Genomic DNA, 57,671 nt, shown 5'->3' with positions numbered 1-57,671 from the left:
TCGCTGGATTCTTCACTGCGGTAATAGGGTTCGATAGTGACGCCGATATCCGACACACTCACTCCTCGTGACTTGCGGCATTATTTGCCGCCAGATGGTTGGCAATCCGCACGTACTCTTCCACGGTCAAGGTTTGCGGCCGGCGACCAGGGTCGATCCCCAAGCCCTCCAGTTGCTCGGCGGGAATCAGCCCTTTGAGGTTGTTGCGCAATGTCTTGCGCCGTTGACCAAAGGCCGTGCGCACCATATCGAACAACACCTGGGTGTCTTGAGCGATATGCGGCAATTGCGCATGCGGGGTCAAGCGAACGATCGCCGAGTCTACCTTGGGGCGTGGCACGAACGCCTCCGGCGGCACCACAAACAACTGATCGACCCGGCAGTGATATTGTGCCATCACCGAAAGCCGTCCCCAATCCGGGCCGCCCGGCTGTGCCGCCAGACGCTCGACCACTTCCTTTTGCAACATGAAATGCATGTCGCCAATGGCATCCCCCATGGAGAGCAGATGCACGATCAAGGGCGTGGAAATATTGTAGGGCAGGTTACCCACCACGCGCAGCGCCGGCCCCTCGCCTCTCAGGGCAGCGAAATCGAACTTGAGCGCGTCGCCCTCGTGAATCACGAAATCAGGATAGTTGAAGAATTGCACCCGCAGGCCGGGAATCAGGTCACGGTCCAGCTCGATGACTTCCAGATGCCCGGCGGCGTCGAGTAAAGGTTCAGTCAGCGCGCCCTGGCCGGGGCCGATTTCCACCAGCCGGTCGGAGGCACGCGGGGCGACCGAACGCACGATCCGCGAGATAATGCCCGGGTCGCGCAAGAAATTTTGACCGAAGCGCTTACGGGCGCGATGAACCGGCACTTGAGACATGAAAACGCTGTCCTTGGAAGTTGACTGACACTGACACTGACATTGAATGCCGCTGAAATTGAACGACACCAGGATTGTACGGCACTGAAAACTGGCGGTTTTCGCTGTTAACCGAGCCGCTTGCGACCTGCCAGGGTGGCTGCCAGATTGAGGGCCACCTTCAGGCTTGCAGGATCGGCTTGCCCCCTCCCGGCCAGATCCAGCGCCGTGCCGTGATCCACCGAGGTACGGACCAGCGGCAGGCCCAGGGTAATGTTGGCCGCCCGCCCGAAGCCGGCATACTTCAACACCGCCAGCCCTTGGTCGTGATACATCGCCAGTACTACATCCACGCCCGCCAGGTGGCGCGGGGTAAACAGCGTATCGGCGGGCAGCGGGCCATGAATGTCCAGCCCCTCGGCGCGCAAGGCGTTCAGGGTCGGCGTGATGATGGTCTGCTCCTCATTACCCAGATGGCCGTCTTCACCGGCGTGGGGATTCAAGCCACACACCCCAATCCGTGGCGCCAGGATACCGAACTGTTGGCGCAAGCCGGTTTCCAGAATGCGCGCCACCCGCGTCAATCGTTCGACGGTGATCGCATCCGCCACTTCACGCAAGGGCAAATGCGTGGTGACTAACGCTACTCGCAAGTCGCCTGCACCCTGCCAGCCGGGCACCTGGCCGTGCAGAGCGCGATCGGTGGCCAGCAGCATGACAACTTCGCTTACCTGGCATGCATCGCGCAGAAACTCGGTGTGGCCGGTAAATTCCGGGTACCCGCCCTCGATGATCACCCCTTTATGCAGAGGGGCCGTCACCATTGCCTGGGCATGGCCGGCCAGACATGCCTTCACCGCCACATTCAAGGTTTGCAGCACGTAATCGGCATTGGCCGGGTTGAGCACCCCGGGAATGGCGGGTTCGCCCAGGGGCACCGGCCACACCGCCAGCACGCCGGGCCCGCTTTCAGGCAGAGCCTCGCCGGGTTGGCTGACGCTGATCCGCACCTGCAAACCCAACTGTCGGGCACGCACCGCCAGCATTTCAGGATCGCCGATGGCGACAGTGCCCGAGGGCAGATCGCCTCCGGCGGCCAGCATCAGGGCAAGTTCGGGACCGATACCCGCAGGCTCACCGGTGGTCAACACCAGCCGAGGGCGGGCTTGTGCCAAGCCAGACATTACAGGCGGATATCGACGAAGGCTTGCGAACGGATTTCCTGGTGCCAGTTTTCCAGTTCCTCATTGGCACGCCGCTGGAACAGTGCCTGGCGCACCTGCTCACGCTGTGCTTCCCGGCTGACATCCTGGCTGCGACGCTCAAGCACTTCTATCAAGTGATAGCCGAACTGGGAGCGTACCGGTTCGGATACCTGATTCAGCGAAAGCTCGCGCATGGTTTCTTCAAAGGCGGGTACCGTCTGGCCCGGGCGCACCCAGCCAAGCTCACCGCCATTAGGCGCACTTCCCTGATCATCGCTGACCTCTTGAGCGACCCCAGAGAATGAAGCCCCTTGGCTGAGTCGTTGACGTATCTGTTGCGCCAGCGCCAGCGCCTGTTCCTCATCCTGGGTGGGCGTCACCTCGACCAGAATATGACGTGCGCGATGCTCTTCCACTACCGTTTGACCACTGTCGCTGACTGCACCTTGCTGCTCAAGCACACGGTCGACATCGCGCTCGGTGATCGATACGCGCCCACCCACCTGGCGCTGTTGCACTTGACGGATCAGCATTTCACGGCGGATATCTTCACGCACATCGGCCAGGGACGAACCGTCCGCTTCGAGCGCATCGGCGAATTCATCCAGGCTCATGCGATTGGATTCGGCAATGCGTCGCACTTGCTGATTAAGCTCGGTCTCATCCACACTTAGATTGGCCTCGCGAGCCTTTTGCAACTGAATCTCTTCCACCACCATGCGGTCCAGCACTTGTTCTTGAAGCGCCGACCTGGACGGCAAACTGCCGCCTTGCCCTTCGGCCTGGCGAAGCACCTGTTGCAAGCGGTCATCAAGCTCGCTCTGCATGATGGCGCTATCGTTGACCACAGCCACGATGCGGTCCAGCACACGGCGCTCCGTGGACTGGAAGTCCTGCGCCTGCAAGGATAAAGGGGCAATACCCAGGCATAGGGCCAGGCCCAGAACACGCCCAAGCATGGTGACCCTTGTACAGCACATCGATGGGTTTCTTTTATTCATATAACCTTTTTTCATGTAGCTTTTGTTCATATAAAACGTCTCTTGAGAGTAAGCGTCTGGCTCAATCGGAGGAGAGCCCCTAGAACTGCGTCGCACGATAACCGGGGATCGCCTGTTCGAAGACGCTGCCCGATTGCTGGCCCATGCCACCCAAGCCTTTGAACACAAAACGCAGGAAAATTCCCCGGTCGCTGAAGTCATCTTCCACGCGCGCCGTGTCGTTATCGTCCACCCACTCACGCCACACCAGCTGCAGACCGTAACAACAATCATTCCACTGCACACCCGCCAACTGGTCGAGCGAACGCTGATTCGTCTGATCGTGAAGATAACGTCCGATCAAGTCCAGGCGCGGTGTGGCTTTCCAGGCAAACGAGACATCTATCTCTTCGCGGTTGTAATCGCGAAAGGCGTCATCACCCGGCAACACTGCCGGGTCGAATCCCTGGATTTCCCAGCGATACCCAAGGTTCAGCACATGACCCTCAGGATGCCGGTAGCGGGCTTCGACCGAAGAACGTTCGGTCTGAGTACGCTGATCATCGTAAAGCCATTCATAACCTGCGCTCCAGCGCGGGGTGATCTGCCAGTCCAGACGGGTCACCAGCGGCGAACGCTCGCGGGTCGCCTGATAATAACGCGCCTCGGTGAGATATTCTTCGCGGCGCGACTTATCCGGATCACCGTCGATATCGATGCGTCGATCGGCGAAATACACACTCTGCCCCATCCCTACCGAAAGCCGCTCAGCGCCATCTTCGTCTTCCAGCAGGCGTGACTCCAGCGCGTAAGAAAGCCGATTGAGGTCACCGACCCGGTCGGCGCCGGAAAAACGCTGGGTCGACCATAATTGGTTCCATGAAAACGTCCGTTCAAGACTGTCGAAGTCGGGCAGATCACGCTGATCGGTACGCGGTACATAGGCATAGTTGAGACGCGGTTCCAACGTCTGGCGGTAATCCTGCCCACCCAGCGCCAGTTCACGCTCGAACACCAGACCGCCGTCCACCGAGCTTAACGCCACACTACGCGTGGGCGTATCGCTGCGCTGGGTTTGGCGATCACCGTAATCCAGCGTGTAAGCGGTATGCCAAAGCTCGGTACGTGGTTCAAGGTAACCCCAGGGGCGTTGGAAACGCCACCCGACTACCGGCGTAAGATGCAGCCGTGACCCGATGGCCGCCTCACGCTCCGGCACGACGGTCTCGTCCACGTCACGCCAGAAATACGTCGCATTGGAGCGCCATTCGGAATACACACCGTTATCAAACTGCCATTGAGCGTTGGCGGTCAGGCTGGGCAGGCGATAGAACGGCTTGTCGTTATCGGCAAGCGGGTCTTCCAGGCGTTGAAACCCTTGAGCACGGGCGTCCAGTTGCCAGCGTTCACCGCGATAATCCACCTGCGCCAGACGCTCCATGCTGACCCTTGAGTCGCCGCCGATGCCACTGTCGAAATCATCGAAGTAGCGCCCATCGCTGGCCCCGCCATAACGCAGGCGATAATTACTGCGTGAATTCAGACGTCCCGCATGGGTTGCATCAACATACCAGCGATCCTCTCCGGTATAACGGTTGGCGCCGCCGCCAGAACCGCCATCATCACTGGAAAGCCAAGCGCCTTCTATCCGCCCGGCGCTTTCCTCGCGCAGGTAACGGTATTCACCGCCCAGCAACCAGCCGTGGGCCGACAACCAGCGCGGAATGAAAGTGGCATCCTGATCAGGCGCGATATTCCAGTAAAACGGCTGGGCGTAATCGATCCCATCCCCGGAAGCACTCAAGGAAGGCCACAGAAAACCCGTCTGTCGACGATCATCCAGAGGAAAGCGCAGCCACGGCCAATAGAACACCGGCACATCCTTGACTTCGAGCCGGGCATGGCGAGCGGTGCCGACGCCACTTGCCTGATCAAGTTTGATGTCGCTACTCACCAGACGCCAGGTGTTGTCACCCGGGTCACAGGTCGTGAAACCGGCATCACGCAGACGATAGCGATCTTCCCCGGTTTGCTCCAACTGGGCCGCCTGGCCGCGAATATGCTGGTCGTAGAACACATAAGCGGTATCTTCCAGCGTCGCGCGATCAGCGCTCAATGCCATATCCGCTCGTTCAGCGCGCACCAGGACGCGTCCATCCCGCAAGGAAAGTTTTCCTTCGGCGTACAGCTGCTCGCGGTCCGCAGGCACGTTCAATGACTGGGCTTCCAGTTGGGCATCGCCGCGGCGAAGCACCACATCACCACGCAACAGAGCGTCTCCGCCGGTGGCATAATTCAGCGCATCCGCTTCCAGTGAAAGGGTCTCGGGATCGGACGCGGCGGGCAGACGGTATGCCGGCATGACATAACGTCCGCGACATAGCTGCCCCTCTGCGGCCGCGCCCTCCCAGGGATGCCAATCAAGCTGTTCCGCCGTGGGTTCGTCGCCCTGCCCCCAGGCGGGGCTCAGCGATGCACCCGCCAGCAGGCCGGCCCCCAGCATTCGCGAAATCGGTGCCGTGCGCGAAAGTCGCTTGCCCATGTCCGTTATCCTTGGCATCGAGAATCGGTATTATACAGTCCGCATGATGCCCGACCAGCAAGGAGCTTGCATGTCCTCTTCACGATTTGATGCTTTGACCGCCTGGACAGCCGAGCGACACGGCTTGCCGACTACCGCCCTTACGCTCTCTCCAGCCGGTGGCGACGCCAGCTTTCGGGGCTATTTTCGCCTCACCCTGCCCGAAGGCGAAAACCGCATGCTGATGGACGCGCCTCCCGAGCAGGAAGATTCCCAGACCTTCATCGCCATCGCCGAACGCTGGCGAGCCGCCGGACTGGCGGTGCCGATCATCTACGCTCATGACCTGACACAAGGATTCATCGAGCTTCAGGACCTGGGCGAGACCCCCCTGCAGAATGCGTTCAAGGCTGCCGAGCATCCCGACACTCTGGCACGCCACTCCCAGGCGCTGGCGGTTATCGCGGCCCTGCAGAACCGCGCCGATCCCAGCGCCTTGCCGGCTTACGATGCTGCCTTGCTCGGCCGTGAACTGGATCTTTTCCCCGACTGGTGCCTGAACGCCTGGCTGGGAATAGACACGCCCGACAGTTGGCCGGCCGTACGCAAGGCGCTGATCGAGACGGCCCTGAGCCAGCCGGTGGTCAGCGTGCACCGGGATTTCGATGCCATGAACCTGATGCTCTTCGAGGAACGGCTGTACATGATCGATTTTCAGGACGCCGTGGCCGGGCCCATTTCCTATGATCTGATATCGCTGCTGCGCGGACGTTATTGCCGCTTCTCTCCCGAGACCTTCAGTGCCCTTGTCGGCGAGTTTTACCACCAGGCCCGGCGGGATGGGCGGCTGGCTGCCGACATCAACCTGGCAACCTTCGAGCACCAGACTCAGGCCATGGCCGCCCAACGCTCCCTCAAGGTGCTGGGAATTTTTTGTCGCCTGACCTTGCGCGACCACAAGACTGGTTACCTTTGGCGTTTGCCGCATTTTCTCGATCATCTGGAGAATAGCCTGGCCACCCTGCCCGCCCATAGCGACTTTCTGCACTGGGTACGTGAAACCCTGCGCCCGGCATTGAGCCAGCGCCTGAGCCGGGAGGACGTCCAGTGAAAGCCATGATACTGGCCGCGGGGCTGGGCAAACGCATGCGCCCACTGACCGACCACTGCCCCAAGCCACTGTTGCCGGTGGCGGGCAAGCCGCTGATCGTGCACCACCTGGAACGCTTGGCGCACCATGGAATCCAGGAGGTGATCATCAATGTCAGCTACCGGGGCAAGCAGATCATGCAGGCACTGGGTGATGGCAAGCAACATGGAGTCAGCATTGCCTGGAGCCATGAACGGGAACCATTGGAAACCGGCGGAGGTATTCGCCATGCCTTGCCGTTGCTCGGCGATGCCCCTTTCCTGCTGGTCAACGGCGATATCTGGTGCGATCACCTGCCCGACCCAATCGCCCTCGGTGACGATCTGGCCCATCTGGTACTCGTGGACAATCCCGACCACCACCCCCAAGGTGACTTTCATTTGATGCACAGCGGGCGCGTTCAACAGGAAGGCAGCCCCAGGCTGACATTTTCCGGGCTCAGCGTGATCGACCCAGCGCTGGTGGCCGGCATGCCGTCCGGTGCATTCGCCTTGGCGCCGCTGCTGAAAAATGCCATGCAACACCAGCGTGTTAGCGGTGAATATTTTCAGGGCAACTGGGTGGATGTGGGCACGCCCGAACGCCTCGCCCGGCTGGAAGCACAGCTGCAAGCGGCGCCCTGAGCCCGGATGGTTGGAAACCCTGCAGCGATGCGAGGGAAAAATGCTATCCTCCCCAACCAATAGTGACCCAACCCGAGGAGAGATTTGTGAAAGCTCGAGTCAGATGGACGGATGGTCGACAGTTTGTAGCGGAATCCGGCAGTGGCCATAGCCTGGTAATGGACGGCCCGCCGGATCACGGCGGCCGCAATACCGGCCCACGGCCGATGGAAATGTTACTGATGGGCATGGGCGGCTGCACCGCTTTCGATATTCTCAACATTCTCGACAAGGCACGCGCGGACGTGACCGATTGTGTCGCCGAAATCGAGGCCCAACGCGCCGAGGAAACCCCTGCGGTGTTCACCAAGATTCACGTGCACTTCGTGGTCAGCGGCCGGGCGTTGAAAGAAAAGCAGGTAAAACGCGCCGTCGAGCTGTCCGCGGAAAAATACTGCAGTGCCTCGATCATGTTGGTGCGGGGTGGGGTGGATATCACGCATTCTTTCGAGATTATCGACGTTTGAACGTCTTTTCCGCGAAAGTCATAAAAAAATGCCCTCGGTCGGGTGCGTCGCGCGCCTCGGCCGGGCATAATACGCCCCCTTATTTTCATATAAGTTTTCATCGGTTCCGGCGCTGGCTCGTCGGGGTGTCTTCACCTGCCATCAGGAGGCTCGGACGTGTCTGACAATCTCCGACTCCACGGGTTTAACAACCTGACCAGCTCTTTGAGCTTCAACATCTACGACATCTGCTATGCTAAGACCGAAGAGCAGCGTAAAGCCTACATCGATTATATCGATGAGCTTTACAACGCCGAGCGCTTGACCCAGATATTGAAGGATGTGACCAATATCATCGGTGCTCATGTGCTCAATATCGCACGCCAGGATTATGAGCCCCATGGCGCCAGCGTGACCATCCTGATTGCCGAGCACGAATTGGATGATGCCGCCCCCGAGCAGATTCAGCCGGGTCCCGGCCCCTTGCCCAAAACCGTGGTCGGTCACCTGGACAAGAGTCACGTGACGGTACACAGCTATCCGGAATCACACCCGGATAACGGCATCAGCACGTTCCGGTTGGATATCGATGTGTCCACCTGCGGCATGATCAGCCCGCTCAAGGCGCTGAACTACCTGATTCACAGCTTCGACTCGGATATCGTCACCGTGGATTACCGCGTGCGCGGCTTCACCCGGGACGTCAATGGCAAGAAGCTGTTCATCGACCACGATATCACCTCGATCCAGGACTACCTGGCCGAAGACACCAAGCATGGCTATCAAATGGTGGATGTGAACGTGTATCAGGAAAACATGTTCCACACCAAGATGCTGCTCAAGGACTTCGCCCTGGACAACTACCTGTTCGGCACCTCCCGGCGCGACATTACCTTCGAAGAGGCCCGCGATATCGAAAGCCGGCTGCGCAAGGAAATGCTGGAAATCTTCTACTCGCGCAACGTCGACTAACCACCCTCTTCCTGCCTCGTTTTTCTTCCTGCCTCGTTTTACCCGGCGTCAATAGATGCCGGGTTCTCCTTCCGGGCGCGTCTTGAAGCGCCGATGCAACCACAGATACTGCTCCGGGTGCTTGCGAATCGCCTGCTCGACAAACGCATTCACCCGAGCGGCATCCTCCACTTCATCCTTACCGGGAAAGTCTTCGAGCGCCGGCAACCATTCAATGGTATAGGTTCGGTTATCCGGGTTGCGATGAAACATCAACGGCACCACCGGCGCTCCAGTCATACGCGCGATCTTGGTGGTCAAGCGGATGGTGGCGGCTTGCCGGCCGAAAAACGGGGCAAACACACTGACCTTTCGCCCAAAATCCTGATCCGGTGAATACCAGACGATACGTCCCGATTTTATGCAGCGAATCATGCGACGCAGGTCGTGACGGTCGATCAACTCCCCAAAGACGCGATGTCTGGAGCGGGTCATGAAACGATCGAATAACGGATTATTGTGAGGGCGATAAACGGCATCCGCTTCGAAGAACAACGAATGCAAGGCGCCGCCCATATCAAGGGTCGAAAAATGCACCCCCACGATCAATACGCCTTTACCTTGGGCCTTGGCCCGCTGCAGATGCTCTTCACCCCGGCAAGCCACACGGTGGCGCAGATGCTCGGCATCACGGCACCAGGCCGTGGCGGCCTCCATTAACCCGATACCATTGGCGATGAAGGTTTCACGCACCAGATGGCGCTGTTCGACAGCGGATTTTTCGGGAAAGGCCAACGCCAGGTTGGTGGCGGTAATGTGCCGGCGCCGTTTGACCAACCGCCAGGCAGCCAGACCTATCCACTTGCCCAGCCAGAGCTTGAGCCGCCAGGGTAGCCAGGCGACCAGGTACATGGCACCGATCGCAAGCCAGGTCGGCCAGAAACGGGGATGCGCAAAGGAGGCGGGGTAACGACATTTGGACATAGGCAAGGCAACCGCTCAGCAAAAGCCGCCATGATAGCGCCTTGGCACGCGCGGCAATACCCCGGTCAACAAGGTGTAGCTGATGGTGTCGCAATAACCCGCCACCTCATCGATACCCAACGTTTCGCCGCTTTGGGCACAGCCCCACAGTACCACTTCGCTGCCGATGGTCGCCTCCGGCACCTGGGTAATATCCACGGTCAGCATGTCCATCGACACCTTGCCGGAAAGCGCGCACCGCCTGCCTTCGACCAGTACTGGCGTTCCATCCACGGCATGGCGGTCGTAACCATCGCCATAGCCGCAGGCCACCACCGCTATCCGCGAGGGCCGAGAAGCTCGCCAACGCCCGCCGTACCCCACTGGCTCACCTTGGGCGAGCTCACGCACCGCAATGATCTCCGAACGCAGGCTCATTACCGGGGCAAGCCGCTGACTGGCGGCATTGGGCGCTTCCAGGGGGTCACTTCCGTACAACATGACACCCGGACGATTCCAGGCGCCATGGGCCATCGGCCACGCCAAGGTAGCTGGAGAATTGGCCAGGCACAACGGTGCCTTGAGTTCGACGGCCAGTGCATCAAGACAGGTCATCTGGCGCTGAAAATAGGCATCATCCAGGCGATCTGCGGTAGCGAAATGACTCATCAAGTGAAGGTTGGTGGCATGCGTCGGTGCGGCCGATAGTTGACGCCAGACGCTAGCCGCTTCTTCTGGACGAAACCCCAGGCGGTGCATCCCCGAATCCACTTTCAGCCATACCGGAATAGGCCGTCGCGGCGTAAACTGCAGCAACGCCTGCACCTGCCAATCGCTGTGTACCGCCATCCACAGACCCAGCTCATCGACGAGCACCAGCTCGTCGGGAGTAAAAATGCCTTCCAGCAGGACGATCGGCGTACGAATGCCGCCTTCGCGCAGCACCACCGCCTCTTCCAGGCAGGCAACGGCAAATGCCGGAGCCAACTCTTCCAGTGCCTTGGCACAAGCCAGAGCGCCATGGCCGTAGGCATCGGCCTTGAGAACGGCCAACGCCTGGCTTTGCGGCGCCAAGTCTCGCGCCAAGCGGTAATTATGACGCAAGGCGTCGAGATCGACATGAGCCGTTAACGGGCGCATCGGATATTTCGCTTATTCAGAATGGTTAGGTTGGGCACCCACGGACGAGCATGGGTTTCGAGGTCATTGAGAGTGCTCTTGAGAGCGACCTTGAGAATCTCGTTGCAATAGCCTTGGCGGCACAGGGCGTGCCGCCAAGCGCATACCATCAGTTTTCGAAAATCGAGTTCACGGACAAGCCTTGCTTTTCCAGAGCACGACGCAGTTTCTTGAGCGCTTCCACCTGAATCTGACGCACCCGCTCACGGGTCAAGCCGATTTCAGCGCCCACCACTTCCAGGGTAGCGGCTTCATGGCCGCGCAAACCGAATCGGCGCACCACCACTTCCTGCTGTTTTTCACTCAATGCATCCAGCCAGCAGTCGACATGTTCCTTGACGTCACCGTCCACCAACAAGGCTTCCGGTCCGTTATCATTCTCATCGGACAATGTGTCGATCAGCGGCTTGTCGCTCTCGCCACCCACTGGATAGTCCACCGAGGAAACCCGTTCGTTGAGGCGAAGCATTTTCTTGACCGACTCGACTGGCTTGTCCAGATGTTCGGCGATTTCTTCAGCGGTCACTTCATGATCCAGCTTTTGGGTCAATTCACGTGCCGCACGCAGGTAAATATTCAGCTCCTTGACCACATGAATCGGCAGACGAATCGTGCGTGTCTGATTCATCAAGGCACGCTCGATGGTTTGGCGTATCCACCAGGTAGCATAAGTGGAAAAACGAAAGCCACGCTCGGGGTCGAACTTTTCCACCGCACGGATCAAGCCGAGATTGCCTTCCTCGATAAGATCCAGCAACGTCAGCCCGCGGTTGAGATAACGTCGCGCAATCTTGACCACCAACCGCAGGTTGGACTCGATCATCCGTGAGCGTCCAAGCGAATCACCCTTGCGTGCCAAACGTCCGTAGAACACTTCTTCTTCCGGCGTCAGAAGCGGAGAAAAGCCAATTTCATTGAGATATATCTGCGTTGCATCAAGGCTCTGGTGGTGCTGACGATCCTCGCGGCCCAATGCTTTCTCGAAAGCATCTTCTTCCACCACAGAATCATCATCATCCACCTGGCCCACCGCTTCCTCTGCGGAATTCAGATCGACTTCCTGAATATCGCGTTCCAGCATGCTCATTGTAAACACCCCCGTGATTAGGCCTGCCCGCCTTCCAAAGCATTCTTTGCGCCTATCATCGACGCTTATTGTTATGGCTGTTTATTATTTTACCCATTCATTTTTAATGAGTTTTTTCATTCATATGCATGAACTATCTCATTCAGTATTTTTCAACAGCCGTCTTGTAACTGCCGGAAGGTCGCACCGGCAGGCATCACATCATTTCTTGTTGTTTTCCTCCTGCTTATCGTAGCAATCATCCAAGGTAGCGTATCAACGTGACGGCAGGAACGTCAGGGGATCTTTAGGCTGGCCGTCCTCACGCACTTCGAAATGCAACCTGACATCTTCCGCATCGCTGTCACCCATGGTGGCAATGACGTCCCCTGCGGCCACGACATCGTTTTCCTCGACCAGCAAGCTGTCATTATGTGCATAGGCGCTAAGGTATTGATCGTTGTGCTTTAGCAACACAAGGTTGCCATACCCCCGGACGCCGCTACCCGCATACACCACGATACCGGGACCCGCCGCCTTGACGGACTGCCCCTTTTCCCCGGCGATATCAATTCCGGCGGTAACGCTGCTTCCCTTGCCGAATTCACCCACCACCTGGCCATCGACGGGCCACTGCCAGTCCACGGTTTCAACCGGGGTGTAGGTACGTTCCGCACGTGGGGTGGGTGGAGCGGCTTGTGGTTCGGAGGCTTGTTCGGGTTCGGCTGGCGCTTCAGTGGCAGTTTCGGGCTCAGGTTCGGTCGCAGATACAGGCTCGGGCTCGGACTCAGCAACAGACGATACTTGCGGCTCGGAGGCTACTTCGGGGGCTGCCTCGGTTTGCGGTCCAGTCTCAGAGGCGGATTCCGGTTCGCGCTCGTCAGCCTGGCGTTTATCGCGTTCGATCGCGGTTTCATCGGGCAGCAGCCAGTCCAGCTCCTGGTCCTGAGAAGCCAAAGCCACCGGCTGGCCACCGCCTTGATTCAGACCTGTCGCTACGGCACCGGCAACGCGCGCCTGGGTGGCATCGGTGTTATCGGCCCGACTCATTTCAGTGGAGGGACGTGAAGGTTGCCCCCCGCTATCACGCAGCTGCAGCTGATCGCCGGGATGAATCTGATAAGGCGGATCGATACTATTGAATGCCGCCAGCTCCCGGTAATCCAAATTATGCTGCCAAGCGATGCCATACAGGGTATCACCGGGTTTTACGGTATAGCCTGAGGATGAACTTTGAACCGCACGGCTGGCTTCGCTCAGGTCACGCACCTGAGGTCCCCCACCTTGCTGGGCGGCACAACCGGTGATTGCCAGCGCCAAAGCGGATGTGATGAATACTTTATGCATGAAACTCTTACTCCTTTTCAGTCACTTCCGCAGCGGGCTTATGGGACCCGAACCTACGACCGGCACTCGCTTTTCGATTCAGCAACAATACCAGTCCAATCCCGCCAGCCATCAGGGCGATGACAGCGGGCACCTGAGCCGAAGTTCCAGTCAATACAGCATAATCATCCGGCGAAAGATAACGAAACGTCAACGGAATCAACTGCCCATCAGAACCCAGCTGATAACGCACCAGCTCGCGCCATGGCCAGAGGACCGGTAGCGAACCGAGAATAAAGCCTAACAAAAGCTGTAACGTACCCCCATGATAGCGGTTCAACAACAATGCCAGAAGCCGCGAAAACAGCATCAACCCGATCAGACAGCCCAGCCCGAACAGGCCCATGACCCCCCAATCCAACCCCCGGATGGCATCCATGATGGTGCCGTACAGCCCCATGGTCAAAAGCAGAAAACTACCCGACACGCCGGGTAGCAACAAGGCACTGATGGCCACCGCCCCAGCCAACACCAAGACCAGTGCATCGTTGCCGATCACCAGTATCAGAGGCATCAATGAAGGCAATACCCTGGCAAGCATCAAACCTATCAGCAGTGGCAACAGATAGATCCATTTCCAATCCCGCTGAGCGCCCCCCACCACCAGAGCCGAGGCCGCCACCAAACCGAAGAAGAAACCATCCAGCAAAAGTGGATAAGCCTCCATCAGCCACAGGGCCAGGTGCGCCACACTGAACAGGCTCGCGGCAATACCCAACAACAGCGGCAGCGCGAAGGACAGGTTCAAATGCACAGCCAACCCCGGCCAGCGTCCACGACGCCAAGCACCCAAGGCACTGGGACCGAACTGCCGAATGGTATGAATCAGCTCTTCGTAAATCCCGGTAACAAAGGCGATGGTGCCACCCGACACGCCGGGAACGGCATCCGCCGCTCCCATGCCGGCACCCTTGAAAAAAACTCCAATTTGACGCTTCAACCAATAACTCCTTGTAACAAGGGTACAAAACGTACCGGCTCCAACCGGCGCCGGTCGATGGTCTCACCCACTCGACGTAGCTGAGTCAACCATTGCGTGCCATCGGCATCCGCCAAGGGAGCAATCAATACGCCACCCTCGCTGAGTTGTGCAAGTAATTCATGAGGTAAATCTTCGGCGCAAGCCGTCAGCAAAATCACATCGAAAGGGGCCGCCTGTGGCCAACCATGATTGCCGTCCGCCAGCGCCAATCTCGCTGGCGCCTTGAGACGCTTCAAACGCAAGGCTGCACGCTCATGCAAGGCATGGATGCGTTCCACGGAATAGAGTTCCGTGACCAGGCGCGAAAGAATCAAGGTCTGGTAGCCGGAACCCGTTCCAAGTTCCAGCACGCGACGCGGCGATTCGCGAACCACAAGCTCCGTCATCCGGGCGACGGTCAAGGGTTGCGATAACGTCTGCCCGAAGCCCAGTGGCAAGGCGGTATCTTCGTAAGCACGGTGCGCCAGGGCTTCATCGACAAACAGATGCCGTGGCTCGTGGGCCATGACATCAAGCACTTCCCGGTTACGCACACCCTGCTCGATCAAGCGTTGAATCATGCGGTCACGGGTACGCTGAGAGGTCATGCCGCGACCTCGCAATTCAGCCGGTGAGAGGTCAGGCAAAGGCATCCAACCATTCCTGCACATCCTGGCGCGATGGGTAACGCGTCAGGTCCGTATGTAACGGGGTGATGGAAACATAACCGTCTTTCACCGCGGCAAAATCTGTATCCTCGCCCTCATCGGCATTGGCGCCCGCCGCGGCGATCCAGTAACGCTTGCGACCCCGCGGGTCTTCCACTTCCAGAGGACGGTCCGCCGGGCCGCGATAGCCGGTGCGCGTAACGCGAAATCCGCGTAACTGCTCCCAGGGCACGTCCGGGACATTAACGTTGAGCAGGCTGCGCGGTGGCAGGGAAAGCTGATCGGCGGCACCTACCAGCGTGGCCGCCACCCGGGCGGCAGTCTCGAAATACTGGCGCCCACACAACGACATGGCAATCGCACTCATGCCCAGGTTACGCCCTTCCATCGCCGCAGCCACGGTGCCGGAATAAATCACGTCATCGCCCAGGTTGCTGCCGTCATTGATGCCGGAAATCACCAGGTCGGGCTTTTCATCCCACACCCCGTTAACGCCCAGGTAAACGCAGTCCGCCGGGGTGCCGTCGACACTGTAGAAGCCGTTTTCCAGCGCCGTCAGCGCCAGCGGCCGGGACAGGGTCAAGGAATTGCTTGCCCCGCTGCGATCACGATCCGGCGCCACCACACGCAGCTTGGCGTGGGGCAACAAGGCCTCATACAAGGCGCGTAGACCCGGAGCATGCACCCCATCATCATTGGAAAGCAGCAATCGCCGCATCAGTCACACTCCTTGTTCGGCCTAGCCGTCGGGCCGGGCATGGTCGATAGAGACGCCGGCAAAATCAGGATGCTCGATCAGCTCGGCAAGCACTGCGGTGGCAAAGCCGCCCCGGGGCAGTGAAAAAGCCAACTGCACCCTGTCACCTTCGATTTGCAGGCTGGGTTCAAGCAGGCGCATGCGCAATGCTCGCTGGGCACGCTTGACCCCAGCCTGGCACAAGCCTTCGCATAAGGCGCCATGGGTCCGTGACAACTGCTGCTCATAGCTGCCGGCCTGTCGTGTCGCCGGCTCACCCGTACCCCACATCGGCCCGGTGGGATGAATGTCCAGGGCCGCCGCTCGGTCGAGCAACTCAGCCGGCACCTCATCCACGCAGAAAATGCTTTGGGTGCCGTCCAGCATCAGGACATCACCCGCCACCGGCTGCGCCCAGTCACCCGCCTGCACGCGAGCGCCCAGCAGTTCATTGAACAAGAAACTGCGTGCCGTGGAAAGCATCATGCCTTGACGGTCGTCGCGCTTGCGCCAGCCGCGTGCCAGCAGTTCCCGGGCACGAAGCAGGTTGCGACCACCCGCCCCGAAACGTTGCGGCCCGAAATAATTGGGCACCCCCGCCTCGCACAATGTCTCCCAGCGCCGGGTGAAATCAGCGGCGGCGACGGCCTCTCCCGTCAGACACAGCGTAAAGCGGTTGGTACGATGCACGCCTCGCTTGAGCTTGCGCGGGTGGCGCACCTGTTCAAGCAGGATAATACCCAGTTCGGCCAACTGACTTTCCAGTGCCTTTGGATCGCCCTTGCCCGGCAAATGCACACTCAGCCATTGGCGGGTGACCGCTACCCGGTCCTTCATCCCTGAATAGCCCACATCGCGTGGGCCGACCGCGCACAGCCGAGCCAATATCCTGACCACATCCAGCGTGGTCTGGTTGCGTTTTTCCAGGCGCAGCCACAGATGTTCGCCGTGCCCTTCGGGGACGAAATCCAGCGTTTCCTCCACACGAAAATCTTCCGGTCGAGCGCGGTAATTGCCGGGAAGCGGAGGACCGAAGGCCGCATCCAATACCCGCGGCCAGCGCGCCACGACGGCGTCACTCATGCTTCACCTCGTAGTGTAGCCTTGCTTGCCAGCAGCACCACGGCCTCGGCGGCGATGCCTTCGCCCCGCCCGGTAAAACCCAGGCGCTCGGTGGTGGTCGCCTTGACGTTGACTTGCTCAAGCGTAGCGCCCAGGTCCGCGGCGATGGTTTCACGCATGCTGGCAATATGCGGCGCCATTTTCGGCGCCTGAGCCAGCAGGGTGGCGTCCAGGTTGAGCAGTTCAAGCCTCTGGCCTTGCACCAGCGTCACGACATGGCGCAGCAGCTCACGGCTGTCGGCGCCCTTCCAGGCCGGGTCGGTATCGGAAAAATGCGCGCCGATATCGCCCAGGGCGCAGGCACCCAGCAGGGCGTCGCAGATGGCATGCAGCAAGACATCGCCATCGGAATGAGCGACGAATCCGTGCGCGAAGGGTATCGCCACCCCACCGATCATCAGGTGATCGCCGGGGCCGAAACGGTGAACGTCAAAGCCGTGGCCTATGCGCATCATGAATTCCTCTGTTGAGCGGCCAGAATGGCATTCGCCAGGGCCAGGTCGTCCGGGTGGGTCACCTTGAGATTATCGCGCCGTCCACTGACCAGCCGTGGATACTGACCCAAGGCTTCCACCGCCGAGGCTTCATCGGTCACCATTAACTGATTGGCGCGGGCCTGATCCAGGGCACGGCAGAGCAATTCGAAGCGAAAGCCCTGCGGCGTCAAGGCATGCCAGAGCCCGTCGCGCGGCTCGGTGGCGCCACTGGCACCGCTGTCATCGGCACGCTTCATGGTATCCGCCACCGGCATGGCCAATAGCGCACCGGCCGGATGCATTTGCATGTGGCTCAGCAGCAAGCCGAGGTCGGCAACGCTGACACAGGGGCGGGCCACGTCGTGCACCATGACCAGATCCTCAGGTTCAGCTGGAATCGCCGCCAGCGCCTGCATCACACTGTCCATGCGCTCGCTGCCCCCGTCGACCCGCTGCCAGCGGGAAAACGGTACCCAGCCGGGGTCGAACCACTGGTCGTCAGGGTCAAGACACAGCACCAGATGAGCCTCGGGAAAGGCGGCGTGGAGGCGTTCAAGGGTATGCCGCATGATCGGTTTTTCACCCAGCGCAAGGTATTGCTTGGGTTTGGCGGCGGCCATGCGGCGACCCTGCCCGGCGGCGGGCACGATCAGCCATAAGGGATTTTTCATGATACCAGGGCCTTCATGGCAAGAGTTTCTGACCGGGTTCCACGACCAGGCCGGCGTTGATTTCCATCATCTGGTTTTCGATCGCAACGCCGGGCACCCAGAAAAACTGTTCATCGGTGCGCACCATGCCCATGTCACTGCGGGCACGCTCCTCGACGGCATCCAGACCGTTTTTCAGGTCGGAAACTTCGGCGGCCAGGCGGGCATTGCGTTCACGCAGGGGCTGGTTATGCGCTTCCAGTACGGCGACGCGCTCACGCACCGTCTGCAGATCCTGCCATCCGCCCTCACCCAACCAGAGCCGATACTGCAGCAGCGCCAGCATCACTCCAAGTGCGATCACCAGCCACTTGTGCATTGTGTCGTTCCTCCGCCACATAGTGAGGATTGAGGATGGCCGCGCATTATGCCACCAACCTGAACTAGCCGCGAACCGTTCCTGGCATTCATTGCTTGAACGGCAATGCCTTTTGGGCCGCTTGGCAGTAAGCCTCGATCTGTCGGCGCTCTTCGGCACAAAATCTTGCCACCGCCGTCGAAAGCCCCGGATGCGCCAGATAATGCAAGGAACGCAAACGGCGCGGTGCGAAACCTCGAATCAGTTTATGTTCGCCTTGAGTGCCCGGGTCGAATAGCGTCAAGCCGCGCGCCAGGCAATGTTCGATCCCTTGATAGTAGCAGGCCTCGAAATGCAGGCTGTCGGCGACGATTTCGCTGCCCCAATAGCGCCCGTAAAGACTCTGCGCCCCCTGCAGATACAAGGCCGCCGCCACCGGCTTGCCCGCCAGGCGGGCCTGCACCAGCAGTAGCGAGTCTGGCAGGCTATGTCGCAGCCGTTCGAAAAACTCCCGGTTAAGATACGGCGGGCGGCCACGCTCATGATAAGTGATCGTATAACAACGATAGAAGTGAGCCATCGCTTCGGCGGTGATGCCTTCTCCTTCGAGGCGCACCAGCTCCAGGCCTTGCTCGGCCACCAGGCGCCGCTCGCGGCGAATCGCCTTGCGCCGCTTTGAGGTCATCCGCGCCAGAAAGCCGTCGAAATCGCCGTATTGCTCATCGCGCCACTGAAATTGCACGCCATGGCGAACGATCAACGCCGGGCAAACCTTCTGCCAGGCTTCGACATCATCGTCATCCGCAAACAGCAGGTGCCAACCGGAAAGCGAGTCCTGATCGCAGGCCTCTTGCCAGCCTTGGGCCAACAGGCGCCGGGCGGCCAAGGGGTCGATATGCGCTGCCAACAAGGTGCGGGTACCGGGCACCGGGGTAAAGGGTACCGCGCTGAGCCCCTTGGGATAATACTGTCCACCGGCGCGCTCCAGCGCATCGGCCCAGCTCCAATCGAACACATACTCCCCATAGGAGTGGTATTTACGATACAGCGGCATCGCCCCCACCAGATTGCCGCCCTGCCATAGGGTAAGATGACAAGGTTCCCACCCCGTGGCGGCACTCACACTGCCGCTGGCTTCCAGGGCGTGCAGGAATTCATGACGCATGAAAGGCTGGTCAATGCCCACCAGCGTATTCCATTGGCTTGCCGTCACGGCCTCAATGGCAGGTACAATAGACAATGACAGTGGCTGCATGACACCTCCGGCGAACATTCAAACGGTAGATAACGCCTCGTCACTCTACACAAGTTTCAAAATCCGGGGTTCAAAAGCTGGATTTTCAAGACCCGGTTTCAAGCACTAGGTCTCAAAATCTAAGCTTCAAGATCTGAGTCTCGAGATCTAAGTCTCGAGATCTAAGTCTCAAGATCTGGGTCTCAATATTTGGATCTCAAAAACAAGGAGCGGGCATGACAGGGATACTAGACGAGCGATTCACCACTCAGCGCCATGCGGCCGACCTGGAACGCTATCCCGGCCTGGCGACTCGCCGTGACCGTCTGTCGCGTCTGGCCAGGATGACACGCCATCATCGGCAGGCCATCATTCAAGCCATTCAGACTGACTTCGGCCAACGCAGCGAGGCGGAGATCCGTCTGGCGGAAATCAGCGCTGTTGTGGATGCGGTGCGCCACGCGCGCCGGCATCTGCGGCGCTGGATGCGGCCCCGGCGGGCGGGGGTACCGTGGCGGCTGTTGCCCGCCAAGGCACGCGTCATGCCTCAACCCTTGGGCGTGGTCGGGATTATCGCCCCCTGGAATTATCCCTGGAGCCTGGCGTTGATGCCCGCCGTCGATGCCTTGGCCGCCGGTAACCGGGTGATGCTCAAGCCCAGTGAACACACCCCTCAGACCAGCGCCCTCCTGGCGCAGCTGATACCTCAATATTTTTCCGCCGAGGAACTCTGCGTGGTCGAGGGAGACACAGAGCTTTCCCGACGTTTCAGCGCCTTGCCTTTCGATCATCTGGTGTTTACCGGCTCGACTGCCGTGGGTCGCCAGGTGGCCAAGGCCGCCGCCGAGAATCTTACCCCGGTCACCCTGGAGCTGGGCGGCAAGTCACCGGTGGTAATCGGCGCGGATGCCGACCTCGGTCAGGCGGCGGCAGCGATCACCTTCGGCAAGGGGTTCAATCACGGCCAGACCTGCATTGCGCCGGATTACGTTCTGGTGGAAAGCCGTCGTCTCACGGATTTCATCAAGGCCATGAGCCATGCCATCGAGCATCAGCGCAGCGATAATTCACGCGACGCCACCGCCATCATCAACGAAGGCCATCAGCAACGCCTGACGAGCATGCTCGAAGATGCCCGCGATCACGGCTGCCGAGTGATTGAGTTCGGCGACTCGGCACCCGCGCTGATAATCGATCCTCATCAGTCCCTCGAAATGATGCGGGAAGAAATTTTCGGGCCCTGGTTGCCGATTATCGGCGTCAAGGATACCCAGGCCGCGATAAGCTTCATCAATGCACGCCCCCAGCCACTGGCGCTGTACGCTTTCACGCATGATAAGGCCACTCAGCGAGAGCTTGCCCATCACACTCGCTCCGGTGCCCTGGTATTCAATGAGACGCTACTGCATCACGCCATTCCCCAGCTGCCCTTCGGCGGGGTGGGCGAAAGTGGCATGGGCGCTTATCACGGCCGCCACGGCTTTGAGCGTTTCAGCCATTTACGTGGCCTGATGTATCAAACCAAGCGCCCGACGACTCGCCTGGTACGGCCGCCCTACCGGCGCTGGCTGCTTAAATTATTGGGCTATTGAGCGCCTTGAACCGCCAAAGATGGAGTTTCCATGCAGCCCCCTGACATTCCGCAAGACGAGAACCTTCGCCTCGCGTCTCTGCATGCCTTGCAAATTCTCGACACTCCCGCCGAAAAAGGTTTCGAACACCTTGCACAGTTGGCGCGCGAGTTGTTCGACATGCCGATGGCATTAGTGTCTCTGGTCGACACCGACCGTCAATGGTTCAAGGCACATCAAGGGCTGGGCATCCGCCAGACACACCGCGATATCGCATTTTGCGCTCATGCGGTAGCGTCCAACGATATCCTGGTGATTGGCGACACCCACCAGGACTCACGCTTTGCCGACAACCCTCTGGTCAGTGAGTCGCCTTATATTCGTTTCTATGCCGGTTACCCTTTACGCCCCCTGGATGATCAGCCGGTGGGCACGCTCTGTCTGCTTGACACACGCCCGCGCGGCCTTGATGCCCATCAGCAGCGGTTACTGAAAGGCTTGGCCGGACAAGCCGAAGAATTGCTGCGCCAACACCAACTGCGCCAACGCTTCGCCCAGGCCACGCTACGCTATAAGGCACTGTTCAACGGAAGCGCTACCGGCATCGTGCGTATCGATCGGGCCGGTATCATTCGAGCCATCAATCCTTTCGCTCTGAAGATGCTGGGTTATGAGCATGAGGACGTACTCGGTAAGAACGTGGCCATTCTCGCGCCACCCGACGTTGCCAGCACTCACGATGGCTACTTGCAGCGTTACCTGGCGGGAGGTACGCCGCGAATTATCGGACGCGGGCGAGACATCGAGGCACTGCACAAGCATGGCCATAGAGTGCCGGCTCATCTGGCCGTCAATGCCATTCACGACAATGACGGCCAGGTGAGCGAATTTATCGGGGTATTGACCGACCTTTCTCACCTGCATTTAGCCAACCAGCGCATCCAGCAAGAGCAAATACTGTTGAAGGTATTGCATCAAGGGATTACCGATTACCAAGCCCTGATGTCCGGTGAGAAGCTGTGGGATTTCCTCATGGAGGCACTGCGCGAACTGACCGATAGCCAATATTCGCTGATCGGTGAAGTGCTCACCACGGCGAAAACGCCCACGCTGAAGATTCATGCCATTACCGATGTTTCATTGATCGACGATTCCACCCTGCTGACGCCACAACCGCGCAACGGCAAGATGATCCTGAGTGACCCCGACTCCCTGCTGGGCCGGGTATTTACTCAGGGGAGGGTCGTGGCGAACGAGGCTGTCGACAAGCACGGCAACCCTCTCAGGTTTCATCCCGGCCATGCGCCGTTGAGCAACTACCTGGGCGTGCCCATCTATAGCGAAGGCCGAGTGATCGGCATGTTCGCGATCGCCAACAGCAGCAAGCCACTCGACCAAGCATTGATCGAGTGGCTGCAGCCCTTTACCGACACCTGTGCCTTGTTGCTCAATCTGTATCGGCAGATGGCGGAACGCGAGATGGTCACCTCGGCATTGGCCAAGGCGCGCGATCAGGCGGAAAAAGCCAATCAGGCCAAAAGTGAGTTTCTGTCATCGATGAGCCATGAGTTACGCACGCCCTTGAATGCGATTCTCGGGTTTGCCCAGCTACTCACCAACAGCAAGCGCTATCCGCTCAACCCTAAGCAACAACGCCAGGTCCAGCAGATCGAGAAAAGCGGCCGGCACCTGTTGGCCTTGATCAACGAAGTGCTCGACCTGGCCAAGATAGAAGCCGGCCACTTGGCGCTTTCACTCGAGCCGATCAACCTTGCCAGCGTGTTCGAGGACGCCTGCACCACGCTTGACGGCACTGCTGAAGCCGCCGGCATCAGGCTTTATCGGCACTTGCCCTCGCCACAGCTGCACGTAGAGGCGGATTACACCCGTACCAAGCAGATACTGCTGAACCTGATTTCCAATGCCATCAAGTACAACCGCGAACAGGGTGAAGTGCGAGTCACGTATCATCCCGAAAAGCGCCAGATCAGGGTCACCGACACCGGGCCGGGCATTCCCCTTGAACGGCATCCCGAGCTGTTCGAACCCTTCAATCGGCTGGATGCCGAACACGGCAAGGTGGAAGGTACGGGTATCGGCCTGGCGATTACTCGCCAACTGGTCGAACGGATGGGAGGCGACCTGGGGGTCGAAAGCACCCTAGGAGAGGGCTCGACTTTCTGGTTCACTCTGCCGAAAGTCACGGCCCTTCCCCTCAAGTCCAATGAGGATAGCGAGGCCGAGACCAGCCAGGCGACGCAACAGGCGCATGCCTTCGACCGGCGCCAGATTCTGTATATTGAGGATAATCCAGCCAATCAGCGCCTCATGGAAGATATTTTCGAGGACTTGGAAACGCTGTCGCTATGCACCGTTCCCAGTGCGGAAATCGGGCTCGACCTGATTCGCGCTCAGCCTCCTGCCTTGGTGATCATGGACATCCACCTGCCGGGAATGGATGGCTATCAAGCCTTGGCCCAGATTCGCCGCGATGCCACCTTGCGCCCCTTGCATGTCATCGCCCTTTCCGCCAATGCCATGCCTTCCGATATCAAGCGCGGCCTGGAAGCGGGGTTTGACGCCTACCTGACCAAACCGATCGATATCGTGGCGCTGCTCAAGACTTTATCGAGCTTGTTGAACACCCCGCTCGAAACGGTCTTCGATACAGAACAGCTAAAGAGAAGCGACGGGCCGGGAAAAGACGCATGAACTTCATCCAAAAACATCTGTTAATCGTGGACGATAACCCAGCCAATATCGAGCTGATGCTCGACCTGCTGGATGATCACGGCTTTGAAAATGTCAGTGGCCTGAGCGACCCACGCCAGGTACTCGCGCACTGTGAGAGACAACTGCCGGATCTGATCCTGCTGGATATCCGCATGCCGCATCTGGACGGCTACATGGTAATGGAACAGCTGCAGACACGCTTTTCCATCCATACACCGCCGGTGATCGTGCTTACCGCACAAATCGACCACAGCACTCGACGCCGCGCCTTGGAGATGGGCGTAAGGGATTTCTTGACCAAGCCGTTCCAGCACGACGAAGTCCTCCAGCGCATTCGCAACACCCTGAGGGTCGAGCATCGCTACCATGAGCGTGACCAACAGGCTGAAACCCTGGAACATATCGTAACCAAACGCACCCAGGCGCTGGATGAACAGACCCGTACCGACCCTATTACAGAATTGCCAAACCGGCATGGATTGAACCGGAAATTAAATGAAATCCAGTTGGCGGGTACCGGGGCTGGCGTCCTGTTTCTGGCACTGGACGGCTATGACGACGTCATTCGGCTGCACGGCTATCGGATAGCCGAGAAATTATTGCATCACCTGGGAGAAAGACTTCAAGAGACACTAGGTCAACGGCATATTCTGGGCATTTGGGGCGGCAGTGAGTTGTTGGTGATTTCCCCTTCTTTCCTCCAAGGGGAATTGCTTGCCTTGGCGGCACAGCTATTGAGCTGCTTTGACCATGATCAGGAAGTCGACGGTTTGTTATTACCCCTCGGTGTACGCATTGGTATCAGTACCGCCGAAGGAGCCTTCGACAGCGAGCGATTGGTGCAAATGGCCGCCCTGTCGTTGCCCGGCAGCCCGCATATGCGGGTGCAATGTCATAGCGAAAACCTGGAAGCCCGACAACGCCGACACCTTCACCTGCAACAGGCGATTCGCCACGCCGCCGAGCGAAGCGAGCTTTCACTGGTCTTTCAACCCAAGCTTACGCTCAACAGCAAGCGGGTCATCGGGGCGGAAGCCCTGTTACGCTGGAAGCATCCCGAACTGGGGCAGATTTCACCGGGAGTTTTCATTCCGCTGACCGAAGCCAGCGGCGACATTCTGGCGATCGGCAACTGGGTGCTGGAAAGCGCCATGAGCCAAGCGGTGGCCTGGCGCCGAGCCGGCGTGCTCGGCGGTGAGTTCAATATCGCGGTCAACGTGGCGGCGCGTCAGTTATCCCGCAAGGATTTTGCCAACCAGGTATTGCAGCGGCTGGAGCAATATCAGCTGCCCGCTCGCTTCCTTTCGCTGGAGGTCACCGAGTCAGGCTTGATGAGCGATCTCCATCATGCACGCCTGCAGCTTGCTCAGCTCTCAGAAGCCGGCATTGCGGTGGCGATCGATGACTTCGGTACCGGTCATTCGTCACTGGCCTATCTCAAGACCCTGCCTGTCTCGACGCTCAAGATCGACCGCGCCTTTGTCATGGACCTGGAGAAAAGCCCTACCGATCGGCGCCTTGCCGAAGTCATCACCCAACTGGCGCATGGGTTCAACTGCGAAGTGGTGGCGGAAGGTATCGAAGAAGTCGCTCAGGCCGACTTATTACTCGAGATGGGCTGCGAGATCGGCCAGGGATTTCTTTATTCCCGCCCATTGCCTGCCGAGGAATTTGTCGCCTGGTGCGATACCTGGCAGGCCGAACATTCCATTTCCGTCATGGAGAGCCTTGATGGCCCACGACCTGCTTGACCGCTTACGCCAACGCCTGGAAGAACTCAACCGCTCCGAGCGCAAGGTGGCCAACGTCATTCTCGACGACCCCACCACCGCCACCACCATGAGCATTGCCAGCCTGGCCCATGCAGCCGGTATCAGTGAGCCCACCGTCAATCGGTTCTGCCGCAACTTCGGCGCCAAGGGGTATCCGGATTTCAAGATCAAGCTGGCTCAGAGCCTGGCGGGCGGCACCCCTTACGTGACACGTGCGGTCGAACCCGATGACAACGCCGCGCAATATACCCAGAAGATCTTCGGCGCCACCATCGCAGCCCTCGATGAGGCACGTCGGGAAATCGACATGGAAGCCATCGAACGCATGGTGGATTACCTGACCCAGGCCAAGCAGATCCATTTTTTCGGCCTGGGGGCCTCCGGTGCCGTGGCGCAGGACGCTCAGCACAAGTTTTTCCGCTTCAACCTGCCGGTCATGGCTTACGTGGATGTGCTGATGCAGCGGATGATTGCGGCGGCTTGCCATACCGGCGATGTGGTGGTGGTGATTTCCTACACCGGGCGTACCCGTGAATTGGTGGATATCGCCCGGGTGGCGCGTGAAGCCGGCGCCGTGGTGCTCGGAATTACCGCACCGGACTCCCCGTTGAGCCACGAATGCACCGCCACGGTGGAGGTTTCCACGCCGGAAGATACCGACCATTACATGCCGATGACCTCACGCATGATTCAGCTGGCATTGATCGATGTGCTAGCCACCGGTGTCACCCTGCGTCGTGGCGAGGATTTCCTGCCCCATCTGAAAAAGATCAAGGACAGCCTGCGCGAGACACGCTTTCCGCCTGCCGGGGGAAGCTGACGCCATGGGGTATCGGAGCTTGTTGCGTGACCATCGTGGTCTTCTGGGCATCGCCTTTCTGGCGATGTTCAGCTCAAGCCTGGGGCAAAGTTTCTTCGTCGGCCTGTTCCAGGTCCCCATGGCCGAGCACCTGGGGTTGAGTACCGGTCAGTTCGGCACCGCCTACGCCTCGGTGACCTTGGTGGCCGGCTTTGCCATGTTGCGTTTCGGCCCCACCATCGACTGGATCAATCCACGCCGTTTTGCCGCTACCGTGCTGCTATTGCTGCTGGTCGGGATACTGCTGCTCACCCTTTCTCCCTGGTGGGGGCTGGGAATTCTGGGCCTGGGATTGGTGCGGATGTGCGGCCAGGGCATGCTCACTCATTTGGGCAACACCCTCGCCGGGCGCGAGTTCACCGCACTGCGTGGCCGCGCCATGGGGTTGATCAGCCTGGGCTTGCCTTTGGGAGAAATCGCCCTGCCACCGCTGGTCGCCTTGGCGCTGGTGTGGCTTGGCTGGCGTGAGTTCTGGTGGTTGATGTGTGCCTTGCTGGCGATCCCCTGGTTGTGGCTGTTAGCCAAGGGGCCCTGGCCCAAGGCACCGGGCGTCAAGCCGTCGCGCGCGCAACGCCGGCAAGGCCCCCAGCCGTTCAAGGACAAGCATTTCTGGCGTCTGTTGCCGCTACTCATGTCGCTTCCCGTCACCATGACGGGGCTTTTCATCTATCAGGCTCAGATGACCACGGCGCTGGGAAGCTCGCTGACCGTCTATGCATTGGCCTTGAGCGGCATGGGGCTGGCGAAGCTTCCCGGCGCCCTGCTCGGAGGGCGCTGGATCGATCGCATCGGCCCGGTACGTCTGGCGCGCTTTTACCTGTTGCCGTACGCCCTGGCGATGGGCATCGCGCTGGTCATGGGGGGAGATATCAGCGTCTGGGCCTTGATGGTCGGGGGCGGCCTGGCAATGGGCGCTCAAGAATTGGTCGCCACCGGGCTTTTGATCAAGCTATGGGGGAGTGAGCATCTAGGCAGGGTACGCTCGGCCTTGAGTGCCTCGATGGTTTTTTCCACCGGCATCGCCCCCGCCCTGCTGGGTATCGCCCTGGACGCGGGCCTGTCTTTTCAGATGATTCTGATGGGCATGCTGGGGTTTATCGTCTTGGCCTGGGGCCTGGCCCAAGGCGTTTTAAACACCGCCCGGCAGGCGGATAGACCAGACGAATAGATAGAAGGACTGACGAATAGCGAGTCAACACAAGCGAGCGCCGACGAACGTTTAACGCAGAATCAGCACGGGTACCGAGGCATTGCGCAACATGGTGGTGGTGGTGCTGCCGACCAGAAGATGGCGGATGCGTGAGTGGCCGTAAGCCCCCATTATCAGCATATCGATGGCATGTTGCTGTTGGTACTCTCGCAACGTGGCTTCCACCTCACCGGCCTTGATGGCGCCTTCGGCTTCATGACCGGCTTCACACAAGACCGCCAGTGCCCATTCCAGTTGAGAGCGATTTTCCGCGGTTTCCGCCCCGACGATCACCACATGGCAAACCGTACCGGCAAACAGCGGACTTTTGGCCAGCATTTCCACGCCCTTGCGCGCCGTCTTGCTGCCGTCGAAGGCCATCATCACATTGTCCGGACGCTTATAGTCGCGCGGCACCATCAGTATCGGCCGGTGCATCTCCCGTACCACCCGTTCGAGGCTCGAACCCAGATGCTCACTGGACTGATGCGCGGTTTCCCCGCGCTTGCCCATCACCAGCAAGCGAACCTCGTCCTGTAGCTCAACCAAGGCTTCCACCAAGGTGTCGTTACGCTGGCGGATGGCAGGGTCGGCAACCCCTTTCTCGATGGCGCGGTGCTTGGCGGCCTCCAGTATCAAACGGCCCTGCTCGCGGTTGACCTTGGCGCGCTGTTCCTCCAGTTCGGAAAGTTTCTCCAGCAGGTGTTCACGGGTACCCAACCCCAGGTTTCCCGATAAATCCGGTTCGGAAATTTGCGGATGGTTGTCGACCACATGGATAAACGTCAGAGGGGCTTCAAGCGCCAAGCAGGCCCAAGCAGCGTAATCACACACCCCTTCGGCGTACGGGGAACCATCGATGGCGGCCAAGACCTGGTCGGACATAACGCAAGACTCCTTGAAAGGGTGCAACGACGAATTATTGTTAATGACACATCGTTGTTAATGACACATCGTTGTGACCCTTTCTTTTTACACTATTAGCTCACTCGCCGATATCCACCGACCACCCCCTGCTTACTCAATACCCATTGCCATAGATGAAGTTCGCGTGCGCGGAAGGCACCGGCACAGCTCAAGAGGTAATAGCGCCACATTCGAAAGAACCTGTCCCCGTAGCGTTCACGAAATCGTGGCCAGTGCTCGACGAAATTATCGTGCCAGGCCATTAGCGTGTGGTCGTAATCGGCGCCGAAATTATGCAGATCCTCGACCACGAACAATTCATCCATGGCGTGGGTCATCTGCGGAAGAGAAGGCAGCCCCCCATTGGGGAAGATGTATTTATCGAACCATGGATCGGGCATTGTCCTGTGTCTGTTTTTCCCTATGGTGTGCAACAGGAACAGACCATCGTCTTTCAAGCATCGGTTGGCGACCTCCATGTAACGACGATAATTCTTGAACCCGACGTGTTCGAACATGCCGATACTTGCGATACGGTCGAATTGCCCCTCGATTTCCCGATAATCCTTGAAACAGAACTCCACCGGCAGTCCTTTTTTCATCAATGCCTTACCGTATTCGGCCTGCTCCCGCGAGATGGTCACGCCAACGCACTCCACGCCGTAATTCTCGGCGGCATAGGCCATGAAGCTTCCCCAGCCGCAGCCGATATCCAGCACTTTCATGCCCGGTTCAAGCTCAAGCTTGCGGCAAATGAGATCCAGCTTGGCCTCCTGCGCTTGCTCCAGGGTCCTTGCCTTGTCCCAATAGCCGCAGGTGTAGGTCATGCGTGAATCGAGCATCGCGGCATAGAAATCGTTACCCAGATCATAATGGGCCTCGCCCACTTCCCAGGCACGCCTGACACTTTGCAGATTGAACAGCCGGGCACGCAAAGCATGGCCGATCAACTTGCGATGACTCACCTGGGCGGGAATTCTTGCGCGCAGCAAGTGGTAAAAGAATTGGTCCAGCGCCTGGGCATCCCACTGCCCTTCCATATACGCCTCCCCCAATCCCAGATTGCCCTTTGCCAGAGCACGCTCGATCACATCACCGTCATGCAGCTGCATATCCCAAGGCTCATTTCCATTGATGTGAATCCCTGCATGTGCGAGCAATTGCTTTACCAGTTGATGAGAGCTATTGGCGGGGTCAAGCAAGGGAGGGGACTCGACAGCAGAGGGGATAACGTTTCTATCCAGACTTTCCATGTGGCACCTCGTTAAGCTGATTGTCGGTTGATGTTCACCTTGTGGGAAAGACACTGTTGGTTATTGAATGGGCTACTAGACAGGGTAGTCGTAGAAACAAAAACCGCCCTGTAAAGGACGGCTTTTGTTGATGCAGCGCTTGTTGACTTAGCTTTTAACTCAGGCTTTGGTTAATGCCGTCGTTATTAACGTAGCAGCAAAACAGGCACTTTGCTGCTACGTAACATGGCGGTCGTGGTACTTCCCACCAGCAGATGGCGTATGCGGGAATGACCATAAGCACCCATTACCAGCAGATCAATGCCTTGCTCTTGCTGATAGTGGCTCAGGGTCTCTTCAACCTCGCCGGCACGAATCACCCCCTGTGCTTCATGGCCGGCATTGCGCAAGATATCTAACGCCCATTCCAGCTGGGAATTGTGTTCGGCGGTATTCGCCCCCACGATCACTACGTGGCAGGCGATGCCCTGAAATAGCGGACTACGCGCCAGCATCTCTATGCCCTTGCGTGCCGTCTTGCTGCCGTCGAAGGCCATCATTACCGTCTCAGGACGCTTGAAAGTCTGCGGCACCATCAGAATGGGGCGGTGCATTTCGCGCACCACCCGCTCCAGGTTGGAGCCCAGATGGCCACTGGTTTGATGCCCGGTTTCACCACGCTTGCCCACCACCAGCAGGCGAACCTCATCCTCCAGTTCGACCAGGGTTTCCACCAGGGTGCCGTTACGCTGACGCGTGGTTGACGTGGTCACACCACCTTTCACAGCCCTGGCTTGGGCCGCTTCCAGCATCAACCGGCCCTGCTCGCGGGTCACCTTGGCGCGTTGCTCGTCCAGGTCGGAAAGCTCTTTCAGCAGTTTTTCTCGTGCGCCCAGCTTCAGGTTCCCCGAGAGATTATGTTGCGGCGTGGTTTGCGAGTGGTTATCCACCACGTGCAGAAACGTCAGAGGGGTCTCCAGCGCCTGACTTGCCCAGACAGCGTAATCGCAGACCCCTTCTGAAAACTGAGAGCCGTCAATCGCGGCCATTACCTGTTCGGTCATCTTGCACTCCTCATTGATTCAAGCATTTAGTGGCCGCCCATGAGTTTTTCCACCGCTTCGGGGTCATCATGTACCGCGTAACGGTCGACGATGGTGGCGCTGGCTTCGTTCAGGCCGACCAGCTCGACTTCGGTACCCTCACGCCGGAACTTGATCACCACCCGGTCCAGCGTCTGAACGGCGGTAATATCCCAGAAATGCGCACGTGACAGATTGATGGTGACCTTGTCGAGGCTTTCCTTGAAGTCGAAAGCGCCACCGAAATGCTCGGAGGAAGCAAAGAATACCTGGCCCACTACCTGATATTCTCGGGCACGGCCTTCATCGGTTGCCTTGGAATCGATATACAGGATATTGCCGACCTTGTTGGCAAAGTTCATGGCGGCAAGCAGCACACCGACAAAGACGCCGAACGCCAGGTTATGGGTGAACACCACCACGACCACCGTCGCCACCATCACCATATTGGTGCTCATGGGATGTTTTTTCAGGTCGCGGATCGACTCCCAGCTAAAGGTACCGATGGCCACCATGATCATCACCGCGACCAAGGCGGCCATGGGGATCTGGGAGACCCAGTCAGCGAGGAACACCACCATCAGCAGCAACGCGACCCCGGCGATCAGCGTCGACAAGCGGCGGCGACCGCCTGACTTGATGTTGATCACCGACTGGCCGATCATCGCGCAACCCGCCATGCCGCCTATCAAGCCGGAACCGATGTTGGCGATGCCTTGGCCCTTGCACTCGCGATTCTTGTCACTTTTGGTATCGGTCAGGTCGTCGACGATCGTCGCCGTCATCATCGATTCAAGCAGACCCACCACGGTGAGCATCAGAGCCGTCGGCAGGATGATCATCAGGGTTTCCAGGTTAAGCGGTACGTCCGGCCACAGGAAGATCGGCAGGCTGTCCGGCAACTCGCCCATGTCACCGACGCTGCGAATATCCATGCCGGTCAGCATGTAGACGGCAGTCAGTACCACGATGCATACCAGCGGCGAGGGAATGGCTTTGCCGAGCACCGGTACATAGGGGAACAGATAGATAATGCCCAGGCCGGCCAGTGTCATGGCATACACATGCCAGGTCACGTTAGTCAGCTCCGGCAGCTGCGCCATGAAAATCAGGATCGCCAAGGCATTGACGAAGCCCGTGACCACCGAGCGCGAGACGAAACGCATCAGATCGGCCAGTTTCAGGTAGCCGGCGATAATCTGGAGCACCCCGGTAAGCAGGGTCGCCGCCAGCAGGTATTCCAGGCCGTGTTCCTTGACCAGGGTGATCATCAGAAGCGCCATCGCGCCGGTGGCCGCGGAAATCATCCCGGAACGTCCGCCGGTGAAAGAGATGATCACACAGATGGCGAAAGAGGCGTAAAGACCCACCTTGGGGTCGACACCCGCAATGATGGAGAAGGCAATGGCTTCGGGAATCAACGCCAGCGCCACGACGATGCCCGAGAGCGTGTCGCCCTTGAGATTCGATAGCCAGGATTGCTTGAAGGATTGGATCATTTGCGGTTCCGTTGGGTTGTGGGGCGCCGAAATTCATACGCAGCAAACAGCAGGCGCATCGAGGCCCTCTGAAGAAGGCGAAGAGTATTGACGAGGCCGAGCCAAGTCCTTGGCGCTACTGAAATGCAGTCAACGATACGGAGTGAATCCATACGTCATTACATGGTTAAGCTGCTACATGGTTAAGCGACTAGGGAGTATCGATGAGCAAGGAATTACGCAAGGGAACTCCGTCATCGGAACGTGCAAGGCACGCGAGGGGGGCTTAGCGCTAGGGTGGACTAGAGGCGATCATCAAAGGGTCCAATCGTTGAACGGAGGTGGAATACCACGCCGAGATAATGAGACTTTAGTCTATTTATCTCGACAAGATGAAGGCGGATTCTAGCAGTAATCGCCGTTGAGTTCATCCCAAGCGTGGCCAAGTCGATAAAACAAGGTTTCGATAAAACAATATTTCTATAAAACAACGTTCAACAAACGGCACGTCCTTGCTTTAGCGTTTCTTGTGGGCTTTTCAGCGCGGTTATCCTGCTACGTTCAAGCCGACGCTCCATCAGCCCTTTCACCAACAGCGTACCCAATACTATCGCGCCACCCATAAATGCCAGTGCCGAGGGGCGTTCGGCCAATATCCACCATACCCACAGCGTACCGACCACCACTTCCATCAGCATCAGAAGCCCGACTTCGGCGGCGGGCAGGTATAACGGGCCACGCTGGATCAAGGTGAACCCTAGCGGTAAAAGTGCCAGACACAGCACCACCAGCCACACCATGCTCTCGGGAGAAGGCACCGTCAGCGATGCTCCGAAACCACTGATAACGAACGCCACCAATGCCACGATCAGCCCTGCCAGGGTCAGCATCGGGCTCATATCGACACCCGGGCGAGTACGGCATAAGGTGAAATTGGCGGCCAAAGCAGTCGCTGCCAACAAAGCAAAACCATTGCCTATCCAGGAACCGGCTCCGGCATCGTCGAGTACGATCAAGGAGGTTCCCAATAGACACAAGAAGATAGCCACCCAGGTTCGCCGAGGCAGATGTTCCTTTAGAAACATTCGGGAAAGTACCGCGGCTATCAACGGCGCACTGGCCAGAATAATCAGTACATTGCCGCCCTTGGTGTACTGGTTTCCCAGCACGAAACCGAAAGTCGAGAAACTGAAAAGCACGGCCACGCCGATCCCGGTCATGCCGCAACGCCGATAAGCGTCAAAAAACCCCGCCCGATGCCGGGCATAGACAATCAAGGAGAACCCCAGGGCTGTGAGCAACCCTCGCCACAGCAGGATATCCTGGTCCGGCAGGGCGATCAGCTTGATCAATAGTGCATCAGGGGAAATTATCAGCGCACCGCCGGCGGTCATCAACCACCCTTGCTGGCGGCGCGAAAGCGCCTGGCTCATTGTTCCGGTGTCGTCTTGCGGGCGTCAGCGTGCTGTTTCATGTCTCTGAATACCTCCATGACATCCATGGGCAACGGGAAAAAGATCGTCGAGGAATTACGTGTACTCATGTCGCTCATGGTCTGGAGGTAACGCAGTTGCAAGGCAGCAGAGTTTTCCGACATCACATTGGCCGCCTCGACCAGTTTCTTTGATGCCTGAAGCTCACCTTCGGCATGAATCACCTTGGCACGCCGCTCACGCTCGGCTTCAGCCTGGCGGGCAATCGCCCGGATCATGCTCTCATCCAGGTCGACGTGCTTGATCTCCACGTTGGCGACCTTGATGCCCCAGGCTTCCGTCTGAATGTCGAGAATCTCTTGAATGTCATCGTTGAGCTTATCCCGCTCGGACAGCATTTCGTCCAGGTCATGCTTACCCAGAACCGAGCGCAGCGTGGTCTGGGCCAGTTGGCTGGTGGCCACGGTGAAATTTTCCACCTGAATAATCGCCTTTTCCGGGTCGACCACGCGAAAATACAGCACCGCATTGACCTTTACCGTGACGTTATCCTTGGAAATCACATCCTGTTCAGGCACGTCCATGGTAACGGTGCGCAGATCCACCACATCCACTTTCTGAATGCCCGGCACGATAAAGAACAGCCCCGGCCCCTTGACCGTCTGAAAGCGACCCAGGAAGAACACCACCCCGCGTTTGTACTCGGGCAAGATACGAATCGAGGCCGCTATCAGCATCAACAGCAGAACGACCGGTACTAGATAGGAAATGATCATGTCTTGGCTCCTCGCTGATTGACTGCTTCCTGCTTGCTTGAAGAACATCTGCTCGCTTGTTTCACGCCGGCTCGACATGCAGCGTCAAGCCCTCGACGCGAACCACTTTAACTGTCTGGCCCTGGCTCAGCGGCGTTTGACTTCGCGCATGCCAGCGCTCGCCTTCCAGGCGTACATAGCCATGCTCTTCAAAGTCCTTCAGCACTACCGCCTCATGGCCGACCAACTGTTCCTGGCCGGTATGCGCCGGTTGTCGCTTGAGCCCGATGAAGCGTGTTGCCGTCCACAGCATCACCGCTGCGGCCAGCAACGCCACCCCAGCGATCATGGGCAACGAGACACGTAAATTTTCAGCATCCATCAATATGATGGAGCCGAACACGAAGGCCGCAATGCCTCCAACGCCCAAAATACCGAAGCTAGGCATCAGGGCTTCACCCACGATCAATCCCAGCCCGACCACTATCAGTGCTAGCCCCGCGTAGTTGATAGGCAACACTTGAAAAGCAAACAACGCTAATAGCAGACAGATGATACCGATGGTGCCGGGAAACAGGCTGCCGGGGCTGGAAAGCTCGAAGAGCAACCCATAAAACCCAATAATCATCAGAAAATAGGCGATGTTGGGGTTGGTGATAATCGCCAGCAATTGGGTACGCCAATCCGGGTCGAAACGATCAATCGCAAGACCCGCGGTTTGCAGAATACGCTCACCGTCATGCATGACCACTTCACGACCGTCAATTTTCGCCAGTAGCTCCGACAAGTCGTTTGCCACCACATCGATCACCTCTTGTTCCAGCGCTTCGCTTGCGGTCAGGTTGACGGCTTCGCGCACGGCTTGCTCCGCCCAGTCGGCATTACGTCCGTGGCGCTCGGCCAGGCTGCGAATGAAGCTGACGGCATCTTCCAGCACCTTACGTTCCATGGCGTCACCGCCTCGGCGGGGTGTATCGGTCGGGGTATCCTCATCGCCCGTGGCATCATCCTCAAGGTCACCCTCATCGGGCCGCTCGCTCATGCCGGGAAGGCCCCCACCCATCTGAATCGGCGTGGCGGAACCCAGGTGGGTCGCGGGCGCCATCGCTGCCACATGGCTGCCATAAAGCAGGTAAGTCCCGGCACTGGCCGCTCTTGCCCCGCTGGGCGAGACATACATCACCACTGGAATATCCGACCCCAGCATTTCCCGAATCATGTCCCGGGTAGTTTCCACCAAGCCGCCGGGGGTATCGAGCTGCACGATCATCACCTCACTGCCCCGTTCCCGGGCAGTTCGCAAGCCACGCTCGAAATAATCCTTGGTCGCGGGGCCGATTGCCCCTTCCACCGTCAAAAGTAGCGCCTGGCGCTCAGCTGTTTGAGTTTGAGCGAGCGCTTGCCAAGCCAGCAGGATGGTACCCAGTAACAGGAAGCCCAAGGAAATCGAAAAAATCCTGAGAACATGCGTCCTGAACGTCATGATGACTCTCCCTGCATACGCTTAGGCTTACAGCACAGCCTAGCAGGTGAACACCATCCCACCCAGATCTCGTGCTCGGTCGTCACATGTCAGATTGACGCATGTTAAGACGACACATGTTAAGCCCTATGCAGAATGTGAGCTGACGGTGTCTTTCGTTACCATGGGCTGGGCTGGACTGGACGTCGCCCGGGAAATCGCCAATCTTCGAAGCGGTACACAGCTCGGCACCCGATATTGCCGGCAAGAACATGGCCAACCCCTGCGCCTTGTTGCTCGCGGCAGCCGACATGCTCGACCACCTGGGCATGGTGGAAAAAGGCAGCGCCATCCGGGCGGCCATTCGTACCGTGCTGGAAACGCGGCGCGACATGGTCACCGCGGATATGGGAGGCAGCGGTACCACGTAAACCTTCGCCGAGGCACTCGTAACCGAATTAAGTAGCTGAAGTGGCGAAACTGAAGTAGCGCACTTGAGATCACCCAATTGAAATAGCACAGCATCGCATCGTGAGGCACCGTTGTGACCCACGATGCGGGCACCAAAACTCTTCCTTGAATTACTCTTCCTTGAATACCCCTCTATCAAAAACCTCAAACTTTTTAGTTAAAAATAATGATTTTTAACTAACCAAAAAGTTTAGCTATACAGAAAAATAAATAACTTCCTTAAAATACAACAATGAAACAATTAATAAATAGCCAAAACAGGAAGTTCCAACACCCCTTCTCCCTGCATCTCTTTATTTATCTTTCTTTACAGCCTTTTAATTAATCTAAATTATAGTGCCCCCTGCTTAGCCAACCTATGATTATTCGACTATACCTGTGTACTAGCGCTTTTCGACGCAGAGCCTATGGCAGGATTGCCAAACGCAGGATGCATAGTGAAATCAGCATTAAACGATGCCTAGCCTACTAACTAATAGGCATCGTCGACCATGATAACTCCAGGGAGGTCAAACATGGGCAATGTGGCTTTGCATGACATTACCACCACTAAACGTAATCTAAACCCAAGCATCTCGGATGATGTCGTACAAATTGACTCAAGTGCCATTGATGCCCCTATTGCTACTTCCCCGGTTGCTATTGCCCCTCTTACTAGTGAGGGGCCTGTTCGCGAAGCTCTAAAGCATGGTTATCAAGAGCACGGTACTCGAAAGCACAGCAAGAGCATTGTTAACCGCAACGTTAAACAACCGCCTGAAAAGACGCTTGAATCTCCCCAACGGATACTTTTTGTCACGTCCGAGATTGCCGATTTCGTCAAGGTCGGGGGACTGGGCGATGTCTCCTCGGCACTACCTAGAGCGCTCGCAACGCATCATGACGTAAGAGTGTTGATTCCCGCTTACCGAGAAATGATTGAATCCGAACATCAGATCGAACCGGTGGGTCATCTGGCCGCATTTGCGGGTCTACCGGCCTGCGATATCGGAAAAATCACCTGTGACGACGGCCTGATCATCTATGTGCTGTTGTGTCCCGAGCTTTATCAACGTGAAGGCACGCCCTACGGTAGGGGTTCGAGCGGCTATGGCGATGGACAGGATGAAGGCTGGGATGACAATGACATCCGCTTCGCCAGATTGTCCCGTGCCGCCGCGGATATCGCCCTGGGCAATGCCGGCCTGGGCTGGCAGCCGCAACTGTTGCACCTCAACGATTGGCAGTGCGGCCTGACGGCGGGCTATCTGCACTGGCAGGGAGCGTCGGTGCCCAGCGTATTCACCATCCACAACCTCGCCTATCAAGGCCTATTCGATGCCTCGCGTTGCGAAATGCTGGGCATTCCCGAAGAGGCGTTTCATATCGAAGGGGTCGAGTTTTACGGCAACCTTTCTTTCATGAAAGCCGGGATCGTCTATGCGTCGCACGTCACCACCGTCAGCGCGACCTACGCCCAGGAGATCACCACACCTGACTTCGGCTGCGGGCTGGATGGTCTACTGCGCTGCAAGGCGGAGGCTGAGCAGTTGTGCGGCATTCCCAACGGAATTGACGATTCCTGGGATCCGCGTACCGACATCCACCTTGCCCAGGCTTTCTCCTACAACGACTGGCGAGGCAAGCGCGTCAACGCCGATTACGCAAGACGCCACTTCGGCCTGGCGGCTGGGCAAGGCCCCTTGTTTGCCGTGGTGTCTCGCCTGGTACATCAAAAGGGGCTGGACCTGACCATAGAGGCGGCCAAGACCATCGTTCATGCGGGTGGCCAGATCATTTTCATGGGCTCTGGCGAGCACCACGTGGAAGAGGCACTACGCAAGCTGGCAGCACGTTTTCCGGGCGCCATCGCCGCCTATATCGGTTTCGATGAGTATCAAGCCCGCTGCCTCTTTGCCGGCAGTGACTTTCTGCTGATGCCTTCACGGTTCGAACCATGCGGTCTGAGCCAGATGTATGCCCAACGTTTCGGTTCATTACCCATCGCCTACCGTACCGGCGGCCTGGCCGACACCATCGAGGATGGCGTGACCGGCTTCTTGTTCAATGACATGGAGTTCAGCAGTTACATGAAATCCATTCAGCGAGCCTTCACCGTTTTCAAGTCGACCGAGCTGTTCAATGCCATGCGCGGCGCCGCCATGATGGGCCGCTATCACTGGCGGCAGTCGATCGAGCCTTATAACAGGCTGTACCAGCAGGTGCTCGAAAAGCAAGGCGAAAAGACGCAAGTGATCCACTGAAGAGATGAGATGAGCCATGTTTCAACGAGACAGGTCTCAAGCAGCCCAGTTTAAAGGAGCCGAGTGCCAGCCTACCTTCGGTGCCCAGGTCATCAGCGAAGGACGAACGCGCTTCGCTTTGTGGGCGCCTAGTGCACATGCCGTCCGGCTTGAAATCGAAGGGAGACCGAGCATGGCCATGTCTGAGGCAGGCAATGGATGTTTCTCGATCGAAGCGTCATGCGGCCATGGTGCTCGCTACCGTTACCGGGTGTTCAGCGGTGATGACGAAACCGGCACCCGGATACCCGACCCGGCCTCCCGCGCCCAGGCCGGTGACATTGACGGGCCGAGCCTGGTGATTGATCCCCAGCATTATGTCTGGCGAAACACTGCCTGGCAGGGCCGCCCCTGGCACGAAACCGTGCTGTATGAATTGCATATCGGCACCCTGGGCGGCTTCGACGGCGTGCGCCAACGCCTACCTTACCTTGTCGAGCTTGGCGTCACCGCCATCGAACTGATGCCGGTCTCCGAATTTCCCGGGGCACGCAACTGGGGCTACGACGGCGTGCTGCCCTACGCGGTGGAGGCCTCCTATGGCAGCCCTGACGCCATGAAAGCGCTGATCGATGAGGCTCACGGATTCGGTCTGATGGTGTTTCTCGACGTGGTCTACAACCACTTCGGGCCGGACGGCAACTACCTCGGCCAGTATGCCGCCCCCTTCTTTCGTGACGATCTGATCACGCCCTGGGGACCTTCCATCGACTTTCGCCAGCCCATGGTACGTCGGTATTTCATCGACAACGCCCTGATGTGGCTTAAGGAGTACCGGCTGGACGGCTTGCGCTTCGATGCGGTGCATGCCATCAGCGAGCACGACTTCCTGGCCGAGATGGCCGAGGAAATACGCGCACGCAGCGCACCGGAACGCCATCTGCACCTGGTGCTTGAGAACGAGGGCAACGCGGCGAGCCTGCTCAACCCTCGGCAGTACAGCGCCCAGTGGAATGACGACTGGCACAACGTTCTGCATGTGCTGCTGACCGGTGAACACGAAGGCTACTATGCCGATTTCGTCGAGGACGCCACGTCACGCCTGGCCCGCTGCCTGAGTGAGGGCTTCATCTATCAGGGCCAGCAGTCACGCCACGGCCATTCCCGCGGCGAGCCCAGCGGCCACCTGCCGCCTACCGCCTTCGTGGCGTTCTTGCAGAATCACGACCAGACCGGCAATCGCGCCCTTGGCGAGCGGTTGACTGTGCTCGCCGACCCCGAGGCGCTCGAGGCCGCCACCCTTCTGCTGCTGCTTTCACCGATGGTACCGCTGCTGTTCATGGGCGAGGAATGGGGCTCCAGGCGGCCCTTCCTGTTTTTTACCCAGCACAAGGAGGAACTCGCCCAAGCGGTTCGTGAGGGGCGGCGTGCGGAATTCGCCGATTTCAGCGCCTTTCGCGACGCAAGAACCCGCGAGCGAATTCCCGACCCCAACGCGCGCCAGACCTTCGAGGACTCGGTTCCCGATTTCGACGCCCGCGAAACGCCTCCCCACGCCGCCTGCCTTGAGCGTTATCGCACCCTGCTGGCGCTGCGCCACCGGGAGATACTGCCACGCCTGGAAGGTGCCATGGCGCTGGGAGCGGAGGTGCTGGGCGAAAAAGCCGTCGTCGCCCGCTGGCGGATGAACGACGGCAGCCAATTGAGCATAGCGCTCAACCTGAGCGATGAGCCGGTGGCGACGTCCGGTTTCGGCGTCGGTCGGCATTTGCATGAAACCCGGCAAGGCGTGGCGCTAGCGGCACAAAGCGGACGTTTGGCACCACGCTGTGGCGCCGCCTGGCTGCACCACAATCCAGGAGAAGAGGAAATGAGTGTATGAACGATACGCTGAGACAAGTCGCCATGGCGGCCGGTTTGCTCCTGGAATGGGAAGACAGCGATGGCGAACGCCAACAGCTACCTGAAGAGCGCCAACGCAGGCTGCTTTCGATCCTCGGCTTTCCCGCCGATGACGAGCCGATCATGCGTGACAGCTTGCAACGCCTGAAGTGCTTGAACGAACCCGAAGGCCCCGAGCAATGGCCGCCGCTGATTACCGCCGACAGCGGTTATTCGGTGGCCTTGCCTTCACCACTAACGCCCGGCACTCCCTTCACCCTGTTCCTTGAACGTGGTGGTCGCCATGAGGGGTGGCTTGAAAAACCCGATTGCCTGCCCGCTGTTGCAGAAATTGGCTATCATCGGCTGCAAATCGCCAACGTCGAAATAACCTTGGCCGTCGCTCCGGCGCAATGTTTTTCACCCAAGGATGCGGTCGCCGACGCTAGTCCACGCCTATGGGGACTCACCGCACAACTCTACGCCCTGCACCGCCCTGGTGACGGTGGGATCGGTGATGCCCTGACCTTGGAAATATTCGCCGCGCGCGCGGCGGAACAGGGAGCCGCGGCGCTGGCGATCAGCCCCACTCACGCCATGTTCAGCGCCGACCCCGAGCGTTACAGCCCCTACTCGCCTTCCAGCCGCTTGCTGCATAACGTGCTTTACGGCTCCCCCGAGCTTCTACTCGGCAAGGCCGCGGTGAAAAAGGCCGAGTCACAAAGCGATTTTGAAGCGCGAATGCGTCGACTGGAAGCAGAAGACTATCTCGACTGGCCCGCCGCCGCACGCACCAAACTCGCCTGGCTGCGAACGCTCTACGATGACCTGATGGCCCGCCAGGATAGCGAGGCGCAAGTACTGCGCCAGAATCTGGCGGCGTTTCGTCAGGCAGGCGGCAGCTTGCTGGAAGATCATTGCCGTTTCGAGGCACTGCAGATGGAGTTCGGGCCGGGCGACTGGCGTGACTGGCCTCAGGCACTGCGCGACCCCGCCAACCCCGACGTCAAGCGCTTCGCTGAAGCCCACGCTCAGGAAGTAGGTTTTCACGCTTTTTTGCAGTGGGTCGCGGATCGGGGGTTGGCTCACGCCCAGAAATCGGCCCGCGATGCGGGCATGAAGATCGGGCTGATCGCCGACCTGGCCGTAGGCGCTGATGCCGCGGGCAGCCAGACATGGAGCCGCCAGTCCGAAATGCTGGAAGGTGTCTCGATCGGCGCGCCTCCCGACCTTCTCAACGTCTATGGCCAGGACTGGGGATTGGCCGCCTTTTCACCCTACGGCCTGGTGCATTCGGGATTTCGCAGCTTCATCGACATGCTGCGTAACGCCTTTACCCACGCAGGCGGGCTGCGTATCGACCACATTCTCGGTCTGATGCGTCTGTGGCTGATTCCCCATGGCGCTCCGCCTACCGAAGGCGGCTACCTGTGTTATCCGTTTGACGACATGCTGCGCCTGGTGACGCTGGAATCACGGCGCCATCGCGGCATCGTCATCGGCGAGGATCTGGGCACCGTCGCCCCGGGCTTTCGTGAACGCCTGGCCGCGCACGGCATCCTGGGCATGCAGGTGCTGTGGTTCGAGCTGGATGAAAACGATGATGTTTTCCTGCCGGCAGGCGACTGGTCCGCCGAGGCCATGGCGACCACCTCCACGCATGATCTTCCCACCGTCGCCGGCTGGTGGGCGGGCCGCGACATCGAATGGCGCAGCCGCCTGGGGCTGCTCAAGGAGACACAAAGTGCCGAAAGCGAGCAAGGTGAACGTCGCCGGGAACGCGCCAAGCTCGCAAGCGCCCTGGGGCTGCTTTGCCACGGCTCGTTGACCAGAACGCTGGAAGCCTCCGACATTCCCGCCTCCCAGGTACTCGATGCCTGCGCCCGCCATTTGGGGCGCACACCCGCCCCCTTGGTATTGCTCCAGGTGGAAGACGCCCTGGGGCTCGAAGAGCAGGCCAACCTGCCGGGTACCATCACTGAGCATCCCAACTGGCGAAGACGCTGGACGGCCGATGCCGACGTCCTCCTGGCATCGGATGAAGTTCGCCATCGGCTCAGTGAACTGGCGCGCCAGCGGAGGTCGGCTCATGAATGAAATCCGCGCGACCGTCCGCCTGCAATTTCATGCCGGTTTCACCCTGGATGACGCGGAACGCTGGGTGGACTACTACGCCGCCCTGGGCATCAGCCACCTTTATGCCTCGCCGTTACAGACGTCGCGAAGCGGCTCCCCGCATGGCTACGATGGCATCGATCCGACCCGCATAGACCCTGAACTTGGCGGTGAGGCGGCGCTGGAGCGCCTGGTGACACGGCTACGCGCAAACGGCATGGGATTGATACTGGATATCGTGCCCAACCATGTCGCGGTCGGCGGCTCGGAAAACCCCTGGTGGCAGGAGGTACTGGCCTGGGGTCGCGACAGTCCCTATGCCGAATTCTTCGACATCGACTGGTGTTCTCCCGACCCCCTGCTCACCGGGAAGCTGCTGGTTCCGTTTCTCGGCGCGCCTTATGCCGAGATACTCCAGTCAGGGGAATTGACGCTGCGCTACGTGCCGCAAGTGGTGAGTTTCCACCTCGCCTATCACGAGCATCGCTTCCCCATCGACCCTCGCCATTACGGCAACATCCTGCGCCTTGCCGAGCATGATTCGCTATGGGATCTGGCGGTGCAATTCGATGCGCTGCAGCAGCGTGATGACGCCTATACCGCCGTTGACGAGATTCGCCATCGGCTACGCCTGATTGTCGACGATCCCCCGGCTCGCCAAGCGCTTGATGAGGCCCTGGCGCAATTCGATGGCACCACCCCCGAGGGGGCCATCCGTCTGCATGCCTTGCTCGAACGTCAGCATTACCGCCTGGCGTGGTGGCGAACCGCCTCCGACGAAATCAACTGGCGGCGCTTCTTCGACGTTACCGAGCTGGGAGGGCTGCGCGTCGAGCTGCCCGAAGTCTTCGAGGCCACGCACGCCCTGCCGCTACGTCTAGTCGAAGCGGGTTGGGTGGACGGCCTGCGGGTCGACCATGTCGACGGGTTGGCCGACCCCTGCGGCTATTGCCTGCGCCTGCGCGACCGCCTGGACGCCTTGCAGGAAAAGCGCCCCGCCGATGCCCCGCACCCTGTCGTTCTCTATGTAGAAAAGATCCTGGGTGCCGAGGAGAGGCTGCATCGCGACTGGGGCGTGGATGGCACCAGCGGTTACGAGTTCATGAACCACGTCTCCGGGGTACAGCATGACCCGGCGGGGGCCGAGCCTCTGCGGGCGCTGTGGCATGAGGTCAGCGGTCGCGACCCTGACTTTCTTGGCGAGGTACGCCTGGCGCGGCGCGAAATACTCACGTCTATTCTGGTCAGTGAATACGACGCCTGCGCACGAGCGCTGCACGCCGTTGCCCGCTCGCGGCTGGAAAGCCGCGATATCACCCTGGCGGCGATTCGACGGGCGCTGAAGGCACTGATCGCGCATTTTCCGATCTATCGCACCTATGCCGATGACGCGGGCCGCCCCGACGTAGACGAACCTTTCTTCGCCCAGGCAATGGCGGGAGCTCGCAAGGAGCTTAGTCCTCCGGATGCATGGGTTCTCGATTGTATCGACGCCTGGTTGGGCGGTGAAGCGCCAAGTGACTGCGAGGATAACCAGGAACGCCGGCTGCGCCAGCGGGCCATCGTGCGTTTTCAGCAGCTCACTTCGCCGGTCGCCGCCAAGGCGGTGGAAGACACCGCCGGGTACCGGAGCGCGGTGCTGATCTCGCGCAATGACGTGGGCTTCGATGGCGAGCACTTCAGTCATTCCCCCGAGCATTTTCATGCAGCGAACGCCTGGCGCGCTCGCCACTTTCCTCTCGGCATGGTGACCACCGCGACCCACGACCACAAGCGCGGCGAGGACGTGCGCGCCCGGCTGGCCGCGCTCAGTGAGCGCGCCAAGCCGTTCAGCGATCAGGTCGAGCATTGGCGGCGGTTGGCCACACCGCTGCGCCGAGCGCTAACCAGCGGACTTGCTCCCTCGCCCGGCGACCAATTGATTGTCTTTCAGTTGCTGCTCGGTGCCTGGCCGCCGACCTTGGAAGTTCAGGACGCCAACGGCATGCGGGACTTTACCCAGCGTCTCGCCCAATGGCAGCAAAAAGCCCTGCGTGAAGCCAAATTGCATAGCCATTGGCTGTGGCCGGACGAAGCCTACGAGGCGGCCTGCCGTGAGTTTCTCGAAGGCTTGCTGGCAGAACCGATGCTGCGTGACTCGCTCGCCGGCGCGGCGAGAGCGCTCGACCTTCCCGGGGCGATCAACGGCTTGGCCCAGACGGTACTGCGACTCACCGTTCCCGGCGTGCCGGATCTCTACCAGGGGTGCGAATTCTGGGACTACAGCCTGGTCGACCCCGACAACCGACGCCCTGTGGATCATGCCGCACGCCAGGCGGCATTGGCCGAGAAGCCGACACCGCTTGACGCCCTGCCTGATTGGCGCGATGGACGCTTAAAGCAGGCGGTCATCGCCCGACTGCTGGCGCTCAGACAACATCAGCCTGCGCTATTCGCTCAAGGCAACTATCGTGAGATAGCGACGGCTGGGGAAAACGCCACCAACCTTCTGGCTTTCACACGCAGCCACGCCGGGCAACAGCTGCTGGTGGTAGTGCCGCGGCTCCCGGGCGGCCTGCTGGGCGATGCCCAGCAACCGCATATCCCGCCGCAACGTTGGGGCAACACCCGGCTGCAGCTGACTCCTGAGCTGCAGGGCACCTGGCGGGAAGTGCTGACTCACGCCAGCCTGGCGATAAGCGAGAGCGAGATTCCAGCCACCACACTTCTGGCGCAGCTGCCCGTCGGGATTTTTCTACGTGACGATGCCTTGGCCGCTAGAGATCGGGAAACGTCTTTTCTACATTGAAACGAGCAACCTTGGGAGAATTGATATGGCTGACGAAATGAGTGAAGCCGAGCGTGTACGTTACTTGGCCTACAAGATATGGGAGTCCGAGGGGCGCCCCGAGGGGCAACAACAGCGCCATTGGGACATGGCATTGAAAATTGTCGCCACCGAACGAGTAGCGGGTACCGATGCCACTCTGGAAGAGGTGGGTGAGCCCCTTGATGAGGCGCCGATTCTGGAGGATGAATTGCCCCTGGAAGAGGATGAAGTGGGCATTGATGAGAATCGCCTGCCGTTGGAGCCCCCCGATGGCGAGCCTTCTTTCGATGAGACGCCCTTTCGCGATGACAAGATGGCGGGCACGGACGTCCCGGTACAGGATCGCGGCCATCCGCAACAGGCACCGCCATCAGCCGAGCCACCACCAGGGGCGATGGAGCCGCTACCGGAGGATTCCGCCACGGTAAGGCGTACCCGCCGCCCGCGGCGTAGCGACGATACCCTGACCCCGACCAACGAGACGGATACCACCCAAGTGCCGGGCAAGACAGCCGCTCGCACGCGGACTCGCAAGAGCGACACCACCGCCAAAACCACCCAAAAGCCTGCAAAAACAGCAAAAAAAGCCACAAAAACGGCTAAAGCCACGAAAGCGGATCAAAAACCTAAAACGGCGAAGAAGACCAAAACCACCAAGGCCTCGGACCCTAGTTAGACACGCCGGGAGTGCCCTATCGGGCCAAGGATGCATGTGATGAAAACAAGCCAAGCCTCACAGGAAAGCGAAAAAACCGTTACCAGCGAGGAGTCCCCCAGCGTCATGCGGCAATCTAGGGTACATGAAGGCTCGTCATTCCCATTGGGAGCCACCTGGGATGGTTTGGGGGTGAATTTCGCGCTGTTTTCGGCCAACGCCACCAAGGTCGAACTGTGCCTGTTCGATGAATCCGGCGAGCGGGAACTGGAACGTATCGAGCTACCGGAATATACCGACGAGGTATGGCATGGCTACCTGCCCGACGCCCGTCCCGGCCAGCTTTACGGCTATCGGGTTCATGGGCCTTACACGCCCGAGGAAGGGCATCGCTTCAACGCCAACAAGCTGTTGCTCGACCCCTACGCCAAGCAGATCGTCGGTGACCTGAAATGGGATGACGCCTTGTTCGGCTACACCATCGGTCACCCTGACGGCGATCTGAGTTTCGATGAACGCGACAGCGCCCCCTTCATGCCGCGCTGTCGTGTGCTCGACCCTGCCTTCACCTGGGGGCGTTCACGCGGGGTGCAGCTCCCCTGGGATCACACCATTGTCTACGAGACACATGTACGCGGCTATACCATGCGCCACCCGGCGGTGCCGGAAGCACTGCGCGGCACCTTCGCCGGGCTGATGGTCAACGAGGTAATCAACTACATCCGCTCGCTGGGGGTGTCCTCGGTGGAATTTCTGCCGATTCATGCCTTCATCGACGACCAGCACCTGCTTGAAAAGGGCCTTAGCAATTACTGGGGGTATAACACCCTGGGATTCTTCGCCCCGCATTCGCGCTACCTTTCGGGTGACAATATTAATGAATTCAAGGAATTGGTCGCACGCTATCATGCTAAAGGCCTGGAGGTCATCCTGGATGTGGTCTACAACCACACCGCCGAAGGCAATGAACTCGGCCCCACGCTTTCGCTCAAGGGAATCGACAACGCCGTCTACTATCGTCTGATGCCCGACGAGTCGCGCTACTACATCGACGATACCGGCACCGGCAACACCCTGAACCTGAGTCATCCGCGAGTATTGCAGATGGTCACCGATTCCTTGCGCTACTGGGCCACGGAGATGCGTGTGGATGGATTCCGCTTCGACCTGGCGACAATCCTCGGGCGCGAACACCACGGCTTCGACGAGGGCGGCGGTTTCCTTGATTCCTGCCGCCAGGATCCGATTCTCAGCCAGGTAAAACTGATTGCCGAACCCTGGGATTGCGGCCCTGGCGGCTACCAGGTCGGCGGTTTCCCACCGGGCTGGGCGGAGTGGAACGACCGCTACCGCGATACCGTGCGCGCCTTCTGGAAAGGCGACGAAGGGCAACTACCCGAATTGGCCACCCGACTGATGGGATCGGCGGATTTCTTCGATCGGCGCGGCCGGCGCCCGTTCGCCTCGGTCAATTTCGTCACCGCCCACGACGGTTACACCCTCCACGACCTAGTGTCCTACGACGACAAGCACAACGAGGCCAACGGCGAGGACAACATGGATGGTCACGACCATAACCTCTCCTGGAACCACGGCGAGGAAGGCCCCAGCGACGATCCCGAGATCAAGGAACTGCGGTTGCGTCAGATCCGCAATTTTTTGGCTACCACCCTGTTTTCCCAAGGCACCCCGATGCTATTGGCGGGCGACGAGCTGCTGCGTACCCAGCAAGGCAACAATAACGCCTACTGCCAGGACAACGAGATCAGTTGGCTTGACTGGAACCTCAGTGGCGATGCCCACGAGATGATCGAATACCTGCGTCGCGTGACGGCACTGCGATTGCGCTACCCCATTCTACGCCGCGGACGTTTTCTAAGCGGTGAGTACAACGAGGATATGGGGCTCAAGGAAGTTACCTGGCTAGCCCCGGATGGCGAGGAAATGGATGTCGAGCGCTGGGAGGACCCCGAAGCGCGCACCCTGGGGTTAATGCTCGATGGCCGCGCCCAACCCTCGGGCATTCGACGTGCCGGTGCCGATGTCACCTTGCTGCTGATCTTCAATGCCCACCACGACGCAGTGGCTTTCAAGTTACCCGACGCGCCAAGCGGCAGCGGCTGGCGATGCCGTCTCGATACCAGCCGGGCCACAGAGGAAGCGCCTTTCCAACAGGCTTTCGGTGATGTGCATGAGATGGAAGGTCGTTCACTGGCCCTGCTGGAACTGGTGCAGGAAAAAGCCAGGGATTTTGCTACCTAGACATGACGCGGCTCAGGCAAGGCGCAGGGCTTTTACCGGCCAGGCCAAACTACTACAGAGGAGCATGTGATGAGTTCACCTCCGTATTCAACACTCGGGGGCGTCGCCCCGATGCAAGAGCAGGACCAGCAAAACGTACTGGCAGCCGTCCAGGCACCCCGTATCGCTATCGAATCGGTACAGCCGAGTCTCGATCATGGACGTTTCGCGGCCAAAGCCATCGTTGATGAGCCGGTGAACATTACGGCAACAATCTTTGCCGATGGTCATGATGTGCTGGCCGCTACGGTCTGCTGGCACGACGACCAAGGCCGACAGCAGCGTGAGCCCATGCATCAGGTGGAACCGTTGGGCCTGGACATCTGGGAAGGCCGTTTCACCCCCCAGCGGGTGGGGAGGCACAGCTTTATCATCGAAGCCTGGTGGGACATTTACGCCACTTACCGCTACGAACTCTCGAAGAAAAATCAGGCCGGGGTGGCGGTGGAACTCGAACTCGAGGAAGGCAGACGCCTGATCGAGCAAGCCGCCGAACGCAGTGAAGGCGCACTAAAGGAAGCGCTCGACGGCGTTCACGAACACTTTGGCATCCTCAAGCAGGACGCCGAGCGAGTCGCCCTGTTGCTGGCTAGCGAGACGGCGCATTTGATGCACCAAGCGGATGCCCACCCTCACCTGACCCGAAGCGATGCGCGTTACCCGCTGGAAGTGGAACGCCTCAAGGCACGTTTCGCCAGCTGGTACGAACTGTTTCCCCGCTCGGAAACCGACGACCCCGGACGCCACGGCACCTTCAACGATGTGCACAAACGGCTGCCTATGATTCGCGACCTGGGCTTCGACGTGCTGTATTTCCCGCCTATCCATCCGGTTGGGCGCACCCATCGCAAAGGCCCCAACAACAGCCTTGTCCCAGGACCGAACGATCCGGGCAGCCCTTACGCCATTGGAAGCCCCGAGGGCGGCCACGACGCCATTCACCCGGCGTTGGGTACCCACGAGGATTTTCGCAACCTGGTGCAAGTGGCCGCCGAGCATGGCCTGGAGATCGCCCTGGATTTCGCCATCCAGTGCTCACCGGACCACCCCTGGCTCAAGGAGCACCCCGGCTGGTTTTCCTGGCGGCCTGACGGTTCGATCCGCTACGCCGAAAACCCACCCAAAAAATACCAGGACATCGTCAACGTCGACTTCTACGCCGAGGACGCCATCCCTTCGCTATGGATCGAGCTGCGCGATGTGGTGCAGGGCTGGATCGACGAGGGGGTGAAAATCTTTCGCGTCGACAACCCCCACACCAAGCCGCTGCCCTTCTGGGAATGGCTGATCGCCGATATTCGCAGGCGCGACCCGGCGGTGATTTTTCTTGCCGAAGCCTTTACTCGGCCGGCCATGATGCTGCACCTCGGCAAGTTGGGGTTTACTCAGAGCTACACCTACTTCACCTGGCGACATACCAAGAAGGAGCTGACCGAGTATTTCACTCAGTTGAATGAGTCGCCGCTGCGCGAGGGTTACCGGCCCAACTTCTTCGTCAATACGCCGGACATCAACCCCTACTTTCTGCAATCGTCGGGGCGCGCCGGCTTTCTGATTCGTGCGGCGCTTGCCACCATGGGATCGGGGTTGTGGGGCATGTACTCGGGGTTCGAGCTATGTGAAGGCGACCCGGTGCCGGGCAAGGAGGAATATCTTAATTCCGAGAAGTACGAAATCCGTCCACGCGATTACACCGCACCCGGCAACATCAACTACGAGATCGCCCAACTCAACCGCATCCGCCGCGAGAATCCAGCGCTGCAGACTCACTTGGGGCTCCGCTTCTATCCAGTACACAACGACCGGCTACTGTTCTTCGGCAAGCGTACCGCAATAGGCGACAACTTCATTCTCGTCGCCGTCAGCCTCGACCCCTTCGAGGCCCAGGAAGGCGCCTTCGAGCTGCCGCTCTGGGAGCTTGGGTTACCCGATGATGCCGCCCTGCATGGAGAGGACCTCATGAGTGGTCATCGCTGGACATGGCATGGCAAATGGCAGTCGATGCGGCTTGACCCATGGCATCAGCCGTTCGCCATCTGGCGCATTCGCCCGGTTCACTAGCCACTTCCACCAATCCATTCGTGCCTATAAAAAGCAGGGAGGGTAAGCCCAATGATGGATGCCAGCAGCGAAACACACGCCGTCGAGGCCATTGATTTCCTCGACGACCCCCTCTGGTACAAGGACGCCGTAATCTATCAGGTGCACGTCAAGGCGTTCTTCGACGCTAATGACGACGGCATCGGCGACTTCGCGGGGTTGATCCAGAAGCTCGATTACATCGTCGAGCTGGGCGTGAACACGATCTGGATATTGCCATTCTATCCCTCACCACGTCGCGATGATGGCTACGATATCGCCGAATACACCAGCGTCAGTCCCGATTACGGTACCCTTCAGGATGCTCAACGCTTCATCGAGGAGGCGCATCGGCGCGGCTTGCGGGTATTGACCGAACTGGTCATCAACCACACCTCCGACCAGCACGAATGGTTCCAGCGCGCCAGACAGGCACCTCCGGGTTCACCGGAACGTGACTTCTACGTCTGGTCGGATACCGATCTGAAGTATCCGGGCACGCGGATCATCTTTCTCGACACCGAGTCCTCCAACTGGAGCTGGGACCCGGTGGCCGGCGCCTACTACTGGCACCGCTTCTATTCCCACCAGCCGGATCTCAATTTCGACAACCCCCAGGTACTCGATGAAGTGCTCAAGGTGATGGCGTACTGGCTCGACATGGGCGTCGACGGCCTCCGCCTGGACGCCATTCCCTATCTGGTCGAGCGCGAAGGCACCAACAACGAGAATCTGCCCGAGACCCATGTGGTTCTCAAGAAGATCCGGGCAGTGATCGACGAACGCTACCCCGACCGCATGCTGCTCGCCGAAGCCAACCAGTGGCCGGAGGATACCCGGCCCTACTTCGGCGATGGTGACGAATGCCATATGGCGTTTCACTTCCCGCTGATGCCACGCATGTACATGGCGCTGGCCCAGGAGGACCGCTTCCCGATTACTGACATCCTGCGCCAGACCCCGGAAATTCCTGCCACCTGTCAGTGGGCGATCTTTCTGCGCAACCACGACGAGCTGACCCTGGAGATGGTCACCGACAAGGAGCGCGACTATCTCTGGAACCACTACGCTTCCGACCGTCGGGCACGCATCAACCTGGGGATTCGGCGACGCCTGGCGCCACTGCTCGAACGCGACCGGCGGCGGATCGAACTGCTCAATAGCCTGCTGCTTTCGATGCCGGGCACGCCGGTGCTGTATTACGGCGACGAGATCGGCATGGGCGACAATATCTATCTTGGCGACCGGGACGGCGTGCGTACCCCGATGCAGTGGTCGGTGGACCGTAACGGCGGTTTCTCCCGCGCCGATCCGGCAAGCCTGGTACTGCCGCCGATCATGGACCCGCTTTACGGCTACCAGACCGTCAATGTCGAGGCCCAGGTACGCGACTCGCATTCGCTGCTCAACAACATGCGGCGATTGCTGGTGGTGCGCAGCCAGCACCGTGCTTTCAGCCGCGGCACCATGCGTCCACTCTACCCGGCCAACCGACATATCCTCGCCTACCTGCGCGAGATGACGCTGGACAATGGCGAAACGGAAACGCTGCTGTGCGTGGCCAACGTGGCACGTACCGCCCAGGCGGTGGAACTCGACCTTTCCGCTTTCGCCGGCCAGGTGCCGGTGGAAATGGTCGGTGGTAGCGCCTTCCCGCCGGTTGGGAAGCTGCCCTACCTGCTGACCTTACCGCCCTATGGTTTCTTCTGGTTCCTGCTGGCCCCGGAAACCGCCATGCCGGAGTGGCACGTCCCGGTACCCGAGCCGATGCCGGATTACGTCACCCTGATCATCAAGCGTCGCCTGGAGGAGATTTTCGAGGCGACACCCAGGCAGTTGCTCGAACGTGAAACGCTGCCCAACTACCTGCCCAAGCGGCGCTGGTTCGCCGCCAAGCAGGCGCGCATCAAGCAGGTAAAAATGCTCTACGTGGCTCGCTTGGAGCATAGCCAGCACACCCTGCTGATCAGTGAGTTGGAAGTCGAACACGCCCAGGGCAGCGAGCGTTATCAGTTACCGTTGGCATTTCTGGGCGAGGAAGAGCAGACCAGCGCCCTACCGCAACAACTCGCCATGGCGCGGGTGCGTCGTTTCCATGAGGTGGGGCTGCTGACCGACGCCCTGACGCTGGACGCCTTCACCTTGGCGGTGCTCGATGCCATGCGCCAGGAAACTCGTCTGCCATGCGATGCCGGTGAAATTCGCTTTCTGCCCACCACGGCCTTTAGCGAACTGGCGCTTCCCGAGCACCCAGAGGTGGTGCAACAGGCTGCGGAGCAATCCAACAGTTCGGTGATCATCAATCGTCAGTTGGTCCTCAAGTTATTCCGACGCCTGGAACCGGGCCTGCATCCCGAAGCGGAAATCGGGCGCTACCTCACCGTGCGGGGCTTTGCGCATATTGCGCCCTTGCATGGTGAGGTGACCCGCTTCGACGACCAAGGCACGCCGCAGACACTGATGATCCTGCAAGGCTACATCGACAACCAAGGCGATGCCTGGTCCTGGACCCGTAACACCCTGGGGCGGGCGATTCGTGAAGCGGTAGCCGACAGTGAACGCGGGCGAGACACCAGCCGCGAAGAAACCAGCTACGGCGCCTTCAATGAGCTTGAAGATTTTACCATCACCCTGGGCCGGCGCTTGGGCGAGTTGCACATGGTGCTGGCGTCGCCCAGCGACGATCCGGCCTTTGCACCCAAAATCGCCGATAAATCCCAGGTTGAGCTCTGGGCGCAGCGGGTGCGTGAACGCGTCGAGGAGGCATTGGAATTGCTCGAGCGTCACAAGGGCGCTGCTGACGAGGCCGAACAGCAACTGGCCGATGAAATTCTGGCCCAGCGCGATAGCTTGCTGGCTTCCATCGAGACGATGGCGGCGCTTGCCGAAGGCAGCCTGATCACGCGCATTCATGGCGATCTGCATCTCGGCCAAGTACTGGTGGCACACGGTGATGCCTACATCATCGACTTCGAGGGCGAGCCGGCCCGGCCCCTGGAGGAACGTCGCGCCAAGGACAGCCCGCTTAGAGACGTTGCCGGGATGCTGCGCTCCTTCGCTTACGCCTACGCCAAGGTGGAGGAAGCGCAAACCGGCCACGAAGGTACCGAAGCGCAAGCCGATACCGGCCACGATGTAACGGAGCAGTACCTGCTCAAGGGACGCCAGGCGTTCCTGAATGCCTATTGGCAGGCCACGCTCGATATGCCCCACGAATGGAAGAAAACCAGTGGAGCAGCCGCGGCGGTCGATCTATTCGTACTCGAAAAGACTGCCTACGAGATCGCCTACGAAGCCGCCAATCGCCCCGCCTGGCTGGGGGTGCCACTGCGTGGGCTGGCCGCCATTGTCGAACAATTGAGCACGGGAGAAGCCTCATGAATGATTTTACCGCCAGACCCATGCTGGATCGCACCCTGTGGTTGTCGGAGGACGATGCCGAAGCGCTGGTAAAGGGGTCGCACCGCAATCCCTTTTCGCTACTCGGCATTCACGAGACCGAGGAAGCCAGTCTGCTGCGGGTTTACCTGCCCGGTGCACTGGGGGTCGATGTGCTCGACCGTGAAGACGGGGCTTTTCGCTGCTGCTTGACGGCCATCCAGATTCCCGGGCTATTCGCTGCCCAGCTGCCGCATGCCGCCCCTTACATCTTGCGCATCCGCTGGCCCGACGGTGAACAGCTAACCGAAGATCCCTACAGCTTCGGCCTGCTGCTCGGCGAGATGGATCTTTACCTGATCGGTGAAGGCAACCATCGCGACTTGGGCCACTGCCTGGGAGCTCAACCCATGCAAGTGGACGGCGTCAGCGGGGTGCGTTTCGCCGTCTGGGCACCCAATGCACAACGCGTCGCGGTGGTGGGGCCTTTCAACCACTGGGACGGGCGCCGCCATGTGATGCGCCTGCGTCATCCCGCCGGGGTATGGGAATTGTTCATCCCACGCCTCGGCCCGGGAAAGTCGTACAAGTACGAAATACTCGATGCCCAGGGCACCCTCGGGCTGCGCGCCGACCCGGTGGCTCTGGCCACCGAAGCCCCACCCAATACCGCTTCGGTGGTCGCCGATACCACGCCCTTTGTCTGGCATGATGAAGAATGGATCGCGCAACGCGACGAGTCGCACCAGCCTACCCGGCCGATCAGTGTCTACGAAGTGCATGCCGCTTCATGGCGCAAGCACGGCGGCGACAACGGTGAAATCTACAGCTGGCGTGACATGGTCGAGCATTTGATCCCTTATGTGCTGGAAATGGGCTTCACCCATGTCGAGTTGCTGCCGATCATGGAGCACCCCTTCGGCGGCTCCTGGGGTTACCAGCCGCTGAGCCAGTTTGCGCCCAGCGCACGCTTCGGTACGCCCAAGGACTTCGCCTATTTCGTCGACGAGTGCCACCGGGCGGGGCTCGGCGTGATTCTCGACTGGGTACCAGCGCACTTTCCCACCGACCCCCATGGCCTGGCGCGTTTCGACGGCACCGCCCTGTACGAGTACGAGCACCCTTTCGAGGGTTTCCATCAGGACTGGGACACCTACATCTACAACCTGGGCAGGCGTGAAGTACACGGTTTCATGCTGGCCTCGGCGCTGCACTGGCTGCGACATTTCCATGTCGATGCGTTACGCGTCGATGCCGTCGCCTCGATGCTCTACCGCAACTATTCACGCAACGAGGGCGAGTGGATTCCCAACAAGTACGGCGGCCATGAGAATCTCGAGGCGATCGACTTCCTGCGTCACCTCAACGATGTGGTCGCCGAAGAAGTCCCCGGCGCGGTGGTGATCGCCGAGGAATCCACCGCCTGGCCTGGCGTTACCCAGCCCACCGCCGAGGGCGGCTTGGGCTTCGCTTACAAATGGAACATGGGCTGGATGCACGACACCCTGGAGTACATCGCCAAGGACCCGATTTATCGTTCGTATTCGCATCACGACATGACCTTTCCCATGGTCTATGCGTTTTCCGAACATTACGTGCTGCCGATCTCTCACGACGAGGTAGTGCATGGCAAGAGATCGTTGATCGGCAAGATGCCCGGCGATGAATGGCAGCAATTCGCCAACCTGCGCGCCTATCTTTCCGTCATGTGGTCCCAGCCCGGCAAGAAACTGTTGTTCATGGGCTGTGAGTTCGGCCAGTGGCGCGAGTGGAGCCACGACCGCGAACTCGACTGGTCGCTACTCGGCGAACCTCGCCATGCCGGCGTTCGCCGACTGCTTGGCGATCTCAACCGCCTCTACGTGGAACAACCCGCCCTGCATGAATGCGACAGCGAGCCGCAAGGCTTCATGTGGGTGGTGGGTAACGATGATACCAACAGCGTCTTTGCCTGGCTGCGGATAAGCGCCACGGGCGAACCAGTATTGGTGGTCGCCAACATGACACCCATACCTCGCATCCGTTATCGGCTGGGAGTACCCCAGGCAGGGAGTTGGGAAGAGATATTCAACAGCGACGCCGACTGCTATGGAGGGTCGAACCTGGGCAACATGGGCCGACTGACAGCCGCCGATACCCCCTTGCACGGCCAGGTCGCCAGCCTGGAACTGACGCTGCCACCGCTGGCGGCATTGATGCTACGCCCGACCGAAATTCTCCGAGAATAAGCTGGGTAGGCCGGCACGAGGATAACCCTGACTCAATGTCGAGTCAGGGCAAGCTATCTTCAACCTTCCCAGGCGTAATCGGCAAAGGCGTCATCCAGCTCAGGATGATTGATGTGATTCGAGTAGTTGCTCAGGGTCTTCACCGCCATGGCGAGCACAATCTGCATCACATGCGGCTCTTCAAACCCCGCCTCCAGAAACGCTTTTACATCGGCGTTGTTCGGCTTGCCTCGGGTATCGAACATGACTTGGGTGAACTGGCTCAAGGCGGCCAGGCGGTCATCGGGAATCGGCTGGTCATTGCGCAGCGCTTTTATCACCTCGGACGGCACCTGGGAGACCTTTTCACCCAGCATGCTGTGCGCCGACATGCAGTAGCTGCAGCCATTCAGGCGGCTGATGGTGAGAAACACCACTTCCTGCTCGGGCGGGGCAAAGCCTGATTCCTCACGGAACAGATCATAACCGTGCAGGTAGGTATCCAACACCCCCGGCGCCTTGGCCATGGCCTGGTACATGTTGGGCACGAACCCCAGTTTGGCGTTGGCTTTCTCCAGCAACGGCTTGGCCTTGGCATCGGCGTTATCCAGGGTTTGCGGTGCTAGCTTCATTTTATATTCGGCTGACATGGTAGTTTCCTTGCTGTTGTTGGATGGTGCGATGATAAATATGGAACAATCGATCCAAAAATACCAAATGGATTATTTCAAGCGTGATTTTTCTCGCTCTTCAGTGCAGGTATTTTTCAGCGAAGTCCTATCAACACCTGCTCGACCGCGCCGCCGGCATCTTCGGCACTGGCGCCGCTCTTGAGTAGCGTGCGCAGCCCGGCCATCGAAAGCGTCAGGTAATTGGCCAGCATGGCTGCATCTCGATTCGCATCGATATCGCCTTCCGCCTGGGCCTGAAGCACCGCCTGGTGAAAAAGCTGCTTAATTGCCGCAACGGCAACAGCGGCCTCACGCGAGGGAACGTCGCCTCGCTGGCCCAATTCACTGGCGGAATTGAAAATCAGACACCCCAGGGCGGCACGCTCGCTGCAGGCATCCCGGGCGGTGTCACGAAACAGACCTTCGATGAAGGTAAGCGCACTCGGTGAAGCCGTCAGCTTCCGCTCTAGTCTCGCCACCAGATTGTCGCGGTAGCGATGCAGCGCTTCGAGAAACAGCTGTTCCTTGTTGCCGAAGGCCTGGTACAGGCTACTGCGCGATATCTGCATGGCCACCAGCAAATCGCGAGTGGATGCACTATTGTAACCTTGTGCCCAGAAGACCTGCATTGCCTGGGCAATGGCTTGGTCGGGGCTGAATGCTAGGGGGCGTCCTCTTGTCATGACTGGACTTTAGAACCAATCGTTCCATAATGCAAATAGTAGGGCCTGTTGACCTTTCACATGGGTAGCCATAAAAAACCGCAGGCCAAGGCCACCATGCTTTCGTAGTTTCGTTTGAGTTTGTCATACCGCATCGCTATCGCGCGATACGGCTTCAATC

General features: G+C 59.3%; 44 protein-coding genes and 2 pseudogenes (1 of these 46 running past the window's edge). 19 read left to right on the top strand and 27 right to left on the bottom strand.

What is annotated here, in order from left to right; genetic code table 11:
- The 5 genes from apaG to DU506_RS03625 all read right to left on the bottom strand — a co-directional run.
- Nucleotides 1–56: the start of a Co2+/Mg2+ efflux protein ApaG gene (gene apaG / locus DU506_RS03645; protein ID WP_371829368.1), read on the bottom strand. It extends 316 nt beyond the left edge of the window; 56 of the gene's 372 nt are visible here — the first part of the coding sequence; it begins with the start codon at nt 54–56; its stop codon lies off the left edge, out of view.
- 2 nt (nt 57–58) lie between these two features.
- Nucleotides 59–874 (bottom strand): 16S rRNA (adenine(1518)-N(6)/adenine(1519)-N(6))-dimethyltransferase RsmA, encoded by an 816-nt coding sequence (gene rsmA, locus DU506_RS03640; RefSeq protein WP_114485597.1) that lies wholly within the window; start codon nt 872–874, stop codon nt 59–61.
- A gap of 107 nt (nt 875–981) precedes the next feature.
- Complete coding sequence (gene pdxA, locus DU506_RS03635) at nt 982–2,037, bottom strand: 4-hydroxythreonine-4-phosphate dehydrogenase PdxA (protein WP_114485596.1); 1,056 nt, start codon at nt 2,035–2,037, stop codon at nt 982–984.
- Complete coding sequence (locus tag DU506_RS03630) at nt 2,037–3,017, bottom strand: peptidylprolyl isomerase (RefSeq protein WP_235825423.1); 981 nt, start codon at nt 3,015–3,017, stop codon at nt 2,037–2,039. The genes pdxA and DU506_RS03630 overlap by 1 nt, the downstream gene beginning before the upstream one ends.
- Nucleotides 3,018–3,138: 121 nt before the next feature.
- Complete coding sequence (locus DU506_RS03625; RefSeq protein ID WP_114485595.1) at nt 3,139–5,580, bottom strand: LPS-assembly protein LptD; 2,442 nt, start codon at nt 5,578–5,580, stop codon at nt 3,139–3,141.
- Nucleotides 5,581–5,650: 70 nt separating this feature from the next.
- Here DU506_RS03625 and DU506_RS03620 point away from each other — a divergent pair, with 70 nt between their 5' ends.
- From DU506_RS03620 to speD, 4 genes are all read left to right on the top strand, one after another.
- Nucleotides 5,651–6,670: an aminoglycoside phosphotransferase family protein gene (locus DU506_RS03620; protein WP_114485594.1), complete on the top strand. Its 1,020-nt coding sequence runs from the start codon at nt 5,651–5,653 to the stop codon at nt 6,668–6,670.
- Nucleotides 6,667–7,332 carry an N-acetylmuramate alpha-1-phosphate uridylyltransferase MurU gene (murU, locus tag DU506_RS03615; protein WP_114485593.1) on the top strand — a complete coding sequence of 222 codons (666 nt, stop codon included), beginning with the start codon at nt 6,667–6,669 and terminating at the stop codon, nt 7,330–7,332. Before DU506_RS03620 ends, murU begins: the two co-directional genes overlap by 4 nt.
- A gap of 86 nt (nt 7,333–7,418) precedes the next feature.
- On the top strand, nt 7,419–7,838 hold the full coding sequence (locus DU506_RS03610; protein ID WP_114485592.1) for an OsmC family protein: 420 nt from the start codon (nt 7,419–7,421) through the stop codon (nt 7,836–7,838).
- A 156-nt stretch (nt 7,839–7,994) separates the two neighbouring features.
- Nucleotides 7,995–8,789 carry an adenosylmethionine decarboxylase gene (gene speD, locus DU506_RS03605; RefSeq protein ID WP_114485591.1) on the top strand — a complete coding sequence of 265 codons (795 nt, stop codon included), beginning with the start codon at nt 7,995–7,997 and terminating at the stop codon, nt 8,787–8,789.
- Nucleotides 8,790–8,837: 48 nt separating this feature from the next.
- On the opposite strand, the gene lpxL is transcribed toward speD, so the two are convergent.
- The 12 genes from lpxL to DU506_RS03545 form a co-directional block, all read right to left on the bottom strand.
- Complete coding sequence (gene lpxL / locus DU506_RS03600; protein WP_114485590.1) at nt 8,838–9,752, bottom strand: LpxL/LpxP family Kdo(2)-lipid IV(A) lauroyl/palmitoleoyl acyltransferase; 915 nt, start codon at nt 9,750–9,752, stop codon at nt 8,838–8,840.
- Nucleotides 9,753–9,767: 15 nt separating this feature from the next.
- The gene (alr, locus tag DU506_RS03595) at nt 9,768–10,871 is read right to left on the bottom strand and encodes an alanine racemase (protein ID WP_114485589.1); all 1,104 of its coding nucleotides are present in this window, start codon (nt 10,869–10,871) and stop codon (nt 9,768–9,770) included.
- A gap of 148 nt (nt 10,872–11,019) precedes the next feature.
- Entirely contained in the window at nt 11,020–11,997 is a 978-nt protein-coding gene (rpoS, locus tag DU506_RS03590) for an RNA polymerase sigma factor RpoS (protein ID WP_114485588.1), read from the bottom strand.
- Nucleotides 11,998–12,252: 255 nt separating this feature from the next.
- Nucleotides 12,253–13,323, bottom strand: a complete 1,071-nt coding sequence (locus tag DU506_RS03585; RefSeq protein WP_114485587.1) for a peptidoglycan DD-metalloendopeptidase family protein — start codon at nt 13,321–13,323, stop codon at nt 12,253–12,255.
- A gap of 7 nt (nt 13,324–13,330) precedes the next feature.
- Complete coding sequence (locus tag DU506_RS03580) at nt 13,331–14,302, bottom strand: DUF368 domain-containing protein (RefSeq protein ID WP_114485586.1); 972 nt, start codon at nt 14,300–14,302, stop codon at nt 13,331–13,333.
- A complete protein-coding gene (locus DU506_RS03575; protein WP_114485585.1) occupies nt 14,299–14,976 on the bottom strand; it encodes a protein-L-isoaspartate(D-aspartate) O-methyltransferase in 678 nt (225 codons plus the stop codon). The genes DU506_RS03580 and DU506_RS03575 overlap by 4 nt, the downstream gene beginning before the upstream one ends.
- Nucleotides 14,963–15,709 carry a 5'/3'-nucleotidase SurE gene (surE, locus tag DU506_RS03570; protein ID WP_114485584.1) on the bottom strand — a complete coding sequence of 249 codons (747 nt, stop codon included), beginning with the start codon at nt 15,707–15,709 and terminating at the stop codon, nt 14,963–14,965. Before surE ends, DU506_RS03575 begins: the two co-directional genes overlap by 14 nt.
- Before the next feature lie 21 nt (nt 15,710–15,730).
- The gene (truD, locus tag DU506_RS03565) at nt 15,731–16,810 is read right to left on the bottom strand and encodes a tRNA pseudouridine(13) synthase TruD (protein WP_114485583.1); all 1,080 of its coding nucleotides are present in this window, start codon (nt 16,808–16,810) and stop codon (nt 15,731–15,733) included.
- Nucleotides 16,807–17,301, bottom strand: a complete 495-nt coding sequence (gene ispF, locus DU506_RS03560) for a 2-C-methyl-D-erythritol 2,4-cyclodiphosphate synthase (RefSeq protein ID WP_114485582.1) — start codon at nt 17,299–17,301, stop codon at nt 16,807–16,809. Before ispF ends, truD begins: the two co-directional genes overlap by 4 nt.
- Entirely contained in the window at nt 17,301–17,996 is a 696-nt protein-coding gene (gene ispD / locus DU506_RS03555) for a 2-C-methyl-D-erythritol 4-phosphate cytidylyltransferase (protein WP_114485581.1), read from the bottom strand. The genes ispF and ispD overlap by 1 nt, the downstream gene beginning before the upstream one ends.
- Before the next feature lie 13 nt (nt 17,997–18,009).
- Entirely contained in the window at nt 18,010–18,354 is a 345-nt protein-coding gene (gene ftsB, locus DU506_RS03550) for a cell division protein FtsB (protein WP_114485580.1), read from the bottom strand.
- Between the two features lie 88 nt (nt 18,355–18,442).
- A complete protein-coding gene (locus DU506_RS03545) occupies nt 18,443–19,588 on the bottom strand; it encodes a GNAT family N-acetyltransferase (RefSeq protein ID WP_114485579.1) in 1,146 nt (381 codons plus the stop codon).
- A 215-nt stretch (nt 19,589–19,803) separates the two neighbouring features.
- On the opposite strand from DU506_RS03545, the gene DU506_RS03540 reads away from it, so the two are divergent.
- From DU506_RS03540 to DU506_RS03520, 5 genes are read left to right on the top strand one after another with little or no spacing between them, the layout of a single operon-like run.
- Nucleotides 19,804–21,159: a coniferyl aldehyde dehydrogenase gene (locus DU506_RS03540; RefSeq protein ID WP_114485578.1), complete on the top strand. Its 1,356-nt coding sequence runs from the start codon at nt 19,804–19,806 to the stop codon at nt 21,157–21,159.
- A gap of 30 nt (nt 21,160–21,189) precedes the next feature.
- Entirely contained in the window at nt 21,190–23,850 is a 2,661-nt protein-coding gene (locus DU506_RS03535; RefSeq protein WP_114485577.1) for an ATP-binding protein, read from the top strand.
- On the top strand, nt 23,847–25,622 hold the full coding sequence (locus tag DU506_RS03530) for a putative bifunctional diguanylate cyclase/phosphodiesterase (protein ID WP_114485576.1): 1,776 nt from the start codon (nt 23,847–23,849) through the stop codon (nt 25,620–25,622). Before DU506_RS03535 ends, DU506_RS03530 begins: the two co-directional genes overlap by 4 nt.
- Nucleotides 25,603–26,463 carry a MurR/RpiR family transcriptional regulator gene (locus DU506_RS03525; RefSeq protein WP_114485575.1) on the top strand — a complete coding sequence of 287 codons (861 nt, stop codon included), beginning with the start codon at nt 25,603–25,605 and terminating at the stop codon, nt 26,461–26,463. Before DU506_RS03530 ends, DU506_RS03525 begins: the two co-directional genes overlap by 20 nt.
- A gap of 4 nt (nt 26,464–26,467) precedes the next feature.
- Nucleotides 26,468–27,670 carry an MFS transporter gene (locus DU506_RS03520; protein WP_114485574.1) on the top strand — a complete coding sequence of 401 codons (1,203 nt, stop codon included), beginning with the start codon at nt 26,468–26,470 and terminating at the stop codon, nt 27,668–27,670.
- Nucleotides 27,671–27,721: 51 nt separating this feature from the next.
- On the opposite strand, the gene DU506_RS03515 is transcribed toward DU506_RS03520, so the two are convergent.
- The 7 genes from DU506_RS03515 to DU506_RS03485 all read right to left on the bottom strand — a co-directional run bounded on the left by DU506_RS03515 (nt 27,722) and on the right by DU506_RS03485 (nt 36,060).
- Complete coding sequence (locus DU506_RS03515; RefSeq protein WP_114485573.1) at nt 27,722–28,576, bottom strand: universal stress protein; 855 nt, start codon at nt 28,574–28,576, stop codon at nt 27,722–27,724.
- Nucleotides 28,577–28,671: 95 nt separating this feature from the next.
- On the bottom strand, nt 28,672–29,850 hold the full coding sequence (gene cfa / locus DU506_RS03510; RefSeq protein ID WP_114485572.1) for a cyclopropane fatty acyl phospholipid synthase: 1,179 nt from the start codon (nt 29,848–29,850) through the stop codon (nt 28,672–28,674).
- A 185-nt stretch (nt 29,851–30,035) separates the two neighbouring features.
- Nucleotides 30,036–30,893, bottom strand: coding sequence for a universal stress protein (locus DU506_RS03505; protein ID WP_114485571.1), 858 nt, complete (start codon nt 30,891–30,893; stop codon nt 30,036–30,038).
- Between the two features lie 26 nt (nt 30,894–30,919).
- Nucleotides 30,920–32,410 (bottom strand): SulP family inorganic anion transporter, encoded by a 1,491-nt coding sequence (locus DU506_RS03500; protein ID WP_114485570.1) that lies wholly within the window; start codon nt 32,408–32,410, stop codon nt 30,920–30,922.
- A gap of 473 nt (nt 32,411–32,883) precedes the next feature.
- On the bottom strand, nt 32,884–33,822 hold the full coding sequence (locus DU506_RS03495; protein ID WP_114485569.1) for a DMT family transporter: 939 nt from the start codon (nt 33,820–33,822) through the stop codon (nt 32,884–32,886).
- On the bottom strand, nt 33,819–34,598 hold the full coding sequence (locus tag DU506_RS03490; RefSeq protein WP_114485568.1) for a slipin family protein: 780 nt from the start codon (nt 34,596–34,598) through the stop codon (nt 33,819–33,821). Before DU506_RS03490 ends, DU506_RS03495 begins: the two co-directional genes overlap by 4 nt.
- Nucleotides 34,599–34,659: 61 nt before the next feature.
- The gene (locus DU506_RS03485) at nt 34,660–36,060 is read right to left on the bottom strand and encodes an NfeD family protein (protein ID WP_114485567.1); all 1,401 of its coding nucleotides are present in this window, start codon (nt 36,058–36,060) and stop codon (nt 34,660–34,662) included.
- A gap of 194 nt (nt 36,061–36,254) precedes the next feature.
- Here DU506_RS03485 and DU506_RS03480 point away from each other — a divergent pair.
- From DU506_RS03480 to glgB, 10 genes and pseudogenes are all read left to right on the top strand, one after another.
- Nucleotides 36,255–36,470 (top strand): annotated as a pseudogene (locus DU506_RS03480) (isocitrate/isopropylmalate family dehydrogenase); the annotation flags it as partial.
- Nucleotides 36,471–37,025: 555 nt separating this feature from the next.
- Nucleotides 37,026–38,753, top strand: a complete 1,728-nt coding sequence (gene glgA, locus DU506_RS03475) for a glycogen synthase GlgA (protein WP_235825422.1) — start codon at nt 37,026–37,028, stop codon at nt 38,751–38,753.
- A gap of 16 nt (nt 38,754–38,769) precedes the next feature.
- A complete protein-coding gene (gene treZ / locus DU506_RS03470; RefSeq protein ID WP_114485566.1) occupies nt 38,770–40,614 on the top strand; it encodes a malto-oligosyltrehalose trehalohydrolase in 1,845 nt (614 codons plus the stop codon).
- Nucleotides 40,611–42,710, top strand: a complete 2,100-nt coding sequence (malQ, locus tag DU506_RS03465) for a 4-alpha-glucanotransferase (RefSeq protein WP_114485565.1) — start codon at nt 40,611–40,613, stop codon at nt 42,708–42,710. The genes treZ and malQ overlap by 4 nt, the downstream gene beginning before the upstream one ends.
- Nucleotides 42,703–45,516, top strand: a complete 2,814-nt coding sequence (gene treY, locus DU506_RS03460) for a malto-oligosyltrehalose synthase (protein WP_114485564.1) — start codon at nt 42,703–42,705, stop codon at nt 45,514–45,516. The genes malQ and treY overlap by 8 nt, the downstream gene beginning before the upstream one ends.
- A gap of 25 nt (nt 45,517–45,541) precedes the next feature.
- Nucleotides 45,542–46,213 carry a DUF2934 domain-containing protein gene (locus tag DU506_RS03455; protein ID WP_235825421.1) on the top strand — a complete coding sequence of 224 codons (672 nt, stop codon included), beginning with the start codon at nt 45,542–45,544 and terminating at the stop codon, nt 46,211–46,213.
- Nucleotides 46,214–46,252: 39 nt separating this feature from the next.
- Complete coding sequence (gene glgX / locus DU506_RS03450) at nt 46,253–48,454, top strand: glycogen debranching protein GlgX (RefSeq protein ID WP_114485563.1); 2,202 nt, start codon at nt 46,253–46,255, stop codon at nt 48,452–48,454.
- A 69-nt stretch (nt 48,455–48,523) separates the two neighbouring features.
- Nucleotides 48,524–50,554, top strand: a complete 2,031-nt coding sequence (locus DU506_RS03445; protein WP_181870681.1) for an alpha-1,4-glucan--maltose-1-phosphate maltosyltransferase — start codon at nt 48,524–48,526, stop codon at nt 50,552–50,554.
- Nucleotides 50,555–50,605: 51 nt separating this feature from the next.
- Nucleotides 50,606–53,953, top strand: coding sequence for a maltose alpha-D-glucosyltransferase (treS, locus tag DU506_RS03440; protein ID WP_114485562.1), 3,348 nt, complete (start codon nt 50,606–50,608; stop codon nt 53,951–53,953).
- Nucleotides 53,950–56,178 carry a 1,4-alpha-glucan branching protein GlgB gene (gene glgB, locus DU506_RS03435; RefSeq protein WP_114485561.1) on the top strand — a complete coding sequence of 743 codons (2,229 nt, stop codon included), beginning with the start codon at nt 53,950–53,952 and terminating at the stop codon, nt 56,176–56,178. Before treS ends, glgB begins: the two co-directional genes overlap by 4 nt.
- Nucleotides 56,179–56,237: 59 nt before the next feature.
- Here the strand turns inward: glgB and DU506_RS03430 are convergent, their stop codons facing one another.
- The 3 genes and pseudogenes from DU506_RS03430 to DU506_RS03420 form a co-directional block, all read right to left on the bottom strand.
- Complete coding sequence (locus tag DU506_RS03430; RefSeq protein ID WP_114485560.1) at nt 56,238–56,807, bottom strand: carboxymuconolactone decarboxylase family protein; 570 nt, start codon at nt 56,805–56,807, stop codon at nt 56,238–56,240.
- A gap of 116 nt (nt 56,808–56,923) precedes the next feature.
- Entirely contained in the window at nt 56,924–57,511 is a 588-nt protein-coding gene (locus DU506_RS03425) for a TetR/AcrR family transcriptional regulator (protein WP_114485559.1), read from the bottom strand.
- A 56-nt stretch (nt 57,512–57,567) separates the two neighbouring features.
- A pseudogene (locus DU506_RS03420) lies at nt 57,568–57,671 on the bottom strand (IS5/IS1182 family transposase); the annotation flags it as partial.

Origin of the sequence: Vreelandella rituensis, from assembly GCF_003336665.1 — a bacterium.
Lineage (GTDB): Bacteria > Pseudomonadota > Gammaproteobacteria > Pseudomonadales > Halomonadaceae > Vreelandella > Vreelandella rituensis.
Note: the sequence above shows the minus strand (reverse complement) of the source record. Positions and strands in the feature narration are given on the sequence as shown.

Bases quoted from the DNA above. Each gene is read 5' to 3' on its own strand.
- glgX (WP_114485563.1), top strand. From the start codon at position 46,253: ATGAAAACAAGCCAAGCCTCACAGGAAAGCGAAAAAACCGTTACCAGC.
- truD (WP_114485583.1), bottom strand. From the start codon at position 16,810: ATGAGTGACGCCGTCGTGGCGCGCTGGCCGCGGGTATTGGATGCGGCC.
- DU506_RS03425 (WP_114485559.1), bottom strand. From the start codon at position 57,511: ATGACAAGAGGACGCCCCCTAGCATTCAGCCCCGACCAAGCCATTGCC.
- DU506_RS03525 (WP_114485575.1), top strand. From the start codon at position 25,603: ATGGCCCACGACCTGCTTGACCGCTTACGCCAACGCCTGGAAGAACTC.
- ispF (WP_114485582.1), bottom strand. From the start codon at position 17,301: ATGCGCATAGGCCACGGCTTTGACGTTCACCGTTTCGGCCCCGGCGAT.
- rsmA (WP_114485597.1), bottom strand. From the start codon at position 874: ATGTCTCAAGTGCCGGTTCATCGCGCCCGTAAGCGCTTCGGTCAAAAT.
- DU506_RS03455 (WP_235825421.1), top strand. From the start codon at position 45,542: ATGGCTGACGAAATGAGTGAAGCCGAGCGTGTACGTTACTTGGCCTAC.
- pdxA (WP_114485596.1), bottom strand. From the start codon at position 2,037: ATGTCTGGCTTGGCACAAGCCCGCCCTCGGCTGGTGTTGACCACCGGT.
- glgA (WP_235825422.1), top strand. From the start codon at position 37,026: ATGGGCAATGTGGCTTTGCATGACATTACCACCACTAAACGTAATCTA.
- DU506_RS03495 (WP_114485569.1), bottom strand. From the start codon at position 33,822: ATGAGCCAGGCGCTTTCGCGCCGCCAGCAAGGGTGGTTGATGACCGCC.
- DU506_RS03535 (WP_114485577.1), top strand. From the start codon at position 21,190: ATGCAGCCCCCTGACATTCCGCAAGACGAGAACCTTCGCCTCGCGTCT.
- lpxL (WP_114485590.1), bottom strand. From the start codon at position 9,752: ATGTCCAAATGTCGTTACCCCGCCTCCTTTGCGCATCCCCGTTTCTGG.
- ftsB (WP_114485580.1), bottom strand. From the start codon at position 18,354: ATGCACAAGTGGCTGGTGATCGCACTTGGAGTGATGCTGGCGCTGCTG.
- DU506_RS03545 (WP_114485579.1), bottom strand. From the start codon at position 19,588: ATGCAGCCACTGTCATTGTCTATTGTACCTGCCATTGAGGCCGTGACG.
- DU506_RS03505 (WP_114485571.1), bottom strand. From the start codon at position 30,893: ATGACCGAACAGGTAATGGCCGCGATTGACGGCTCTCAGTTTTCAGAA.
- DU506_RS03575 (WP_114485585.1), bottom strand. From the start codon at position 14,976: ATGCCTTTGCCTGACCTCTCACCGGCTGAATTGCGAGGTCGCGGCATG.
- rpoS (WP_114485588.1), bottom strand. From the start codon at position 11,997: ATGAGCATGCTGGAACGCGATATTCAGGAAGTCGATCTGAATTCCGCA.
- DU506_RS03500 (WP_114485570.1), bottom strand. From the start codon at position 32,410: ATGATCCAATCCTTCAAGCAATCCTGGCTATCGAATCTCAAGGGCGAC.
- surE (WP_114485584.1), bottom strand. From the start codon at position 15,709: ATGCGGCGATTGCTGCTTTCCAATGATGATGGGGTGCATGCTCCGGGT.
- DU506_RS03530 (WP_114485576.1), top strand. From the start codon at position 23,847: ATGAACTTCATCCAAAAACATCTGTTAATCGTGGACGATAACCCAGCC.
- DU506_RS03625 (WP_114485595.1), bottom strand. From the start codon at position 5,580: ATGGGCAAGCGACTTTCGCGCACGGCACCGATTTCGCGAATGCTGGGG.
- DU506_RS03515 (WP_114485573.1), bottom strand. From the start codon at position 28,576: ATGTCCGACCAGGTCTTGGCCGCCATCGATGGTTCCCCGTACGCCGAA.
- cfa (WP_114485572.1), bottom strand. From the start codon at position 29,850: ATGGAAAGTCTGGATAGAAACGTTATCCCCTCTGCTGTCGAGTCCCCT.
- treS (WP_114485562.1), top strand. From the start codon at position 50,606: ATGATGGATGCCAGCAGCGAAACACACGCCGTCGAGGCCATTGATTTC.
- alr (WP_114485589.1), bottom strand. From the start codon at position 10,871: ATGCGCCCGTTAACGGCTCATGTCGATCTCGACGCCTTGCGTCATAAT.
- DU506_RS03490 (WP_114485568.1), bottom strand. From the start codon at position 34,598: ATGATCATTTCCTATCTAGTACCGGTCGTTCTGCTGTTGATGCTGATA.
- DU506_RS03430 (WP_114485560.1), bottom strand. From the start codon at position 56,807: ATGTCAGCCGAATATAAAATGAAGCTAGCACCGCAAACCCTGGATAAC.
- DU506_RS03620 (WP_114485594.1), top strand. From the start codon at position 5,651: ATGTCCTCTTCACGATTTGATGCTTTGACCGCCTGGACAGCCGAGCGA.
- ispD (WP_114485581.1), bottom strand. From the start codon at position 17,996: ATGAAAAATCCCTTATGGCTGATCGTGCCCGCCGCCGGGCAGGGTCGC.
- DU506_RS03485 (WP_114485567.1), bottom strand. From the start codon at position 36,060: ATGACGTTCAGGACGCATGTTCTCAGGATTTTTTCGATTTCCTTGGGC.
- treY (WP_114485564.1), top strand. From the start codon at position 42,703: ATGAATGAAATCCGCGCGACCGTCCGCCTGCAATTTCATGCCGGTTTC.
- DU506_RS03445 (WP_181870681.1), top strand. From the start codon at position 48,524: ATGAGTTCACCTCCGTATTCAACACTCGGGGGCGTCGCCCCGATGCAA.
- glgB (WP_114485561.1), top strand. From the start codon at position 53,950: ATGAATGATTTTACCGCCAGACCCATGCTGGATCGCACCCTGTGGTTG.
- malQ (WP_114485565.1), top strand. From the start codon at position 40,611: ATGAACGATACGCTGAGACAAGTCGCCATGGCGGCCGGTTTGCTCCTG.
- DU506_RS03585 (WP_114485587.1), bottom strand. From the start codon at position 13,323: ATGCATAAAGTATTCATCACATCCGCTTTGGCGCTGGCAATCACCGGT.
- DU506_RS03520 (WP_114485574.1), top strand. From the start codon at position 26,468: ATGGGGTATCGGAGCTTGTTGCGTGACCATCGTGGTCTTCTGGGCATC.
- DU506_RS03540 (WP_114485578.1), top strand. From the start codon at position 19,804: ATGACAGGGATACTAGACGAGCGATTCACCACTCAGCGCCATGCGGCC.
- treZ (WP_114485566.1), top strand. From the start codon at position 38,770: ATGTTTCAACGAGACAGGTCTCAAGCAGCCCAGTTTAAAGGAGCCGAG.
- DU506_RS03630 (WP_235825423.1), bottom strand. From the start codon at position 3,017: ATGCTTGGGCGTGTTCTGGGCCTGGCCCTATGCCTGGGTATTGCCCCT.